Here is a 54,096-nt window from a genome sequence, read left to right as displayed (position 1 = left end):
CGTCCGGGGCAGACCAATGAAATCAGCCTGTTTGCCGGACTGATAAAATGCGGCGAGTGTGGGAAGTCGCTGACGATACGCTACACAAACGCAAAACATCCCCAGCGGATATACTCCTGCAAGACCTACAATGCCTTTGGAAAGAACCACTGCACCCAGCACCGGATTGACTATGACACCCTTTACAGCCATGTGCTGCGGAAAATCCGGGAATGTGCCAGAGCTGCCCTGATGGACGGGGAAGCGGTTGCCGACCGCCTGACCAATACCTGTGAAGCAGAGCAGCGGGAACAGCGGGAAGCAATGGAACGCTCCCTTACAAGGGACGAGGAACGGATTGAGGTTCTGGACAAAATGGTCATGCGGCTTTATGAGGATATGATTGCAGGGCGTATCAGTGAGCAGAATTTCAACACCATGCTGGAAAAGACACAGACCGAGCAGACGGAGCTTAAAGCAAAAGTGTCCGAGGGCAGGAAGCGGCTGTCCGATGAAGCCCAGCTTGCCAATGACGCAAAACAATGGGTGGAAGCCATTCAGGAATACGCCAACATCACAGAGTTGGACGCAGCTACCCTTAACCGCTTAATCAAAGAAATCGTCGTGCATGAGCGCATTGACGAAGATAAAACAAGACACATTTCTATCGAAATTCATTTTAATCTCAAACCCATCCCGGAGGTGGAACAGGTCACTGCCTGACCTGTCCCGCCGGGACGGTTCTCTTAACAACACCATATAAATTTTTTGTACGCCGCCGCCCGCCATCGAGCAGAGTTTTACACCTAATTGGGGATGAAACAGCTCATGGCCGGTGCTGGTGTAGCCGTGGTAGGCATGGTCCTTGTACCTCTGCTCTCCGGGCTTTTCTCTGTCTAAGCGTCTCCGTATGAAATCCTTGCCGCTCCCGCAGTTTTGCGGGGGCGGCGGAAAGGAGGTTGACACCGTATGGATTTCTTACTTGAAGCCCTGACAAATTGGCTGAAAGAAATGCTGGTGGGCGGCATTATGAGCAACCTTTCGGGGATGTTTGACAGTGTAAACAAGCAGGTCGCGGATATATCCGTACAGGTAGGCCAGACCCCACAGGGATGGAATGGCAGTATTTTCAGCATGATTGAGAATCTGTCCAACTCCATCATGGTGCCGATTGCAGGCGTGATCCTGGCTATCGTGATGACCGTAGACCTGATCCAGATGATCGCAGACAAGAACAACCTGCATGATGTGGACACCTGGATGATTTTCAAGTGGGTGTTCAAATCAGCCGCTGCCATCCTCATTGTCACAAATACATGGAATATCGTGATGGGCGTCTTTGATATGGCGCAGAGCGTAGTGGCGCAGGCGGCAGGGGTTATCAATTCGGATGCGTCCATTGACATTTCCTCAGTTATGACCGATCTGGAACCGAGGCTGATGGAAATGGATCTGGGACCGCTGTTCGGACTGTGGTTCCAATCCCTCTTTATTGGCATTACTATGTGGGCGTTATATATCTGTATCTTTATCGTTATTTATGGCCGTATGATCGAAATCTACCTTGTGACTTCGGTGGCTCCCGTTCCAATGGCTGCAATGATGGGTAAAGAATGGGGCGGTATGGGACAGAATTACCTCCGATCCCTGCTGGCGCTGGGCTTTCAGGCGTTTCTCATTATCGTCTGCGTGGCAATTTATGCTGTGCTGGTGCAGAACATCGCTCTGGAAGATGACATCATCATGGCAATCTGGAGCTGCGTGGGCTACACCGTACTGCTGTGCTTTACGCTGTTCAAAACCGGCAGTCTCGCAAAATCAGTCTTTCAGGCGCACTAAAGGAGGGTTCTGTATGAAAAAATATCAAATCATTTACGCAGACCCGCCATGGAACTACAAAGTATATTCCAAGAAAGGATTGGGACGCAGTGCAGAAAGTCACTATCCGACCATGAGTATCGAGGATATTTGTGCGCTGCCAGTAGGCAACTTGGCGGATAAAGACTGTGCCTTGTTTTTATGGGTCACGATTCCATGTTTACTGGAAGGTCTCTCAGTTCTGAAGGCATGGGGATTTACCTATAAAACCGTCGGCTTTGTTTGGGTAAAGCAAAATCGAAAGGCAGATAGCTTGTTCTGGGGAATGGGATATTGGACGCGCTCCAATGTGGAACTTTGTATCCTCGCAACGAAAGGACATCCCAAGCGTATAAACGCAGCTGTTCATCAGGTCATTGTCTCTCACATTGAAGAACATTCAAAAAAACCGCAGGAAGCCAGAGAACGCATTGTCTCATTGATGGGTGATCTCCCGCGCATAGAACTGTTTGCTCGTCAATCCACACCCGGTTGGGATGTGTGGGGAAATGAAGTGGACAGCTCTATTTCATTCCCATAAAGGAGGTGGATAATATGGCTTATGTACCCGTACCCAAAGATTTAACCAAAGTCAAAACCAAGGTCATGTTCAATCTGACACGAAGGCAGCTGGTCTGCTTTACCGCCGGGGCGCTTGTAGGTGTACCGCTGTTCTTGTGGCTCCGTGAGCCTGCGGGAAACAGCATGGCTGCCATGTGTATGATGCTGGTCATGATGCCCTTCTTCCTGCTGGCAATGTATGAAAAGCATGGACAGCCCCTGGAAAAGATCGTCGGCAACATCCTCAAAGTAGCTGTGATCCGTCCCAAGCAGCGTCCCTACCAGACCAATAACTTTTATGCCGTATTAAAGCGGCAGGAAATGCTCGATAAGGAGGTGTATGACATTGTTCACCGCAATGAAAAGCTGGCTGCGCCGTCTGCTGGGAAAACCGGAAGAAAAGACCGTGCATCCGGTAAAGACAAAGAAAAAGCTGTCCCGCGCCGATAAGAAGCAGATCGAAGCGGCCATTGCCCGCGCCAACCGCACGGACAAAAAAGGAAAATCGGCACAGGACAGTATCCCCTATGAACGAATGTGGCCGGACGGGATCTGCCGCGTATCGGACAGCCACTACACAAAGACCATTCAGTTTCAGGACATCAACTATCAGCTCTCCCAAAATGAAGATAAGACCGCGATCTTTGAGGGCTGGTGTGATTTCCTCAATTATTTCGACAGCTCGATTCACTTCCAGCTGTCTTTTTTGAACCTTGCGGCATCGGAGGAGACCTTTGCCAACTCCATTTCCATTCCGCCCCAGGGGGATGCCTTTGACAGTATCCGTGAGGAATATACCACGATGCTGCAAAATCAGCTGGTCAGAGGCAACAACGGTCTCATCAAGACCAAATACCTGACCTTTGGTATTGACGCTGACAGCATCAAAGCCGCCAAGCCCCGTCTGGAGCGTATTGAGACCGATATACTCAACAACTTCAAGCGTCTTGGCGTAGCTGCCAGGACACTGGACGGTAAGGAAAGGCTTTCCCAGCTTCATGCGGTATTCCACATGGATGAACAGCTCCCATTTCAGTTTGAATGGGACTGGCTGGCTCCTTCCGGTCTGTCCACAAAAGATTTTATTGCACCAAGCTCCTTTGAGTTCCGCACCGGCAAGCAGTTCCGTATGGGCAAGAAATACGGGGCTGTTTCTTTTTTGCAGATTTTAGCCCCAGAGCTGAATGACCGTCTGCTGGCTGATTTTCTGGATATGGAAAGCTCGCTCATTGTGAGTATGCACATTCAGTCGGTGGATCAGGTGAAAGCCATCAAAACGGTAAAGCGTAAGATTACCGATCTGGACCGCAGTAAGATTGAGGAACAGAAAAAAGCAGTCCGCGCCGGATACGACATGGACATCATTCCTTCTGACCTTGCCACCTACGGCAGTGAGGCGAAAAAGCTGTTGCAGGATTTGCAGAGCCGAAACGAGAGAATGTTCCTGGTCTCCTTTTTGGTGCTGAACACAGCGGACACCCCCCGTCAGCTTGGCAACAACATCTTTCAGGCAGGCTCTATTGCCCAGAAGTATAACTGCCAGCTGACCAGACTGGACTTCCAGCAGGAAGAAGGGCTGATGAGCTGTCTGCCCCTGGGACTCAATCAGATCGAGATTCAGCGAGGGCTGACCACCAGTTCTACGGCTATCTTTGTACCATTCACCACACAGGAATTATTCCAGAACGGCAAAGAAGCCCTGTACTACGGCATCAATGCCCTGTCCAACAACCTCATCATGGTGGATAGAAAGCTGCTGAAAAACCCCAACGGCTTGATTTTGGGTACGCCGGGTTCCGGTAAGTCTTTCAGCGCCAAGCGTGAGATTGCCAACTGCTTTTTGCTTACCAATGATGATGTCATCATCTGTGACCCGGAAGCGGAGTACGCACCTCTGGTGGAGCGTCTGCATGGGCAGGTCATCAAGATCTCGCCTACCTCAACCAACTACATCAATCCGATGGATCTGAACCTGGACTATTCGGATGATGAAAGCCCGCTGTCCCTCAAGTCTGACTTTATCCTCAGCTTGTGTGAGCTGATCGTGGGCGGTAAGGACGGATTGCAGCCGGTGCAGAAAACCATCATCGACCGTTGTGTGCGTCTGGTCTATCAGACCTACCTCAATGACCCGCGCCCGGAGAATATGCCCATACTGGAGGATCTATATAACCTGCTCCGTTCACAGGAGGAAAAGGAAGCCCAGTATATCGCCACGGCCCTTGAAATCTATGTAACCGGCTCCCTCAATGTGTTCAATCACCAGAGCAATGTGGACATCAATAACCGCATTGTCTGCTATGACATTAAGGAGCTGGGCAAGCAACTCAAGAAAATCGGTATGTTGGTGGTCCAGGATCAGGTGTGGAACCGCGTTACCATTAACCGCGCTGCCCACAAGTCCACCCGTTATTACATCGACGAGATGCACCTGCTTTTGAAGGAGGAGCAGACCGCCGCTTATACGGTGGAAATCTGGAAGCGATTCCGCAAATGGGGCGGTATTCCGACAGGTATCACCCAGAATGTCAAAGACCTTTTGAGCAGCCGCGAGGTGGAGAACATCTTTGAAAACTCCGACTTCGTGTATATGCTCAACCAGGCAGGCGGAGACCGTCAGATTCTCGCCAAGCAGCTGGGCATTTCCACGCACCAGCTTAGCTATGTGACCCACTCCGGTGAGGGCGAGGGCCTGCTGTTCTATGGCTCCACCATCCTGCCCTTCGTTGACCACTTCCCGAAGAATACTGAGCTTTACCGCATTATGTCCACCAAACCCCAGGAACTGAAAAAGGAGGATGAATAACTATGAAACAGAATATTTGCGAACTTGATACCATGATTTTTTTCCGTGAGGCATTGGAGGCTCACGAATTCATGTTGCTTCCGGTAATGGCCTCCGCTGTTGTTGAGTGTCGTACCGCTGACAAAGAACTCAAAACCTTGAATGAGGATGGCGAAATTGGTCTTGCCCGTCTCTTTTCGATTTGGGCGAATATGATGTGTGCCCCTGGTGCAGGAACCATTGTAGGGTGCAGACCTATCACAATGCTCTCTGAGATTCTGGCGCAAGTCCATGCGTATCTCACCGTGCATCCGCTATATGATCCGGAAGGTTTGGCCCTCTATGTGGAGCTGCACCACATGATGGATGCTATCCTAATGGGTGATTGGTTTGAATAAAGAGCCGCGCCTGCGCTTTACTGATGAGGAACGGGCTGACCCTGCACTGGAAAAGCCGATCCGCAAAACGGAGAAAGCTACGGCCAGAGCAGATAAGGCGCAGGCCAATATTCCAAAGAAAAAAGTCAGACAGACGGTCATTGACCCGGACACCGGGAAAAAGACCTCGAAGCTGACCTTTGAGGACAAGAAAAAACCACCTTCCAAACTTTCTCAAGGGGTTAAGGAAGCTCCCGTCCATCTGGTCGCGGGCAAGTTTCACAAAGAGATCCGGGAAACAGAACAGGACAATGTGGGCGTGGAAAGCGCCCACAAGTCCGAGGAGGCGGTGGAGACCAGCGCTTATCTGGTGCGGGAGGGCTATCGCAGCCACAAGCTGAAGCCGTACCGCAAAGCAGCACAGGCAGAGCGCCAACTGGAAAAGGCAAATGTAAATGCCCTGTACCAGAAGTCCCTACGGGAAAATCCTCAGTTTACCAGCAACCCTCTCTCCCGCTGGCAGCAAAAACAGAGTATCAAAAAGCAGTATGCCGTCGCCAAGCGCACCGGTCAGACTGCCGGAAATACCGCCCAGGCTGCGTCCAAAACCGGAAAAGCCGCAAGGACGGTAAAAGAAAAGGCACAGCAGGCAGGGGCATTCGTCATGCGCCACAAGAAGGGCTTCCTGATGGCAGGGGTTTTGTTCCTCATCGCCTGTATGCTGATGAATACCATGTCCTCCTGCTCTATGATGGCACAGAGTATTGGTTCTGTAATTTCCGGCACTACCTATCCATCGGATGACCCGGAAATGCTGGCGGTGGAGGCAGATTATGCAGACAGAGAAGCTCGGTTGCAGGAGAAAATCGACAACATCGAAAGCAGCCACCCAGGGTATGACGAGTATCGCTATAACCTGGATATGATTGGCCATGACCCCCATGAGCTGGCGGCAGTTCTCTCTGCTGTCTTGCAAGGCTATACACGCCACAGCGCACAGGCAGAGCTGGATCGTGTGTTTGATGCACAGTATCAGCTTACGCTGAGAGAAGAAATTCAGATTCGCACTTACACTGACGAAGATGGGGATGAGCATGAATATGAATATCGTATTCTCCATGTAACTTTAACAAGCCGTTCCATTGCCTCTCTTGCGCCAGAACTACTGACTCCGGAGCAGATGGAGATGTACCAGGTCTACCGACAGACTATGGGCAATAAGCCGCTGTTATTTGGTGGCGGTTCTCCCGATACAGGTGTTTCTGAAGATTTGACTGGTGTTGAATTTATCAATGGCTCCCGCCCCGGCAATCCGCAGCTGGTGGAACTGGCGAAAAGTCAGGTGGGCAATGTGGGAGGACAACCTTATTGGAGCTGGTACGGCTTTGACTCCCGTGTGGAATGGTGTGCCTGCTTTGTATCATGGTGCTATGGTCAATCCGGTCGAACGGAACCACGCTTTGCTGGTTGTCAGTCTCAGGGTGTTCCGTGGTTCCAGTCTCATGGACAGTGGGGCGCACGAGGATATGAAAACATCGCCCCCGGTGATGCCATTTTCTTCGATTGGGATCTGGATGGTTCCGCAGACCATGTGGGAATTGTTGTCGGCACCGATGGCAGCCGTGTTTATACCGTGGAGGGAAATTCCGGCGATGCCTGCAAGATCAAAAGTTATGACCTGAATTATCAGAGTATCAAGGGCTACGGCCTGATGAACTGGTAACAGAGATTTTTTAGAAGGAGTGATAGACGATGGCAAAGAACAAAATTGAACGCATTGACCAGGAGATTGCTAAGGTCCGCGAGAAGATCGCAGAGTATCAGGAAAAGCTCAAGGCGCTGGAAGCACAGAAAACCGAGGCAGAAAATCTGGAGATCGTCCAGATGGTGCGCGCCCTGCGTATGACCCCGGCTCAGCTGAGCGCCATGCTGTCCGGTGGCACAGTTCCCGGCAGTTTGGCTGATGACAACAACGAACAGGAGGAAAACAGCTATGAGGAATAAACGATTGCTCCGAACACTTTCCGCCCTTTGCCTGACGCTGGTGCTGGCATCGGGCTTTACTGTTCCCGCTTTTGCCCAGGGCGCAGCGCCGCCCCCGGCAGAGGATACCACCAATGACAGCAATGTGGTGGTGGAAGAAACGGAAAAAGCACCTCCGCTGACCCCGGATGGCAACGCCGCTCTGGTGGATGATTTTGGTGGCAACAAGCAGCTCATTACCGTTACCACCAAGGCAGGCAACTATTTTTATATCCTGATCGACAGGGCCAATGAGGATAAAAAGACTGCTGTTCACTTTCTGAACCAGGTGGATGAAGCGGACCTGATGGCGCTGATGGAGGATGGAAAACCCAAAGAGGAGCCGCCTGCGGTGTGCAGTTGCACGAAGAAATGTGAAGCAGGGGCAGTCAATACGGCCTGTCCGGTCTGTGTAACTGATAAGAGTAAATGTACGGGAAAAGCACCGGAACCTCCGGCAGAAACATCGGAGCCGGAAAAAGAGAAGCCTGCCGGACTGAACCCGGCTGCGCTGATCCTTCTGCTGGCTCTGCTGGGCGGCGGTGGCGTATTTGCCTACTTGAAGCTCGTTAAGAATAAGCCTAAGACCAAGGGCAATGACAGTCTGGACGATTATGATTATGGTGAGGAAGATTCCGAGGAATGGGAAACCGAAGATGAGGAAGTCCTTGAGGATGGTTTTGAGGGTTCTGACCCTAATGAGGAACGCGATAGAGCAGATTGAACCATTTGAGCGTAGCGTATTTCAAATCATTGCGGGATAAGGGACAGAGGACAGGGAGAAATTCCTGTCCTCTGCTGCTCTACTCACTCTCTTACTGTAAATCCACACCCAAAATCAGCACATGGTCAAAGAAAGGAGGACCTCACAATGAACACCTGGAACTGGTTATTACACTTTCTGATTATTTTTGATCTGGTCGCCTTCGGAATTTACTTTGGAGGAGACATTCTTTTCACTGCTATAAGCAAAGTTCAAAAAAAGTCAAAGAAGAACGATGACTTGGATCTTTATGATTTTGAAATTGAGACCGCACCCCAAAAACGCTCTTTATGTGTGGACTCAATCCGAATGCTTTATTCTGGTGAGATAGATGAATTTGTGGAAAAGGAACTGTTGCCTGATGCAGCGGAGACCATGAACGCTTTATCTGAAGCTGAAAAAACAGCAGTTAGCCTGTTACTAAAAGCTTATATCGGTTTTTTGAGCGAAGAAGCAACGGTAGATGAACAAAGTTTTCCCATGGTTAAGGAACTGTTGTCTTATACACAGGGCAGCAAAGAAGATGGTGAAAAAGATGCCATAGATTGTCTGATGGAAGATACGGTCAGCAGAACCCACAGACATCGAGAATATTACAACAATTATCAACGCTATCAACTGATGCAGGTGGATAAAGAGCGTGTGATTATGGCCTGCAATATCATAATCAATGATTTGATTGGCAGGTTGTACCGATATGATTATCGCTTTGGCTATGACATTACACTTGCCTCAGAACACAGCATTGCAAAAAAACTGTCTGATAATTGGCAGAATGAATGGGAGGTTGAAGATTATGAAGCTGGTGATTGCTGAAAAACCATCGGTTGCACAAAGTCTGGCTGCGGTAATCGGTGCAACTGCTCGTAAGGACGGGTATTTGGAGGGTAACGGTTGGCGTGTCAGCTGGTGCGTAGGCCATCTGGCCGGTCTTGCGGATGCAGACAGCTATGACCCCAAGTATGCCAAGTGGCGATATGATGACCTGCCTATCCTGCCGGAGCATTGGCAGATGGTGGTGGGAAAGGACAAGAAAAAGCAGTTTGATATTCTCAAAAAGCTGATGAACGCCCCGGATGTGACGGAGGTAGTAAATGCCTGTGATGCCGGACGCGAGGGCGAGCTGATCTTCCGCAGCGTCTATGAGCTGGCAGGCTGCCAAAAGCCGATGAAAAGGCTCTGGATTTCTTCGATGGAGGACTCCGCCATAAGGGAGGGCTTTGCAAACCTGCGCCCAGGTGTAGATTATGATGGACTTCGGGATGCTGCTCTCTGCCGTGCCAAGGCCGACTGGCTGGTGGGGATCAATGCCACAAGGCTTTTTTCCGTGCTGTATCACCGCACCCTCAACATCGGGCGCGTGATGTCCCCAACGCTGGCGCTTATTGTCCAGCGAGAAGCTGAGATCGACACCTTTAAGCAGGTTCCCTTTTATACCGTGGTGCTGGAGCTGCCCGGTCTTACCGTATCCGGGGAGCGCATGAGTGACCGAGCAAGCGCAGAGCAGCTGAAAGAAGCCTGCCAGGGTGCAGCTGTCACAATCAAAAAGGTGGAGCGCAAGGAAAAGTCCGAAAAGCCGCCTGCTCTCTATGACCTAACTACCCTGCAAAGAGATGCCAACCGTCTGCTTGGATTTACGGCCCAGCAGACCCTGGACTATCTGCAAAGCCTGTATGAAAAGAAGCTCTGCACCTATCCCCGTACTGACAGCCGCTATCTGACCGGTGATATGGCAGACAGCCTGCCGGTGCTGGTGAATCTGGTTGCCAATGCTATGCCATTTCGCAAAGGGATCGCCATTACCTGTGATCCGCAGACGGTCATCAACGACAAGAAAGTAACCGACCACCACGCAGTAATCCCTACCAGAAATCTCAAGGATGCAGACCTTTCTGCCCTTCCTGCGGGAGAAAAAGCGGTGCTGGAGCTGGTGGCCCTGCGTCTGCTGTGTGCCGTGGCCCAGCCCCATATCTATTCGGAAACCGTTGTGATTGCAGCGTGTGCCGGTGGGGAGTTTACTACCAAAGGAAAAACGGTGAAGCACCCCGGATGGAAAGCACTGGAGGACGCCTACCGTGCCAAAATGAAGGATGCGGAGCCGAAAAAAGAGGGCGCAGAGAAAGCCCTGCCGGAGCTGACTGAAGGACAGACCCTTTCGGTTGCTGCGGCAATCGTCAAAGAAGGCAAAAGCAGTCCGCCTCAGCACTTTACGGAGGACACCCTATTGTCCGCGATGGAGACTGCCGGAAAAGAGGATATGCCGGAGGATGCCGAGCGAAAAGGTCTGGGGACACCGGCCACCCGTGCCGGTATTTTGGAAAAGCTGGTATCTGCCGGTTTTCTGGAACGAAAAAAGAGCAGGAAAACGGTGCAGCTTCTCCCTTCCCACGATGCAGTTTCCCTGATTACCGTTCTGCCGGAACAGCTGCAATCTCCGCTTTTGACTGCCGAGTGGGAGTACCGCCTGGGGGAAATCGAGCACGGGCAGCTTGCCCCGGAGGAGTTTCTGGACGGGATCAGCACCATGCTGAAAGATCTGGTGGGAACTTATCAGGTCATTAAGGGAACTGAGTACCTGTTCACTCCGCCCCGTGAGGTGGTGGGCAAATGCCCTCGCTGCGGCGGGGAAGTTGCAGAACTGCAAAAAGGTTTCTTCTGTCAGAATGATTCTTGCAGATTTGCAATCTGGAAAAACAACAAATGGTGGGCCGCCAAGAAAAAACAGCCGACCAAGGCTGTGGTGTCTGCACTGCTTAACGATGGCCGTGTCCGTGTGACGGGCCTATATTCGGAGAAAACCGGAAAGACCTACGATGCCGCTGTGGTTTTGGAGGATGATGGACAGTACGCCAACTTCAAGCTGGAATTTGACCAGCGGAAAGGAGGCAGCCGATGAAGCTCTCTTTAGTGGAACGGGAAACCATTCTCCTCTATAACCAGGCAGAACCAATGGCTGAGATCTATACTCATGATCCCCGTCTGATGGAGAAGCTGGATCTGCTGGCAAAAAAGCACCCCGACCAGATCATCCGAAAGGACGCCCATAACTTTACCGTCCCCAAGCGGTGTGTATCAGTCCGGGAGCCATATAGCGCAGAACGCCGCAAAGCCGCCAGTGAGCGTGCGAAAGCCGCCGGATACCAGCCTCCTATGCGAAAGTCCGGCAGTTAAAGGCACATGACAGAGAATGTATTTGAAGCAGTCAAGCAGTCGGTCAGCACCAGAGATGCGGCAGTGTTTTATGGGATCGAGGTCAAACGAAATGGCATGGCCTGCTGTCCCTTTCACGATGATAAGAACCCAAGCATGAAGGTAGACCAGCGGTTCCACTGCTTTGGCTGCGGTGAAGATGGGGATGTGATCGACTTTACCGCAAAGCTCTTTGACCTCTCCTCAAAAGAAGCGGCGGAGAAACTGGCACAGGACTTTGGCCTGATCTATGACAGTCAGGCCCCTCCCCGCAGGAGATATGTCCGGCAGAAAACCGAGGCACAGCAGTTTCGTGAGGATCGGCAGCGGTGTTATCGCGTACTGTCCGATTACTACCATCTGCTGAAAAAATGGGGGATTGACCATTCTCCCCGGACACCGGAGGAAGAACCGCACCCCCGCTTTGTGGAAGCAATCCAGAAGAAAACCTATGTAGAGTACCTGCTGGACCTTTTTCTTTATGAAAGTGAAGAAGAACAAAAGGCATGGATTGCAGAACACACAGCAGAAATCACACACTTGGAAAGGAGATTGAAAATCATGGCTGAGAATAAACCCACCAACCGAGAACGGCTAAGGGAAATCACAGATGGCATCGAGCAGGGGATCAAGGAACTGTTTGAGAGTGAAAAGTATATGCGCTATCTGTCCGTCATGTCCCGCTTCCACCGCTATTCGGTAAACAACACCATGCTCATCTATATGCAGAAGCCGGACGCTACATTGGTAGCCGGATACAATAAGTGGAAAGACCAGTTTGAGCGTCATGTAAAAAAGGGCGAGCATGGCATTACCATCATCGCCCCCACACCGTATAAGAAGAAAATCGAGGAGCAGAAGCTGGACCCGGATACCAAGGCTCCGATTCTGGATAAAGACGGAAAGATCGTCACAGAGGAAAAAGAAATCGAGATCCCTATGTTCCGTCCGGTCAAGGTTTTTGATGTGAGCCAGACCGACGGGAAACCTTTGCCGGAGCTTGCTTCCTCCCTTTCCGGCAATGTGCCAAATTATGAGGTATTCATGGAGGCTCTGCGCCGCAGTGCGCCGGTGCCGATCACTTTTGAAGCAATGGCCGCCGATACGGACGGCTATTTTTCTGCCGATCATCAGAAAATCGCCATTCGTCAGGGCATGAGTGAGGTGCAGACGGTTTCGGCCACGGTTCATGAGATTGCCCACAGCAAGCTCCACAATCAGAAAAAGATTCAGATTGCCAATGACGAGCAATATCAGGAGATCGAGCTGTTTGATAAACCCGGTCTGTTCTCCAATGGGCGGATTGTCCGTGATAATCTGCCGGAGGGCGTTTATTGCTATGACCTGCGCGGTTCTGACTACGACCCCGGAGAGCCGGTCTGTGTAGAAGAACAAGTGGTTGTAAACCATGCAGGTTCCGTTCTGCTGACAGAGCCGCTGGAGCTGGCGGAAAATGGACGCCTGATGCTGACCGAGGAAGAAGGACTGAATTTTGTTGGCGGCTTTTCTACTCTCGCCCAGTTTTTGCAGGAACAGAAGAAATACCGTCACACGGAAGAAGTAGAGGCTGAAAGCATCTCCTATGCAGTCTGCAAATATTTTGGCATTGAAACCGGAGAAAACAGCTTCGGCTATATTGCCAGCTGGAGTCAGGGCAAGGAACTGAAAGAGCTGAGAGCCAGTTTGGAGACCATCAATAAGACCTCCGGCACTTTGATCTCTGACATTGAGCGCCACTATAAGGAAATCTGCAAAGAGCGTGGAATTGACCCCAATGCAAAAAAAGAGCCGGAAATGGCGGTTCTTGATGCGGAGGCAAACCAGCAGGAGGCTTTGTTTCTAATTGACGATGCCACCTATCTTCATATTCAGCCCTGTGACAGCGGCTGGGACTACACTCTTTACGATGCTGCGTCCATGAAAGAGCTGGATGGTGGTCAGCTGGATATGCCGGAGCTTTCCTGCATGAAGGCAGTTCTCCAGATTTGTGATGATAACGATCTGGACAGCACTTCGCTCAGACGCGCTCCCTTGTCTATGGTTGAGACCTTGCAGGAAGCTGCTTATGAGCAGATGCAGGCAGAGGCAAGTCAGGTGACCGCTTCTGCCCAGCTGCCGGAAGCGCAGGAGCAGGCACTGGATGAATACCCCATGCCGGATGAGCAGGTATCCACACCGGATATGCAGGAATATGGCTACTCCTATGATGGGATGTTCCCTGTTACCAGAGAACGGGCGCTGGAACTGGATGCCGCCGGTTTGACCGTCTATGTGCTGCATGAGGACAATACGGAGAGCATGGTGTTTGATCCGCAGGAAATCATGGATCATGGCGGTCTTTTCGGTGTGGACCATGAGGAATGGGAGAAAAGCCCTCAGTTCCACGAAAAGGTCATGGAGCGTCAGGAACATCAGCAGGAACGCGAACAGGCATTTCTCTCTCAGAACAGAGATTGCTTTGCCATCTATCAGGTAAGTAGTGACGATCCGCAGAATGTGCGCTTTATGAATCTGGATTGGTTAAAGTCCCACGACATTTCCATAGACCGCAGCAATTATGACCTCATTTACACAGCTCCTCTGAGGGAGTCTGGCACTGTGCCGGAGCAGCTGGAAAAACTCTATCAGCAATTCAATCTGGAAAAGCCCGTGGACTTTCACAGTCCCTCCATGAGCGTCAGCGACATCGTTGCGATCAGACAGGACGGTAAGGTATCCTGTCATTACTGTGACAGTGTTGGTTTTACCCAGATCCCCGGATTCCTGCCAGAAAACCCGCTGAAAAATGCGGAAATGATGCTGGAGGACGATTACGGCATGATCGACGGTATCATCAACAATGGCGCAAAAGAACCTACGGTGGCAGAGCTGGAACAGCAGGCCCGAAGCGGTCAGCCCATTTCCCTGATGGATCTGGCTGCCGCTGCCCATCGGGAGGAACGGGAAAAGAAAAAGTCCGTCATGGAGCAGCTGAAAAGCCAGCCCAAGGCAGAACACAAAAAGACAGCACCCAAAAAGAGTGCGGAAAGGGAGATTTGATATGGGAAACTTTACTTTTGAGGAAATGAACCTGATGTGCATTTACAATACCGGCAGCCGCACCGGGCTGATTGACAGTTTGCGTGAGATGCGCGGCGAGCTTTCGCCGGAGGAAACCGAGCTGCGGGAGTTGACAGACAGCGCACTGGGCAAGCTCCAGGCCATGAGTGATGCCGAGTTTGCCGAACTGGAGCTGTACCCGGATTTTGACCAGTAAACAACATAACCGCAGGGATGGGGTGGCGATCTGCCACCCCGCCTTTTTACCCCAAAACTGAAAGGAGGACAGAACACTATGCCAACCAAAGCTGAACTATATGCACAGATGGCGGACAAGGTGGCAACACAGCTCACGGGGAGCTGGCAGGAATGGGCAGGGTTTCTCACTACTGCTTCCCGCCTTTACAAGTACCCATTCCATGAGCAGCTGATGATCTATGCCCAGCGACCGGACGCCACCGCCTGTGCGGAGTACGATTTGTGGAATGAAAAGATGGGCCGTTATGTAAGGCGCGGTTCCAAGGGAATCGCTCTGGTGGATGATTCCGGGGACAGACCTCGCCTGCGTTATGTCTTTGACATTTCCGACACCGGAACCCGTGAACATTCCCGCACTCCCTGGCTGTGGCAGTTGGAGGAGCGCCATCTGGATTCGGTGCAGGCCATGTTTGAGCGCACCTATGATGTTTCCGGTGATGATCTTGCCGGACAGCTCACGGAGGTAGCTGGAAAACTGGCCGAGGAATATTGGACGGAGCATCAGCAGGACTTCTTCTATATCGTTGACGGTTCCTTTTTGGAGGAATATGATGAGTATAACATCGGAGTGCAGTTCAAGGCAGCCGCCACCGTCAGCATCACTTACGCTTTGATGTCCCGCTGTGGACTGGAGCCGGAACGCTACTTCGACCACGAAGATTTCATGGCGATCTTTGATTTCAACACCCCGTCCACCATCGGGGCGCTGGGAACAGCGGTCAGCCAGATCAACCAGCAGGTGCTGCGGCAGATCGGCGTTACCGTCCGAAATGCAGAGCGCGAAGCCAACCAAGAAAGGAGCAAGCAAGATGAACAATCCCATGACCTATATCCAGAACGGAGACTATCTGATTCCCGACCTGAAGCTGAGCCAGCAGCCGGAGAAACCCCTGGGCAAGTACGGCAGGATGAGGAAAACCTACCTGAAAGAACACCGTCCCATCCTCTACAACCAGATGTTGCTGAGCGAGAAGCTGTACCCGCACCTCATCGAGATCGACGAGACCGCCCAGAGCAGACTGGAACAGATGATGCCCCAGCTGGCGAAGGAAGCGGGAGCCACCGAGGAACTGAAAGCCAGCGATCCCATGAAGTGGGTGGGCCTGATGAACACCTGCAAAGCCCAGGCAGAGGAGATCCTGATGGCGGAGCTTATCAACAGCTGACCCTAAACCTGTTCCTCTCCGAAGCGGAGCAGATCCAATCCATAGATGAAGCAGAGAATGTAGCGCATACATCCTCTGCTTTTTCTTTTGCCCAAAATGATATTGACCATGTGCTGCGTTTGGGCGGCAATACAGACCGCCAGAGAGAGCGTGTGGTTGCTGCCTTTGAAAAGCAAAAAACCACCGCTGAGATTGCCGAGATACTGAAAGCGCTGTACCACGGCGGCAACGGCCTTGGCAGTGTGAGCGCATGGTATGCCGAGGATGGTATCCATCTTTCCCACGGGAAGTCTGTCCGTTATGACAGGTCTGCCCAGGTCATTTCCTGGGAGAGCGCCGCAGAGCGTATCGGGGAGCTTTTGGAGAGCGGCCAGTTTGCCTCCAATGTGGAGCTTGCAGAAGCGGCAGGCTATGAACGCTCCCTCCTTGCAGAAAAGCTCTGGTATCTGTACCACGATTTCAGCGAGGAAGCCAGAGAAGCAGGATATTTGTCTTGCCTGTCAGAAATCAGAGGCAATGGGTTCCCGGAGGAGACCCGCCGCCTGACGGAGCAGTTGAATGACCCGGCTTTCCGCCAGACACTCAAGGAAGAATACGCCGCCTTCTGGACTGCCTATCAGCAGGACCGTGACCTGCTGCGCTTTCATTACCATAGGCCAAGGGAAATCTGGGAGAACCTGAAAGACCTTGACCTGCCCCGCAGGACTTTTTCTTCGGACCTTTCCCAAGTGCCAACCGTCCAGCATTTCATTACAGAGGATGAGATCGACACCGCCATGACCGGCGGCAGCAGTTTTGCCGGAGGAAAAGGCCGTATCTATGCGTTCTTCATGGAAAACCATACGGATAAGGAAAAAGTGAGATTCCTTAAAGACGAGTATGGCATTGGCGGACGCTCTCATGCCCTGTCCGGCGCAACACACAGCGGCGAAGATCACGATGGGAAAGGACTGCACTATAAAAAGCAGGACTGCCCGGATGTTCACTTGAACTGGGAAAAGGTTGCCAAGCGCATTACCTCACTTGTCCAGAAAGGCCGCTATCTTACCGAACAGGAACAAGCGCAGTATGACAAGATCCAGGCTGAAAAGGATCTGGCAGAAGAAGATGCCATTCAAGCCCAGCAGCCGGAGATAGAGGAAGAAACGCCAAAGCCTACCCTTCGGGAGCAGTTTGAGCAGTATAAGCCTGTGGTGACTGCCGCTATTTCCGAGGATACCGCATACCGCAATGCCTGCGGTCATTTTGACCGTGAAAATGCTGTCATCGAGGGTAATGCCGCTGTGCGCCGTGCGGTTCTTGGCTCTAAGGATATGGAGCTGATCCGCCTTTATTCGGATGTGCCGGAGTTCCGCCAGCGTCTGCACCGGGAAGTGATCGACGAAACCTATCCAAAGCTCCATGAGCTTCTGCGCCCTCTTTCTCAGGAAGATATTGATACTGCCCTTTGTGCATGGAACGGCAATATTGAGAGTAAACACGCTGTCGTCCGCTATATGAAAGATCATGCAAGAGAGAAAGATACCGCTGCATGGCTGGCTCAGGAATACGGCGGCAGCAACAGCCTGTTCGTTGTCCGTGCCGGAAGCCCGGAGGAAACGCAGCTGCCCTGGCCGAAGGTACAGCGCCGAATCGCCCAGCTCATTCAGGAGGACCGGTTCTATACCGAAGAAGAACAGGACCGTTTTGACAATATCGACCCCATCGCCATCCGGGAAGCCCTGGAGGAAAGGGGCATCGTCAACGGCCAGGTGGCAGACTCGGAAAAACTGGACAATGACCCATTTATCCAACAGGTGATGTCAGATGCAGAGCAGATCGCAGCTGCCGAGGCAGAGCAGACTTCCGAGATTTCCATTTCCGATGAGGAATATGATGCCGTTCGCAGTCCAATTCCGCAAAGGACTTCCTATGACCCTGCCGCCCCGGTTTATGCTGTGGGCGATACCGTGTATATCGAGGATGACGCCTATCAGATCACCGAGCTGCGGGAGGACACCGTACAGCTTCTGCCCACCGGCATGGTATATCCCATCTATCGGGCAGAGCGCAAAGAACAGTTCGAGCAGTTGCTTCGGGCAGACCGCCGCAATGCTTACTATACCGAGCTTCTTCCCATTGACCCGGACAAGGCAGATCAGGACTTGCGGGATGTATTGTCCCATGGACTGATGGATGAAGCAGATAAAAAACAGGTTTCCACGCTGCTGCAATCCGGCAGGAGCAACAGTGAGATTGCCTACTGGCTGAGCAGAGCCTACCCTCATGAGATTGAGACCCTGAATCTGGAGACCGGCGATATTGCCGATTACCGTACCACGGCACAGGGCATGGAGCTGGAAGTCCTGGACGCAGAGGAAAAGCGTTTGGCTGTGCTGTATTTCCGCTGGGATGAAGTTGCGCCTTTGCTGCGCGGGATGTATGCCCGTCAGATGGATGGCTTTGGACAGGAACAGCCCCAACCGTCTGCCGAATCCCCGACCTTCCATTCCGAGACCGTGGCCGTCTATCCGGGCGATAAGAACAATCTGCCTTATGATGTGGTGGTGGAACGGCTGCATATCGAGGAGCCGGAGCCACCAGCCCCTGTGACTGAGTCGGAGAAACCCTTTGAGGAAGTGCTGGACGAACACCCGGTTTCCATTCAGGTCAATGGCCAGTGGCAGACCTTCCCCAATGCCAAAGCTGCCGAGGAAGCCTCCTATGAGGAATACAAGGCCAACCTGCGCCGCAATGCACAAAACTTCCGTATTACCGATGAGCATTTGGGCGAAGGCGGTCCGAAAGCCAAGTTCCAGGCAAATATCAATGCCATTCGTTTGCTGAAAGAGTTGGAAGCTGCCGGACAGCAGGCAAGCCCGGAACAACAGGAAGTCCTATCCCGCTATGTGGGCTGGGGCGGTCTTTCTGATGCCTTTGACCCGGAGAAACCGGCATGGGCTTCCGAGTATGCCCAGCTGAAAGAGCTGCTGACCCCGGAGGAATATGCCGCCGCCAGAAGCTCCACCCTCAACGCCCATTACACCAGCCCTACGGTCATTCAGGCCATCTATGAAGCGGTGGGCCGTATGGGATTTGAGACAGGAAATATTCTGGAGCCATCTATGGGTGTGGGCAATTTCTTCGGTATGCTGCCGGAGGAAATGCGAAACAGTCGTCTGTATGGCGTGGAGCTGGACTCGGTTTCCGGTCGCATCGCAAAGCAGCTCTATCCCAAGGCGGACATCACAGTAGGCGGCTTTGAGACCACCGACAGGCGAGATTTCTATGACCTTGCCATTGGTAATGTGCCTTTCGGTCAGTATCAGGTTCGAGATAAAGCCTATGACAAGCTGAATTTCAGCATCCACAACTACTTTTTTGCCAAAGCACTCGACCAGGTGCGTCCCGGCGGCGTGGTGGTTTTTGTAACCTCCCGCTATACTATGGACGCCAAGGATTCCACCGTGCGCCGCTATCTTGCCCAGCGTGCCGAGCTGCTGGGAGCTATCCGTCTGCCCAATGACGCGTTCAAAAAGAATGCCGGTGCCGAGGTGGTATCGGACATCATCTTCCTCCAAAAGCGGGACCGCCCGTTGGACATCGTGCCGGAATGGACCCAGACCGGACAGACGGAGGACGGGTTTGCCATCAACCGGTATTTTATCGACCACCCGGAAATGGTGCTGGGCAGACAGGAGCCGGTAAGCACTGCTCATGGTATGGACTACACCGTGAACCCTATCGAGGGACTGGAGCTTTCCGACCAGCTGCATGATGCGGTGAAGTATATTCATGGCACTTATCAGGAGGCAGAGCTGCCGGAGTTGGGCGAAGGCGAAGCCATTGGCACCTCCATTCCTGCCGATCCTAATGTGAAGAACTATTCTTATGTCATTGTAGACGGGCAGGTGTACTACCGGGAAAACAGCCGCATGGTGCGCCCTGATCTCAACGCCACCGCAGAAGCCCGCGTAAAAGGTCTTGTGGGACTGCGCGATTGTGTGCAGGAACTGATCGACCTTCAGATGGATGCAGCGGTTCCAGACAGCACCATTACCCAAAAACAGGCGGAACTAAACCGGCTCTATGACAGCTTTTCTGCCAAATACGGTCTCATCAATGACCGTGCAAACCGCCTGGCCTATGCAGACGATTCTTCCTATTACCTGCTCTGTGCGCTGGAAGTTATTGACGAGGACGGAAAGCTGGAGCGCAAGGCGGATATGTTCACCAAACGGACCATCAAGCCCCATCAGGCAGTGGCTACTGTGGATACGGCAAGCGAAGCACTGGCGGTGTCCATCTCGGAAAAAGCCTGCGTAGATATGGGCTATATGAGCCAGCTTACCGGAAAAACAAAAGAAGAACTGGCGGGAGAACTGCAAAGTGTGATCTTCCGTGTGCCGGGACAGCTGGAACAGGACGGCACACCCCATTATGTGACTGCTGATGAATACCTTTCCGGCAATGTACGTCGCAAACTGCGTCAGGCTCAGCGGGCGGCACAGCAGGACCCTTCTTTTGCAGTCAATGTGGAAGCTCTTACCGCCGCCCAGCCCAAAGACCTGGATGCGTCGGAGATCGAGGTGCGTCTGGGCGCTACCTGGATTGACAAGGAATATATCCAGCAGTTTATGTATGAGACCTTTAATACCCCGTTTTATCTCCAACGCAGTATCGAGGTCAACTATTCGTCCTTTACCGCTGAATGGCAGATCAAGGGAAAATCTTCTGTATCCTACAACGATGTGGCAGCTTATACCACCTATGGGACCAGCCGCGCCAACGCCTACAAGATTCTGGAGGATTCCTTAAACCTGCGGGATGTCCGCATCTATGACACCATAGAGGACGCAGACGGAAAAGAGCGCCGCGTGCTGAATGCCAAGGAGACCACCCTGGCGGCTCAAAAACAGCAGGCGATCCGGGAAGCCTTTAGGGACTGGATCTGGAGAGACCCGGAGCGCCGCCAGACTTTGGTGAGCCAGTACAACGAGGAAATGAACGCTACCCGTCCCCGTGAATATGATGGCAGTCACATCACTTTTGGAGGCATGAACCCGGCCATTACCCTGCGGGAACACCAGAAAAGCGCCATTGCCCATGTGCTGTATGGAGGAAATACCCTGTTGGCACATGAAGTAGGCGCAGGCAAAACTTTTGAAATGGTAGCTGCTTCGATGGAAGCCAAACGCCTGGGACTGTGCCAGAAATCTCTCTTTGTGGTTCCAAACCATCTGACAGAGCAGTGGGCGTCGGAGTTTCTGCGTCTCTATCCTTCTGCCAACATCTTAGTCACCACCAAAAAGGACTTTGAGACCCATAACCGCAAGAAGTTCTGCGCCCGTATTGCGACCGGTGACTACGACGCCATCATCATGGGACACAGCCAGTTTGAGCGTATCCCCATCAGCCGGGAGCGTCAGGAACGGCTTCTCTATGAGCAGATCGACGAGATCACCGAGGGCATCGCAGAGGTGCAGGCCAGCGGCGGCGAGCGTTTTACCGTCAAGCAGCTGGAGCGTACCAGAAAGTCTCTGGAAGCCAGACTGGAAAAGCTGCAAGCCGAGGGGCGAAAAGACGATGTGGTAACTTTTGAGCAGCTGGGGGTGGACCGTTTATTTGTGGACGAGGCCCACAACTACAAAAACCTGTTTTTATACACAAAAATGCGAAATGTGGCTGGTCTTTCCACATCGGACGCGCAGAAATCCTCCGATATGTTTGCCAAGTGCCGCTATATGGACGAGATCACCGGAAATCGTGGTGTGATCTTTGCCACCGGCACCCCGGTCAGCAACTCCATGACCGAGCTTTACACCATGCAGCGTTATCTTCAGTATGAACGCCTGCAAGAGCTGAACATGACCCACTTCGACTGTTGGGCTTCCCGATTTGGGGAGACCGTCACAGCATTGGAGCTGGCACCGGAAGGCACCGGCTACCGGGCAAGAACGAGATTCAGCAAGTTCTTTAACCTGCCGGAGCTGATGAACCTGTTCAAAGAAGTGGCTGACATTAAGACTGCCGACCAGCTGAATCTGCCTACCCCGGAAGTGGAATACCACAACATCGTGGCGCAGCCTACCGAACATCAGCAGGAAATGGTCAAAGCTCTTTCGGAGCGTGCATCGCTGGTACACAGCGGAACTGTTGACCCGTCCCAGGATAACATGCTCAAGATTACCTCGGATGGCCGTAAGTTGGGGCTTGACCAGAGGATCGTCAACCAGATGCTGCCGGACGAACCTGGCACAAAGGTCAATCAGTGTGTGGACAACATCATGCAGATCTGGCGGGACGGCAAAGCTGACAAGCTGACCCAGCTGGTGTTCTGCGACATTTCTACACCACAGGCCAAAGCTCCTGCAAGCAAGGCGGCGAAAACGCTGGATAATCCACTGCTTCACGCATTGGAAGGCGCTGTGCCTCTGCCGGAACAGGAACCGACCTTTACGGTATATGACGATATTCGTCAGAAACTCATTGCTCAGGGGATGCCTGCCGACCAGATCGCTTTTATCCATGAAGCCAATACCGAAGTGCGGAAAAAGGAGCTGTTCTCTAAAGTCCGTACCGGTCAGGTTCGTGTCCTTTTGGGCAGCACCGCCAAGATGGGCGCAGGCACCAATGTGCAGGACCGTCTGGTGGCACTTCATGACCTGGACTGTCCGTGGAGACCGGGAGACCTTGCCCAGCGCAAGGGCCGTATCGAGCGCCAGGGTAACCAGAATCCTCTTGTCCATGTGTACCGCTATGTGACCGAAGGAACCTTTGACGCATACCTCTGGCAGACGGTGGAGAATAAGCAAAAATTCATTAGTCAGATCATGACTTCTAAATCGCCGGTACGCTCCTGCGATGATGTGGATGAAACCGCCCTCAGTTTTGCAGAGATCAAGGCTCTGTGTGCCGGAGATCCCCGCATCAAGGAGCGCATGGATTTGGATGTGGAGGTATCCCGCCTGAAGCTGATGAAAGCCGACCACCAGAGCAAGCAATATCGTCTGGAGGACCAGCTGCTCAAATACTTCCCGGAGGAGATTGAAAAGCACAAGGGCTTTATCAAGGGCTTTGAATCCGATCTGGAGGTTTTGGCAGCGCACCCGCACCCGGAGGACGGTTTTGCTGGTATGGAAATCCGTGGCGATCTGCTGACCGATAAGGAGAACGCCGGCGCAGCCCTTTTGGATGCCTGCAAGGAGGTTAAAACCTCCGATCCGGTGCAGATCGGCAACTACCGGGGGTATGCCATGTCCGTGGAATTTTCCGCTTGGAAACAGGAGTATACGCTCCTGCTGAAAGGACAGATGACCCACCGGGCAACCCTTGGTACAGACCCTCGCGGAAATCTTACCCGTATCGACAATGCCCTTGCTCAGATGCCCCAGCGTCTGGAGTCGGCAAAGGCACAGCTGGATAACCTCTGTCAGCAGCAAGCTGCGGCAAAGGAGGAAGTCGGAAAGCCATTCCTTTATGAAGAAGAACTGAGATGCAAAAACGCCCGTCTGGTGGAGCTGGATACCCTGCTCAACATCGACGGAAAGGGACAGGCACACACCGAGTCTGTTGTTGCCAAAAGTACACGGCCTTCGGTGCTGGATAACCTAAAACGCCCGGTGCAACCCCGCAGTACAGACAAGAAACCAAAACAGCATGAGGAGGTGCGATAACATGAATACTAACGATCTGAATACAGCCCTTTATGAAAAGATGGCTGCCGAACAGGACAAGTTCCGGGACTGGCTGAAAAGACAGCCCCCGGAAGAAATCCTGCACCACACCTATGAGTACACGGTTCGTGAGGACATTGTGATGGCGATGGAGGAACTGGAGCTGACTGATGCCCAGGCTCAGGCACTTTTGGAATCTCCCTCTCCGCTGGCGGATGTGTACCGCTATTTTGAAAAGTTGGAGACCGGTTATATGGATGTGATCCGGGACAGCATTGAGAACCGTGCCGATGATGTGTGCAGAGCCAAAGAGGAACTGCGAACAACACCGGTCTATCCCCATTCTGCCGCCTATGCGAGAGAACATGGGGAGTTGGAGCAGTACCGGGCTTCCAACAATGCAAATCTCCAATGCAAGGAGTCCATTGAAGCGGCGGTGCGGGAACACTTCGACGGAATGTATCTCAGTCACGATGCGGCAAAGGGTGTGATCGAGATCTATGGCATGGAGCGTGTGGCTATGGTTCTGGCTAACACCGTCCAGCTTCAGGACTGGGATGGGCGCTACTCCCGACGCAACAAAGAATGGGCTAAGACCATTCCCAACGATAATCCCGAAACTGTCCGTTGTGGTTATGCCTTAAACAGCCACCCTGCTGTGCTGGATGGCTTTATTGATCTGGTGCGTGTAGAACAGCAGCGCAGCCGTACTCAGGGAGAAAAACTGCAACCGTCCCGCCCCTCAGTACGGGATAAGCTCAAACAGGAGCTGCCTGCCCATAAGCCTGCCGCCCCGAAGAAACGGGAGCCGGAGCGATAACTATGGCAAAGCGTAAGCGGGATATGCAATTAAACTTTAGAGTTTCAGCGGAGGAGCTTGCTGTGATTGAGCAAAAAATGTCTCAGTTTGGAACCTCCAACCGTGAAGCCTATCTAAGAAAAATGGCGCTGGATGGGTATGTAGTCAAGCTGGAGCTGCCGGAGTTGAAGGAGCTTGTTTCCCTGATGCGCCGAAGCAGCAACAACTTAAACCAGCTGACCCGTAAAGTGCATGAGACTGGACGGGTTTATGATGCTGACTTGGAGGATATATCCCAGCGGCAGGAACAGTTATGGGAGGGCGTAGAGGAAATTCTTACCCAGCTTTCCAAACTTTTATAACAGGGATAGATACTCCATTTGCGGAGGGAGGAACGGCATTACTTCGCTGCTCCTCTCTCCGCTTTTTCTTTTTATCGGTATCCTTGTCTTTTGCCTGCCCATGCCGGATAATATGATTAGAAAAGATACCAAGAACGCTGCAAGGAGGAAATAACATGAAGATTTTGAAAGGGCTTTTGATGATTATAACTGCACCGGTCACTTTGGTGCTGACGCTTTTTGTCTGGCTCTGCACGGGGCTGATCTACATATCCGGTCTGGTGCTTGGTCTGCTCAGCACTGTAATTGCTCTGCTTGGCGTGGCTGTGCTTATTACCTATTCCCCGCAGAATGGTGTGATTTTGCTGGTTATGGCATTTTTGATTAGCCCGATGGGGCTGCCACTGGCTGCAATCTGGCTACTGGGCAAGGTGCAGAGTTTGAAATTTGCAATTCAGGAGTTGGTTTATGGATAAAAATACGCAAAACCATAAAAATGCCAGACACCGTCTGTTAAATTTGGGAAAAGGAATTTTATATCCACGACTTTACTTTTGAACTAATATTGAATATAATATTAGTACGAAAGGAAGTGACATGATGGGACAATTTGAACAGCTGGATCAGATGCTAACAGCACAAGAAGGAATGCTGCGAACATCGCAGGTCGTATCTTCGGGAATTTCAAAGCCGGTATTTTATGATTATGTGCGTTCACGAGATTTGGATAGAGTCGCACATGGGATTTATCTGTCCAAAGATTCCTGGGTGGATGCCATGTATCTGCTTCATTTGCGATTTGAACAAGCAGTATTTTCACATGAAACAGCTTTATTTTTTCACGATCTGACAGACCGTGAACCAATAGAATATACAGTTACGGTCAAAACTGGATGCAATCCAAGCAAAATGAAAGCAGAAGGCATTCAAGTTTTTACGATTAAAGCAGACTTACATGATGTAGGACTTACAACAGCGAAAACTCCGTTCGGGCATACTGTGCCGGTTTATGATATGGAGCGAACGATCTGTGATTTGCTCAGAAGCCGTAGCAGAATTGAAATTCAGACCTTTCAGGGAGCACTGAAAGCGTATGCCCGTAGAAAAGATAAGAACCTGCGAGCTTTAATGCAATATGCTGGGATGTTCAAGGTGGAAAAAATTTTACGACAGTATTTGGAGGTACTTTTATGATAAAAACAGCAAGGCAGCTTAAAGATTTAATACGAAACCTTTCCAGAGAAAAATCCGCAGATGCTCAGATTTTAATGAGGAACTACATGATGGAGCGTTTTTTGGAGCGTATTTCTCTTTCTGAGTATCGTGATAAGTTTATCTTGAAGGGTGGTATGTTGGTAGCGGCTATGGTTGGATTGGATGCCCGCTCTACGATGGATTTGGATGCAACCATAAAAGGAGCTAATGTTAATGTGGAGGATATTGAGAATCTAATTTCATCAATCGTAACTGTTCCGATTGATGATGGTGTTAAATTTCAGCTGAAAAGTATTTCGGAGATTATGGATGAAGCAGAGTATCCGGGGATTCGTGTCAGCATGAGTACAACATTCGATGGTGTAGTGACCCCTTTGAAAATTGATATTTCTACGGGAGATGCAATCACTCCAAGAGAGGTTCGGTATTCATTCAAACTTATGCTGGAAGATCGCTCCATTGATATTTGGGCTTATAATTTAGAAACTGTGCTGGCAGAAAAACTGGAAACCATTATTACCAGAACCACAACCAATACCCGCATGAGAGATTTCTACGATATTTACATTTTAGAACAGCTGCATGGAACCACGCTGAACCCGAAAATTTTACATGATGCGCTTCTGGCAACTGCTCATAAACGGGGATCGGAGAAGTATCTTAACCAGGCTGAAGAAGTTTTTGACGAAGTGGAAAATGATTCGGTTATGCAAAAACTTTGGGAGGCATACCGTAAAAAGTTTTCTTATGCTTCTGATTTGGAATGGGATGTGATTATGAAAGCAATTCGCAGGTTATATGTTCTTTGCGAGAAGGGCATCAGCTTATGAAAAAGCATGGACACTATTGTAAAGTTTGTGGTGAATACAAAGCCAACGAAAAATTTTCAGGCAAAGGTCATGCATCCCACATTTGTAAATCCTGTGCTTCGCTACCAGCAGAAACGCAGGCTGAACTGATGACACTGAATCGTCTTTTGAATCTTCCATGGAGGCTATCGAAAGAGCAGTTGTCCTGGCTGAAAAATCGACTAAAGGATAGGCGGCCTGATGTCCGTGCATTGGCGCAAGAGCAATATGAAATGAGATTTCCACCAAGACACTTAGAAGATGATGAGTTCAATTTTTTCGATGAAGAAAGTTTTATAGAATAGTGAAAGCGGTCTGCTATGGCAGGCCGTTTTCTTTTCGGGAAGGAGGTCTGACCTATGGCAACCACGAGAATCATGCCGCTTCATGTCGGCAAGGGCCGCACAGAAAGTCGGGCGATCAGTGACATCATCGACTATGTGGCCAACCCAAAGAAAACAGATGACGGCAGACTCATTACCGGCTATGCGTGTGACAGCCGGACTGTGGATGCGGAGTTCCTTCTGGCAAAGCGGCAGTACATTGCCGCTACCGGACGAGTGCGCGGCGCGGATGATGTGATCGCCTATCATGTGCGCCAGTCGTTCCGCCCCGGTGAGATCACTCCGGAAGAAGCGAACCGGCTGGGTGTGGAATTTGCCAAGCGTTTTACCAAGGGCAATCATGCCTTTGTGGTCTGCACTCATATAGACAAATCGCACATTCATAATCACATTATCTGGTCATCGGTCAGCTTAGAATATGACCGGAAATTCCGAAACTTTTGGGGCAGCACCAAGGCAGTCCGACAGTTAAGTGACACCATCTGCATCGAAAACGGACTGTCCATTGTGGAGAATCCGAAACCTCACGGAAAGAGCTATAACAAATGGCTGGGCGATCAGGCAAAGCCCTCTCACCGAGAGCTGCTGCGTGTAGCGATTGACAACGCATTATCACAAAGTCCTGCTAATTTTGAGGAGCTGCTGAGGCTGCTGCAAGAGTCCGGCTGTGAGGTATCAAAGCGCGGGAAATCGTATCGCCTGAAGCTCCCCGGTTGGGAGAAAGCCGCCCGAATGGACAGCCTGGGCGAAGGATATGGATTAGATGATTTGCAGGCGGTTCTCTCCGGGAAGAAAGCGCATACCCCACGAAAGAAAATAGTTACACAGGCAGAGACGCAGAAGGTCAATCTGCTGGTGGACATTCAGGCAAAATTGCAGGCAGGAAAAGGTGCTGGCTATGCTCGATGGGCTAAGGTTTTCAATCTGAAACAAATGGCACAGACCATGAATTACCTGTCAGAGAATAACCTGTTGGAGTATGCGATTTTAGAAGAAAAGGCTGCGGCTGCCACGGCACATCACAATGAGCTTTCGGCGCAGATCAAAGCGGCTGAAAAGCGCATGGCAGAGATTGCTGTTCTGCGTACTCACATTGTAAATTATGCCAAGACCCGTGAGGTCTATGTGGCATACCGCAAGGCCGGCTACTCTAAGAAATTCCGGGAAGAACATGAGGAAGAAATTCTGCTCCACCAGGCTGCCAAGAATGCCTTTGATGAAATGGGAGTCAAGAAGCTGCCTAAGGTCAAAGAGTTGCAGACGGAGTATGCGAAATTGCTGGAAGAAAAGAAAAAGACCTATGCCGAGTACCGGCGTTCTCGTGAGGAAATGCGGGAGCTTTTAACTGCAAAGGCCAATGTGGATCGGGTGCTGAAAATGGAGGTAGAACAGGATGTTGAAAAAGAAAAAGACCACGGCCAGCGATAAGCTGGTCCTGGTCAAAAGCGTTCGCAGAACGCGCAGCCACAGAATGAAATTCTGTGTTCAAAGGGGCTTGGGGGCACTGCCCTCAACAAGCAGTTTGTGGCGAAATGGATAGCCACAAGCATTGCTTGCCACAATATGCTGCGCATAAAATGAAAAACTAACGACGGGACGCTTACTGCCTCCTATCGTTAGTTTTCTGTGTTTAAGCGACTTATAAAACCAATCAGCATAATCAAATCGTCATCTGACATCTTTCTCATTCCGTCCAAAGCCTTCTTGATAAGCTGAGGGTTATTTTCCTGTGCATCAAAAAATTGAAGCGGTGTGATTTCAAAATACTCACAGATGTTGAGGAACTGCTTCATAGACGGCATAGAACGCCCAGAGGAAATCGCCTGAATATAGCTTCTGTTCTGCCCTAACTCCATGCTCATCTGATATTCTGAAACACCTTTTTTCAATCGCAATTCTGTGATCCGATTGCGGATAAATTCTTCGTCCATACGCTCACCTCTCTGCTCTTTTAGCATAGCAGAAAGCAATTCTTGATACTTCGTATGTATTGTGTTATAATTTTATAATACAACCTTTATACGCATTATTATTTGCGTTATTTTTGCTTTATATGCGTAATCAAGGCAGTTATCAAGGGTGATTTATATGAATCAGTATGCCTGCGCCATTACCGGCCACCGACCAACAAGATTTTGCTTTGGATATAATGAGGAAGATCCCCTATGCCAAAAATTAAAAGAATGTCTCCTGGAGCAGTTTCGGATACTTCATGACGAGAAATTTGTCCGTACTTTTTTTGTCGGCGGTGCTCTTGGTGTGGATATGTGGGCTGGAGAACAGCTGCTGACATTGAGGGCACAAACGGGATACGAAGATATTAAAATTGTCGTTGTAGTTCCCTTCATCGGTTATGACTCTAAATGGCCGGATCAGAGTAGACATAGATTGAAAAAGCTGATCCAAAACGCAAACGATTCCATTGTTATTTCACATTCTGCGGATGTTTCCAGTTATAAAAAAAGGAATTACTATATGGTCGATCATGCAGAGTACCTTATCGGTGTGTTTGATAATCAGAAAAAGCTGCGCTCAGGTACATCACAGACAGTCAACTATGCCTTGCATCAGGGAAAAGTAATCACTCTGATCCATCCAGACACTATGGAGATAACAGCCCCTGCGCCTTAACAAATTCACAAAAATTTTTCATTAGCATTTCCAACAAAATATTTTCATTGAAGGGGTGCTGTGATATAATAAGATATAAAACTACGCTCAGAACAAATGGTGCCGCTATGAACAAATATATTGGACAGCAATTTGCTGCTTTAAGATACGAAAAAAATATTTTGGTTGTTGAAGAAACTACATCTGCTGGTGGATGCGGCTCCTTCAACGCGGCTTCTTCATGTCCTGCGTCAGCCTGTCTTTATGACAGTGCGGCGTGGGGCTTTTTTATTGTTTGAAAAGAGTATGAAAAGAGAAATACCAGCAGGTATTTGCGTGAGGAGGAAGTAGAATGAACAGTGAACAGATCACAGCATTTTTGCAAGAGCATTGGTACATTGCCTCGGTGCTCATCGGGGCCGTGATTTTAATTGGGGCGATCCGCAACTGGAACTGGCTCTGCGACCCCACTGGTACGCGGGATGCCCACCGCCACAGCAGAGGATACCGGCGGGTGGTGTTCTTCCTGCTGGGCGTCCTTTTGATCGTGGTGAGCATCTGGGGATTTGTGCTGAAATTGAAATAAGAGGTATATCTATGAAACTGAATTGTAAACGCATTGATTTTACATATACACCCGGTGAGGAAATCTTCAACTTTCCCGAGGAATCGGGACTACCCTTTATCTTCGATGTAGAGGAAGAACTGACCGGCGATCCTGCTGTCATGGATGCGGTGGGAGAAATGCTGGATGAGGCGGAGAAATTGGCGGAGAAGGCCAAAGCCGCCATCAAAGCGGCGCTGGCAGACGAGGACAGCCGCTACCATAGCGTTGTGACATTTTTCATGGAGTTCCATCGGGACGATGTAGGCCCGGATATTGTGGCGGAACTTTTTCCGGGAACCGACCCAGCCAAACTGTCCTTTGCTGAGATGGTTGACTTTTTGAAGCTCAAGCGGTTCGGCAGTCTGGTGGATAGCGAGATGAACCAGCAAGTTTTCATTCTGGATCTGTCCTTTAACCCGGAGATTACCGACGAACTGATGGTAATCTACTTTGATTTGAACAAGGAGATTTTCTGTATCACACATGAGAGCTGAGCGTGACTGACATACACGAGGAAAGGAGCAATCCCTATGAAAGCATTTGACCCCAATTACAAGCTGCTGGACGAGATGTATCAGGACGATTACTATCCTGCTTTTCTGGTGGACAAGGTAAAGGACGAGCTTCAGAAGGTCATCGCCCTGCTGGAGAGTGGCGAAACCGACACCGAAGTGGTGCAGGAAACGCTGGACGAGGCGGTCTGCGGCATCAATGATCTCCAGGAGGAGTTTGACGAGAACGACAGCGAGATCGAAACGGTGGCGCGGGAATGTATTGCGGCAACCGTGGCCTACATTCTGGAGTGGTTTGGCATCCCCATTGACACCGAGGAGGCCATCCGGGAACGGGACTGGTGAACCCTATGGCAGAAAAAGAACTGGCCCTTTGTGATGAGTGCGGAAGCCTGTTTTTCAAAGGCTCCTCACAGATGATGGGGCTGTGCCAGAATGTGCCCATGTTCTCTATGGCTACCCGAATTGTGACCATCATTTTCAGGATGGCCGGTGTGTGAACTGCTATTGGGACGGCTCAAAGAGTGTGTACATCAAGAAGCAGAATCAACAGGAGGAAACTGATATGCCTACAACTGAATGGCTGAACAAATACGAAGCAATCAAGGATAAATTGACCTGTAAAGATGACTTGGAGGCCCATTTCACAGAGAAAGTGATTGGGAACATGGCGGTGGATGTGCTGGACATCGGCACCGTCCATTTCCCCACCGGGCAGATTTTCGCCTGTGATCCGCTGGTGGAACTGGAGGACACTCTGCCGTTCCTTCAAACGATCCCCGCCGGAACTTATCCCGTAAAAATCTGCGTGGTGCCCAGCGAACAATACGGCGACCGCTACGCCTGCGTCAAGGTAGAGGTCAACCAGGAAAAACCTGTCCGCTATGAGCTGGGCATGGTGGGCAACGAGGATCTGGACGAGGAACTGGGCGAGGACGAGTATTTTGGCTTTGGCGTAGACGCCGGGATGGGCTGCGTTGCGGACATCCAGACCCAGGCGGCCTTCAAGGCATACTGGGCCAAGCGGCTGGAGGAGGACCCTGACATTGACCCCTATAACAACCTGTTCTGCGACTTGCTGGAGGAAAACGCCAAAGCTCACCCCAAATATCAGGGGGACTGCGGCGACTGGCTCAACTGGACAGTGCCGGACACGGACTGCAACCTGCCCATCTTTGCCTCTGGCTGGGGTGACGGCTACTATCCCGTCTACTTTGGGTATGACGCAAAGGGCGAAGTCTGCGCCGTGTATGTGCGGTTCATCGACATTGAAGCCAGTTATCAAGAACAGGATTAAAAATGTGACAGAACAAAGGAGAACACTATGAAAGACCTTTGCCAATACGGAAACCGACCGGAGGACGAATGGGAAATCTTGCCCTGGATACCTGACCCGCGCCCGCCCTTCAAAATTTGGGTGAAGCTGGAGCAGATCGCGCCATTCTTTCTCATTCCCCACCACCCCTATGCAATCTCCCTTCTGCTGAAAATCAGCGATGGGTTTCGGGCAGAAGAATTCTGCCGGCTGGGACTGACCGGCAGCAGCGGAGACTGGGAACGGCTGGTCCGGGGCGTGATCCGGGAGTTTGAGGAAAATAACAGCGGCGTGGATCTGTTTCACTTCGACTCCGACGAAGATGTGTTCTGCGTGTACTCCCAATACATCGACGATTTGATGCTACTGTCCAAAATGATCCGGGCGGCCTGTGACAATGAAAAAACGATGGGGACTTATCTGGGTATAGGTGAGGTGGAAGATGAGAAATAAGGAGCAGGAGATGGCATGGCGAAAAGTAATAGAAGCCTGCATGGAGGATGTGAAACACCACTTCGATGACATCCAGCAGGCCATTGAGTTTGGCTGCTACATCCAGCCGGACAACTACTTTGTGTCCTACATCTTTGCCACGGACTCGCAATTAGAGACGGCGCGGCAGAGCGGCCTGACGGAACAGATCAATTCCTATCACAGAGAGCAGCTGATAAAGAGTCATTACCCCATTGAGGGAATCAAGGACTGCACCTTTGCCTCACAGGAGGAATGTGACCGGGAATTTGGCGGGAATTGGTATTACTATTTCAAATGATACGATGAAGGGATCGAGATGATCGAGTACATCAAGCTCTTTTGGGCGGGCGCACCAGAGGGTGAACCATCGGTCATCCTCTATGAAGTGGATACCGAAAATGAGCGGCTGGCCCTCCGCTCCATTGACATCTTTGCGGATGGCCGCACCCGCAACATCCCTGACCTTTACGACGGTGTCATCGAGATCACGCCGATCCCCACCGTGGAGGAATTGAACGCCCATGTCTGGGGCGAGGAATTCCACGCCTGCATCATAGAGCAGGCGGAATTTGAGGCCATCTGGGAAACTCACACCTATGATGGAGCGTTAAAGTAGCCAGGAGGAGACACTATGAACAAACCTATAAAAGCCAAAAATCTGCCGTTGTTCTCCATCATTGACCTGAACCAGCTGCGCCGGGAAAACCATCTGGAGGGCACAGAAGTGACAGACTTTTTCACGGAAAGGGATGGAAAAGTCTATCTTCTCATGGAACAGCCGTCCGAAACACAGGGTAAGGACTGGCTCAGCACTCCTTCCACCTATACCGCAGTGGAAATCCAGCTGGATTGGGCGGAACAGCGGGTGCTGGAAACGACGCTGTTTCCTCTTGGCCTCTTGAAGTTCCAGTTCCATTATTTGCGGCCCGCAGGTGACCACTTCCTCCTGCTGGGGGCAAGATGCGCCTATCGGGAAAACGGCCCCGACCAGAACGCCTGGATCGTCAGCCGGGACGGAGCTGTGCTGTCCCGTTTCTGCCTGGGGGATGGCATTCAAGACTGTGTGGTAAAAAAAGATGGCACCATCATTACCAGCTACTTTGACGAAGGTGTATTTGGTAATTACGGTTGGGATGAACCTCTGGGTGCTTGCGGTCTGATTGCATGGACATCGGAGGGAACTCCTCTCTGGAAGAATGAGAACTATTCCATCTATGACTGCTACGCCATCAGCCTGGACGAAGAAGAAAACCTGTGGTTTTATTATTACGATGAATTCCGGCTGGTGCGGACGAACTTCAAAGAGGACTTTGTATTTGAACTGCCAATCGAAGGAAGCGGAGCTTTTTCTGTTGCCCCGTCCGGCAATACCTTCCTGTTTCAAGGCGGATACCAGCAACGGGATAAATTCTACTTCCTTACCGCTCATGGTGATCACCTTGGGAAAAAACAGGAGGCTATTCCCACCTGTGACGGAAACAAGGTCGCTGTGGAGCAGTGCAGCCTGCTTCGCAGCCGGATGTTGTTCCTTGGAAAAGATGGTGTGCTCTATGGAGGTATTTGGGGGAGCGATGGCCAATGAAACAGTCTGATATTTATACCGAGGCTCTGACCTGTCTGCGCTCCATCCTTCTGGCAGACCATCCAGAGTTCCAAAACTGGATCGACTGGTTGGAGCGGGACATTCAGGACTGGAACCAGCGGCGGGAGGTTGCCCACCATCTTCGGGCATACGGAGGTATGGGCTCGTTCAACGACCTGCCCAGTATGCGTGGAAATCACGACTATATTTTCGACTTTCTCAAGTCCGTGTGCTATGCCTTCGGCCATCTTTATGGCAAACGGGAAGGCATTTCTCCGGAGGCATTGATGGAGGAGTGCCTGCACGATGTAGAGCAGGCAGCCTATCACCCCCATAAGGCACTGAACCAAGCCATTGCCCAGCACTTGATGCAGGGCGATTTACAGGAAAACCTGGATAGGCTGTAGGAGGACTTGTTATGAACAAAAGACTATTCCGCACCCAATTCAATCAAATGGAAAACATCGAGAAGCAGGTGCTGATGGAGAGCCTGGCTGCCCGTTATGATATGACCTTTCTCGGTCTACATACTTTTGACCGCTGGGGCCAGAGCTGCACCACCGGCATCTTCAAGAAAGATGGTCGGGAGTTCGTCTTTGTCCCCGGCGATACCGTCACCCTGGGCTGGGAGCAGTTTGCCGTGGGACTGAATCAGGAGAGCTGGGAGGAATTGGAGTATCTGTTCCGGGAATGGGAAATGGAGCGGGACCCGGAGGAGATGATTCGGGAAAGCATGGCTCCTGTTCGGCAGGTGGCCATTGGACCCATGCTGGTGGGCCGGGAGCTGGAGGAAATTAACTGGGAGCCAGTCAAACTGGAGGACCCACGACTGCGCTCGGAATGGTTGGAAGATTTTCGCCAATTCGCTTTGACCGACAGGGACAGTCTTACTCTGGCAGGTCGTGCCCGTTTCGAACGGGATAGTGACAGCTGGCAGGTCAGCCTCTATCACGAGGTGGACTATCTGGACTTTCAAAACCGGCTGCAAAAACAGGGCTTCTCCCTGCCCACGGCGGACGAGTGGGCCTACTTGTGTGGCGGCGAGTGCCGGACCCTGTTCCCATGGGGAGATGGGTTAGACTACTCCATGCGTCTGCGCTGGTTTGAGGATATGGATGAGGATGAGAACCGGCCTTATGACATGGAGGAACCCAACTTCTTCGGCCTGTCTATCGCCTACGATCCCTATATGCGGGAAGTGGTGCAGGCTGATAGACTTACCACCTGCGGCGGTGACGGCGGGTGCAATATCTGCGGCGGGCTGGGCCCATTTCTCGGTTTCCTACCCTGTTCGCCCCACTGTAAGCCGGAAGTGCAGGAGGACAAGGAACTAAACGGAGATTATGACTTCTACCGGCCCATTATCCGGGTGGAGAACCATGATTGACAATAGAAGCTTGATACGAAATAAAGAAAGAGAGGTGCCGACATGGGAGCATGGGGTATAAAAGCATTAGAGCGTGACGAAGGGCTGGATGTACTGGACATCCTCAAAAATGAATATGTACCGGAGCATCCGGTAATGGATCTGGGCGAGATGATTGAACTGATGAAAGAGGAAGTCATGCTGGGATCTGACTTCTCACAAATCGACTTTCTCTTTGACAATACTGCGATGGCTCTGGCGGAGCTGTATTTTCAATGGAAGGATAACGGCAAGCTGGACTACGATCATGAAGAAGCTATATGGGATAAAGTCACCGGTTTCACAGCATCCAAAGAAGCACTTGCTTTCCTGCTGCGGCAGCTCACCGACATCAAAAACGAGGTGCCGGACGAGGACGGCATCCGTGAGATTATGGATCTTTGGAAGAACGAGGATAGCGGTGAGATCGCTCCTGCGTGGTTGGAACACTTGAATCAGCTCATTGATCGACTGGATTCAGAACAGGAGGCACGACAAATGTATATCAAAAAATACTGGGGCAACTTTATTGGCGGTTCCGATGACAGTCTGAACCTTGTGGCATTTTTAGAGGATCAGAAAAAGGAGGAGATCCCCCTCAGCGAGATTTTCGCCAAGATCGGTCTGGACAAGCAGAACTGGGACTTTCGCCAAACCGTGGAGTACCTGGAGTTTACACATTCCGATGGCGTGGAAATGGACTTCCACTTCGCCATTGATGTGGTCACCGACCTGGCCGCCATCCTGCTGGAGTGCAGCGTCAGTGGCAGTGTAAACCTTCAGGATCTGGACGAGTACAACACCCCCATCCGCCGTATCCGCATCACTGCTACGCCGGAGGAGCACGAGGCCATGGACAAGGCCCTGGCGGACTTTGCCCAATCCCCCCTGACCTATGACCTCCATGAAATGATGGACGACGAGGAGATTCAGGAGATGGCACATCATGTGGAGGCGCTGCGGAAGGAACTGTACGAGGCCGCTGGCCGCAACCGGGACTACCATGTGAAAGCGGAGGATGTGAAATCTCTGCTCCCTGACTGGAAGGGTGCCGATGGCTGCATCGCCACCAACCGCATCACAGTAGAGGGCCGCAAGGTGGGTTACTGCTATCGTGAGATTCCAGACGGTAACTGGGACAGCGGCTGGCGCTTCACTGCCGGTGACGAGAGCGATGAGTACATGGACGACCCCAACAATGCCGGGATTTACAAGCTGAACACAATTTGCAACGACGATCCCGACATCATTTCTCTGCTGAACACCCCCGCCCCCTGCGCCTTTGAGCGGGATGAGAACGGTGTGTTCCAGCAGATCAAAGACTGGAAACCGGATGAGGACGAGGAGGACCCTGATATGGACATTTTGAAGCAGTGCCAGAAGTGGCATGAGGAGAGCAAACAACATAAAATTATTGATGCGCTGGAGGCCATCCCCGCCGAGGAGCGTACCCCTGAGATGGACAGTGAGTTAGCCCGTGCCTATAACAATCTGGCAGACCCACATAAGCCAACTTGCAAAGAAATGCTCAAAAAGGCCCTCGCTCTGCTAAAGCCCCATGAGGAATACTTCGAGGACGATTATTACTGGAACTTCCGCATGGGTTACTCCTACTTTTATCTGGATCAGGAGGGCCGGGCTCTGCGATATTTTGAAAAGGCATTGGAAGTCCGCCCTGGTGACGATGACACCAAAGAGTTTATCGACCGGTGCAAGCAGGGTATTTCTCTGCCGCAGTTCTGGGAGTGCTTCCGAGAGCGGACAGAGAACTGGTGGGAAACCTTTGCCGAGATGGAAGCAGAATTGCGCCAGATGATGGATGAGGACAAAGATCATACCCGCGGCGCAGAACTCGTGGCCCAAATGGAGGACACCCTGAATCTGGTTTTTGATGAAATTTCCTTCGAGCTGGGCTTCAATGGCGAAAAGCATGAGCTGATCCTCACCCCGGAGGGTAATAAGGTCAAGCTGTTTGAGCTGGTCTACTTCCAGAAACACGCCCCAAAGGAGGTGCTGGAGCACTGGAACATCCTTGTGGGCCGTCAGCCCTCCCAGAATATCGGCCTGCGTACCGACGACAGCTGGGACATCTCCGGTGAGGATGTGCAGATCTGGCTGGAGGAACAGGGCGAAAACAGTTTCAACATCTCCGCCTACTGTGAAAAGCTGCTGCCTATGCTCCGGGAGGCGGAAGGCCGAGTCTGGTGGATGCTCACCACCCTCACCGATCAGATACTGGGCGAGATCCCCCACATGAGATACATAGACAGTTTTGATGTGCTGGAGGAACCCAAGGCAGAGCCGTCCTTCCTCCTGTCCCAGCTGCCCGACAAACTGCGGGAGCAGGGCCTGGAGCTCTCCACCGATCCGGAGGCCTATCTGGAGAGCTATCTTGGCTACGAAATGAAACCCAATGAAGACCCCAACGCCGATTGGCGGCTGGATGTAATGGCCGGTTCCACCTGCTGTGTGCCGCTCATCAACGGCTATCTGAATGCCGACAACGACTTTATGGACGATCTCCATGCCGACGGAGCGGTAGCGGGCTTTTTCTGCTATCCCCTGGATACCTTGCGGGAGGAGGAAGGATCGGAAAAGATTTTCGACTTCCGGGACAAGCTGGAGGAATTGTTCACCACCGTGGACGGATCGGAGATGCTCGCCCTCATCGGCGGGGCCACCGGCCTCTACTGTGGCTATGTGGACTTCATCGCCTGGGACATCCGAGAGGCGCTGAACATGGCGAAAGAGTTCTTTGAAGGCACGGATATCCCATGGGCCATCTTCCACACCTTCCGCCGTGAAGCCGGTTCTGTACCTCTAAAGCAACAAGATGATGGGACAGAAACTGAAAATCAGGATGACGAGTTGGATGAAACGCTTACGGGCATGGACTATATTCCTTATACCCAACAGGACGCCGAAGCATTCTTCGCTCAGCTGGAGCAGTGGAACGACGAGGACGAGTACACCCGCTGCATCCAGGCACTCAATGCCATCCCAGAGGACTGGAGGAACTATCGCACCGCCTACGCCCTGGCACGGGCGCTGGAGAACTACGCCATCATCGGGGACCATGATGAGGGTACTTTGAAATTCAAGAGAGACAAAGCCCTCCAGAGGGCCATTGAGGTGCTGGAGTCCGTCCGGGAGGAAGGTCAGGACAAGGCGGAGTGGAATATGCGGATGGCCTACGGCTATCAGTATCTCTATGGTCAGGAGGAAAAGGCCATTCCCTACGCCCAGCGGTGGGCAGAGCTGGACCCGGAGGATGAAAATGCCCCGGCGGTAATTCGGGAGTGTAAGGCGGAGATCCGGAAACGCCAGCGCAGCCGGAAGAAGAAGGCCAAATTCGTGCCCGGTGATACCCCATTTGAGGGTTTCGACCTCACCAACTTCTGGGATGATAATTGGTATGCACTGAAAGAATATGTCAGTGATCCGCCTTCCGATGAGCTGATTGCCAGCGTGGAGGAGGAACTGGGCTACAAGCTGCCCGCCGCCTACATCTGGCTGATGAAGCAGCACAACGGCGGCATTCCGGTGAACACCTGCTATCCCTGCGATGAGCCTACCTGTTGGTCAGATGATCATGTGGCCATCACCGGCATTTTCGGAATCGGACGGGAAAAGAGCTGCTCCCTCTGTGGAGAAATAGTAGCCTCTGCCATATTACACTCTTTTGCCAGCGATGATATGGAAAGAAACTGTGCCTCCTCCGCGTGTCTGGTGAGGTAGTCAGCAATAATCGTGCCGGACTTTGTCAGGGTGCCCTGTTTTTCCCGTAACAAATCCCAGAAGTTCTTGTTTACCATAGTAAATACCCTTTTTGAAATACTTTCTCTTTTTATTTTGAAAAATTCCTTCTATTTATATAGAAAGAATAAATCAAAATGACAGTGTTTGCAAGCAGAATCTATATTTGCGAAAATATTTTTCACGCCAATAAAATCCAGGAAAGCACATGACTTTGCAAATCCTTTTCCCCGATTTCAACTACTTGTTTGGTATCGAACATTTTTTCTTCATTACTTTGTGCAACTCTAACAAATTTTTATTTAAAAACATATACACTACTGCCATAGACAAGATGAAAAATATTTTCTAAAATGAAATTACTCTAACAAATACTTGATAAAAAGGAGAGAGAATATGAAAAAGAAAGTAATTGCAGCTTTACTGACAAGTGCAATGGCTGTCAGCTTACTGGCAGGCTGTGGCACAACTGTAGAAAGCACCGGAAGCAGCCAGTCTACTTCCACCACTGAAACTAAAGAAACCGCAGCTCCCGCTGAGACCGAGACTGCTGCTGTTGAGACTGAAGTTGCTGAGGAAGACAACACCGATCTTTCCGCTAACATTACCTTATGGACTTATCCTATTGGTAAATGGGGCGATTCCGCAACTGTTGATTCCCTGATCACCAGTTTCAATGCAAAATATCCCAACATCAACGTAACCGTTGAGTATCTGGACTACACCAACGGTGATGACCAGGTCAACACCGCAATCGAAGGTGGGCAGGCTCCCGACCTTGTAATGGAAGGACCTGAGCGTCTGGTTGCTAACTGGGGTGCTAAGGGACTGATGGTTGACTTATCCGACATTATGGATGACGAAGACCAGTCCGAGATTTACGGCTCCGTATTAGCTGCCTGCATGACAAAAGAGGGTGCGGTTTATGAGTATCCTCTGTGTATGACCGCTCACTGTATGGCAATCAACAAAACTGTATTTGAGGCTGCCGGCGCAATGCAGTATGTTGATGAAGATTCCCATACATGGACAACCGAAGATTTCTTTAAGGCAATCGATGCTGTTTACGCTCATACCGGTTCTACTGTAGGTGCTGTTTACTGTAGTGGACAGGGTGGTGACCAGGGTACAAGAGCTCTGATTAACAACCTGTACGGCGGTACCTTTACCGATGATTTACACACCAAATATACCGCTGATTCCGCAGAGAACGTAAAAGCAATCCAGGCACTGGCTGATACCGATGGAAAAATCGCTTTCGATGCCTCCATCGCCGGTGGTGATGAAATCAACCTGTTCCGTCAGGGCGTTTTAAATGTAGCTTTCTGCTGGAACATTGCACAGCAGTTAAACTCCGATAACAACGATGCCGGTCTGACCAACAACGGCGACGAAATCGTATTCATGGCTTTCCCCGCTGAGAAGGCTGATGCTACACAGCTCTGTGGTGGTATCTGGGGCTTTGGTGTATTCGATAACGGCGATGCCGATAGAATCGCAGCATCCAAACTGTTCATCAAATACATGGCTGACAGCGCAGATGGAACCGCTGATGCAGTTCTGTCCTCCACCTACTTCCCTGTACGTGACACCGTTGAAGGCACAGATTTAACCGGTCTTTACAACGATGTTCCTACCATGCAGGAGTACAGCAAACTGATGCAGTTCCTTGGTGACTACTATCAGGTAACTCCCGGCTGGACCGAGGCTCGTACCGCATGGTGGAATATGCTTCAGCAGGTTGGCAGCGGCGCAGATGTTCAGACTGCAGTTGATGAGTTCGTTTCTACTGCAAACGCAGCAGCAGCAGCTCAATAAGTCTACAACTAGTTGAACCCTATAACTATACCAGAAAACCCTCCTCAGGATTTCCGGAGGAGGGTTTTCTTATCAAAAAAAGTAACTGAAAGGATGGTGCTTTCCGTGAAATCAGCAGTGAAACCATCAAAACGCAGCCGTGTATTAGTGCGTAAGGAGACGACTGCCGCATACCTTTTTCTGCTCCCCAGCTTAATCTTCTTCCTGGGATTCGTTATCTACCCCATCGTTTTATGCGTGTGGACCAGCTTCTTTGACTCCACTATGAACGCCAAAGATGTATTTGTTGGATTTGCCAACTATAAAGAGTTATTCCAAGACAAAGTTTTCCTCGGAGCGTTGAAAAACACCTTCATTATTGTTGTCGTTTCCGTTCCGATTACCGGTGCTTTTTCCCTGTGGGTATCTTCTATTATTGTAGATTTAAAGGGATGGGCAACTTCTTTATTCCGAATCATCTTCTATCTTCCTGTTGTAACCGGTTCCGTAGCCGTTACCGTTGTATGGAAGTGGATGTTTAACAACTACTACGGAATTTTCAATTACTTAGGGACTACTACCGGTCTTATCGAAAAGAACATTAACTGGCTGGGTGACGAGCGTTATGCCCTTGCCTGCATCATTATCATCCTGCTTACCACTTCCGTAGGTCAGCCCATTGTCTTATATGTATCTGCCCTCGGCAACGTGGACGCATCTCTGGTCGAGGCTGCCAATGTAGACGGCGCCACCAGATTTCAGGCTTTCTGGAAAGTTAAATGGCCGCAGATTATGCCGACCACTTTATATATTCTCGTTATTACTACCATTAACAGTTTCCAGTGTTTCGCACTGATTCAGCTGCTGACATCCGGCGGACCGAATCACAGCACCGACACTATCATGTACTACATTTACTATTCTGCATTTAAACTGTACCGTTACGGTTACGGCGATGCAATGGGCGTTGTTCTTGCCATCATGATTGCTATCCTTTCCGCTATACAGTTTAAACTCGGAAACAGCAACGATTAGAAGGAGGAGAGAAAATGAAAAAAGAGAAAAAATTAAATCATCCTTCTGTCTATAGAATTATCAGTATTATCATCATTGCCATTTTAGCGGTTTTATTTACCTTCCCGTTATACTGGATTATTACAGGTTCCTTTAAAACCAACGCAGCTATCAACTCTACTACCCCGATTTGGTGGCCCCAGGAGTGGACTCTGGCAAACTACCAGAAGCTGTTCAGCCGTCAGACTGCACCGCTGTTCCAGTTTACCATCCCCTTCAGCAGCCTGTTTACCGGCAGCAGCGACTTGAAACTGATTGTATCCGGTCCCTCCGTGCCCGCTGCAATCCGTTGGTTAATCAACACTGTGGTAATGGCTGTACTGTCCATGATTCTTACCTGTATCACTGCTTCCATGGCTGGATACGCTCTGGCAAAGAAAAGATTCGTAGGACGTCAGTTCCTGTTCACCATGATTGTATGTGCAATGGCTTTACCGAAACAGGTTATCTTAGTCCCCCTGCTGCGTGAAATGTCCAATTTAGATCTGTACAATACCATCTGGGCAGTTGTATTCCCCATCGTTGGCTGGCCTTTCGGTGTGTTTCTGATGAAACAGTTCTCCGAGGGTGTTCCTTCCGAGATGATTGAGGCAGCATCCATTGATGGTGCAAGTGAGGCAAAGACCTTTGTCCGAATCATTGTACCTATGATTAAGCCCGGTATCGGTGCGCTGGCTATCTTTACCTTCATCAACAGCTGGAACGATTACTTCATGCAGTTAATTATGTTATCCAGCACAAGCAACCTGACCATCTCCCTTGGTATCGCGAAGTTACAGGCAGAGAACGCTACGGACTTCGGTCTGATTATGGCAGGTGCTGCTCTGGCCGCTGTACCTATCATCATCGTATTCCTGATTTTCCAGAAATACTTTACAAAGGGTATTGCAATGGGAGCTGTAAAGGGTTAATTATTTCTATATAGAAGGATATGCGCCGTTGAAGGCGTGGAAATGAGGCAAAATAAATGAAAGACATTACAAAGTATCAAGGCGTCATCCCGGCATTTTATGCCTGCTATGACAAAGATGGAAATATTTCTGTAGAAGGTGTAAAGGCTTTAACCCGCCATCTGATTTCCAAAGGTGTGAAGGGTGTGTATGTGGGCGGTTCTTCCGGCGAGTGCATTTACCAGCACGTGGATGAGCGCAAAAAAGTCCTGGAAGCTGTTATGGAGGAGGCAAAGGGAAAGCTTACCGTCATTGCTCATGTAGGCTGTAACAACACCGCAGACAGCGTGGAGCTGGCTGCCCATGCCCAGAGCGTTGGTGCTGATGCCATCGCATCCATCCCTCCCATTTACTTCCACTTACCGGAATATGCCATCGCAGAATATTGGAACGCTATGAGTGCTGCTGCACCTGATCTGGATTTCGTTATTTATAACATTCCTCAGCTGGCAGGCACCGCTTTATCCATGAATTTATTAAAAGAAATGCTGAAAAACCCCAACGTTATCGCTGTTAAGAACTCTTCCATGCCCACTCAGGATATCCAGCTGTTCAAGGCAGAGGGTGTACATCAGCGTGGCGAAAATGGATTCGTAGTGTTCAACGGCCCCGATGAGCAGTTTGTTTCCGGACGCGCTATCGGTGCTGACGGCGGAATCGGTGGAACCTATGCGGTTATGCCGGAGCTGTTCGTAACCATGGATAAGCTGATTCGTGAGAACAATTTTGCGGATGCCATGAAAATCCAGTACAAGGCTGATGCTATCATCTACAAAATGTGCGAGGCAAAGGGTAATCTGTATGCCGTAATGAAGGAAATCCTCCACAGAATGTACGGTCTGGAGCTTGGCAGCGTAAGACTTCCTCTCGCTCCTCTGGCACCGGAGGATGAGGCTGTTGTTGTAGAGGCACAGAAAATGATTGAGGCAGCGATCGCTGAACTTTAATCCGAGGAAATACTATGATTGCAGATTCTATCAAACACATAACCCTCTATCGCGGGATGCAGCCCTATCTGGACACAGCGATTGACTTTTTGCTGAAAACAGATTTAAGCACACTCCCCGATGGAAAAACCGTGATTGACGGCGACCACGTTTTCGTCAATGTCATGGAGGCAGATTTGCGTGAGGCAGAGGGTGCCACCTTTGAATATCACAAAAAATATGCAGACTTACAGATTAACATAACCGGAGGTGAATATTGGGAATGTACTCTTTCCGGTGAAACCGCAGAGGAATACAGTGAGGAAAGGGATTGCGGTCTTATGACCGGAACTCCCACCTGTACCGGAACTCTGGGCAATGGAAGGTTTACTGTCTTTTTCCCCATGGAATACCACAAGCCCAGTTGTATCAACGGAGACTGTACCCATGTACGGAAAGCGGTCATTAAAATTGAAGTTTCCTAAAATCCCTCATAAACTTTTTATTTCGTAGGGAAAATTTCCTATGAAATAAGGAAAATCCCAAGGCAGAAAACCTTGGGATTTCTCCAATTATAATTACGATTCAGAGCCAGGCAGATTTGTCTTCTGTAAATGCTGGCATTTAGACAGAAGGGCAGATTTATATGGCGTATGGTGTCTGGATAGTTATTCCATTATTTAAAAAGAAAGGCAGGACTACATTATGGACAAAGAGGCAATATTTAAACAGATTAAGGGAGGACTCATCGTCTCCTGTCAGGCACTGGAGCATGAGCCTTTGTATACAAAAGAAGGCGGCGTTATGCCTTTGATGGCAAAAGCGGCTGCACAGTCCGGCGCAGTGGGCATCCGCGCCAACACTGTCCGGGATATTACCCAGATTAAAGAGGCAGTTGACCTTCCCGTTATCGGTATCATCAAAAAGGATTACGAGGGAACTCCCATGTACATCACGGTTACCATGAAAGAGGTAGATGAGCTGGTGGCATGTGGCGTGGATATCCTGGCAGTTCAGGGAACCAGCGCACTGCGTCCCGACGGCAGCACGGCTCCCCAGTTTATCGCAGCCATTAAAGAGAAGTATCCTGACCAGCTTGTGATGGCAGACTGCGCTACCCTGGAAGAGGGTATCGCCTGTGCCGGGGCTGGGGCTGATTTCGTAGGCACCACCATGCGGGGTTACACTCCCGAAACCAAGGGCATTGACGATATCGACTTTGATTTTATCCATGAGCTTTCCGAAAAATGTCCTGCAAAGATTATCGCAGAGGGACACATCCACTACCCGGAGCAGGCAAAGAAGGCTTTAGAGGCTGGTGCCTTTGCACTGGTTGTGGGCGGCGCTATTACCAGACCCGCTGAGATTACCGCAAGATTTGTCTCCGCAATCCAGAAATAAAGGAGTAACTTCTTATGAAAATTGTCGCAGTGGATATTGGCGGTACTGCCATCAAAGCAGGTCTTTGGGACGGAACAGAACTGACCGACATGAAAGAATGGGACACCGAGGCATCCCAGGGCGGTGCCCATCTGATGGAGCGGGTAATGCAGCTCCTCCACACTTATTCCGGTTTTGATGCCATCGGTATCAGCACCGCCGGAGAAGTGAACACTAACAATGGCACGATTTTTTATGCCAACAGCAATATTCCCGGTTATACCGGCATGCCGGTACGGGACATTATAAAAAATGAATTCCATGTCCCCGTGGCAGTGGAAAATGATGTAAACTCCGCTGCTCTGGGTGAACTCCATTCCGGAGCAGGCGTGGGCTATCCGGATTTTCTCTGCCTCACCTACGGAACCGGCGTGGGAGGCTGTATCATCATCAACGGACAGGTTTACTCCGGTGCATCCTTCTCTGCCGGCAGCTTCGGCGGCATTGTGATTCACCCGGAAGTCAAGAATGGCACGGATACCCTGGAGGGCTGTTACGAGCGCTGCGCCTCCACCACCGCACTGGTGAAACGGGCAAAGGCTGTGGACGAAACCCTGGACAACGGCAGAAAGATTTTTGACGCCATGGAGCGCCCTGAAATCAAAGCCGTGATTGACGACTGGATTGGGGACATCTGCACCGGTCTGGTTACCTTAACCAGCGTCTTTAACCCTTCCCGCATCATTCTGGGAGGCGGTGTCATGGCACAAAGTTACGTGCTTGCCCAGATAAAAAGCCGGGTAAAGGCACAGCTTTCCCCGGGACTTTCCCATGTGGAAATCGTTCCTGCAAAGCTGGGAAATACCGCAGGTCTGATGGGTGCTGTCAGTCTGGCTGAGAAATTATTAGACAAGGAGAAGTAAGCAGATTGAAAAATAAAATTTTTCAATCGCGAGTTTGTGTCTGTGCGCACTTGACACAAACTCGTTATGCGCAGAAAACGTGCGCAGAAATGTGGAAAAACATGCAGAAGAATATTTTATGTTTCGGAGATTCCAATACTCATGGATATAATTCCAAAACCGGCGGTCGTTTCGATGTGAACGAGCGTTGGACCAAGCTTTTACAGAAAAATCTGGGGGATGATTACTATATCATTGAAGAAGGACTCAGCGGAAGAACCACTTCCTTTGAGGATCCGGTTTTCGAGGGACTGTGTGGCTTAAATGTCATCTATCCCTGCATGATGTCCCATGAGCCTCTGGATTTAGTCATTATCATGCTGGGCACCAATGATACCAAGGATCGCTTTAATGCCAATTCCTTTATCATCGGGAAAGGTCTGGAGCGTCTGGCACAGAAAACCATTGACACCCACGCTGCCTGGAGAGGCGCGCCTAATGTGCTGTTGATTGCTCCGCCTCCCATCCATCCCGATTATGCCAAAACCGCGGTTGCCGGTGAGATGGGAGACAAATGCGTAGAGCGTTCCCGGGGTCTGGCAAAGGAGTTTAAGGATGTGGCAGACCGTCTGCATTGCCATTTTCTGGATGCAGGCTCCATTCCCGGCATTGAGATGTACCCCTACGACTGGATGCACTTGAGCCTGGAAAGTCACAAACTTCTGGCAGACGAGCTGACAAAAGTAATGAAAGAGATACTCTAGGGATTTTGTTGTATACAAAAGCCAGTGGGTGTTTTGCCCACTGGCTTTTGTCATGGTTTTAAAACCCTTCTTTCCGTCTCATCAGCCGCAGTTCCCGGCGTTTGAGTGCGTTGTCCCACTCCATCTGCTCTGCCGGGTCGTCGGGGTTTAGCAGAAGGGGCGGCGCTTCCGTGGGCTTGCCGTCCTCTCCCATGTTGACCATGACGAAATACGCACGGTTAATGGGATGACGGGTGCCGTCCGGGTTCTCTTTATAAGTGTCAACCCGTACCTCCATGGAGGTTTTCCCCACATAGGTTACCCGCCCGGTAAGTACCAGCACATCGTTGATAAAGGCACCTGCCTTAAACTGCAGATTATCGATGGCTGCGGTGGTAGCATTATTCCCACAGTGGCGTCTGGCGGTAGCACCTGCCACTTCATCAATCCACTTTAACAGTTGTCCTCCAAACAGCCGTCCGAATCCGTTAATGTCCGGATAAATTACTACATGAATCTGTTCCGTCAGAGAGTCTGTCACTTTTTTCGGTTCCATTTATTTTCCCCGCTTTCTTTGCTTTCTTTTGCTTAAATCTCTATTCCCATCATACCACCCCGGTCAATGCCCGGTTTTGAACTATAGCACATGCTGCTCCAGGCGGCGCAGTGCCTCCTCTACCCGGCTTTTGGGCAGATAATCATCTGCTCCGGCTAAAGCCTGCAATGCGGTCATCCGTCTGTCCTTTTGCGGTAAGCATCATAATGGGAACCTGGACGCCTTCCTTGCGGAGCCGCTGTAACACCTCGATGCCGTTCATTTTGGGCATCATCACATTCAGAATGATGGCATCATAGCCCCCGGAAAGGGCATAGTCGTAGGCGTCCTGTCCGTTGTGTACCGCAGCCACACTGAACTGGTTTTTTTCAAAAAAGACGGTAAGCGCCTCCGGAAAATCTAATGAGATTTTCCACGATTCTTTCCTTATAGTATAGGAGGAAACGCGGAAGAAATCAATATTTGCAAATTTTTTCCTGTCTTTAGGCAGGCTTTAGGATGGGGCGCTACAATACGTTTGACAACAGAAAAACAACAGACTTTGGAAAGGAGAAAACTTATGAAAAAATCACTTTGTATTTTATGTTCCACCGCAACCGCGTTATCTCTGTCTGCCTGCGGAACTGCACAGGTTTACTCCAGCGAGGCTGCGGAGACAACCACTGTTTCTACCGAAGAATTGACCACCGTTACCGGAAAGGTAACAGAAATTGGGGCGCCAGCGTCACACTGGCACTGGGAGAGGTTTCGGAAAATTCTGATGGGAACACCGCACCGGACAACAGCAATAATTCCGACAGTACTCCGGAGATGCCCAGTGGCAGCGCTCCTGATGGAAACGGCGGTTTTGGGGGCAGCAGCGAGGTAACCCAGGGTGACAGTGCCAACACCATCACCGAGGATGGCACTTACACCGGCACCACCTACACCTCCACCGGGGATGATGAAAACGCTCTCCGGGTGGATGGAGCAACCGTCACCATTAAAAACGCAACCTTGACCGCCAACAATTCTGAGGCGCTGGTTATCGAGGGACAAAACTCCATCGCACTGGAAAACTGCGATGTCATTGGAAACATGAGCGACACCAAAGGCTCCAGTGGAAGTAACGGCGCACAGGTGGAATTTACCGCAGACAGCCAGACCATCAATGGAGACATCATCGTGGACAACATTTCCACTCTGGATTTCTCCTTAACCAATGGCATTGTCCTCAACGGCACCATCAATTTTAACGGCTACACCATCACCCTTGCTGATGGTACGGTTCTGAAATAAATATAGGTCAACAGAAGAAGAGCCCTTCCACGGCTATAGGGAAAGGCTCTTTCTCTTTATCAATCTCTGAAACACTTTGAGTTTACATAATTTTCATTTTTACCCATAAACATGATTGAATTCATACCTTATAGGTGGTTTTTTAGAGCTTTCATAGTAGTCCAACCCATAAGCAGCACCAAATCAAGTTCTTATATGTCTGATTTCAAGAAAATTTGACATTTTCCAGCTTACAAGGCTTACAAAAGACCCATAAAGGATTACAAAAAGTATATTCTATGGGTTGATATCCCGCACGCAGTGCTTTCAGAAGCCTATAGGAATCACAGTAAATCCGCTCTTATGGGTTAGAGGCTTGCATGCCTTTCTCCCGGTAACCCATAGACAGCAACGCAAATTTCTCCTTATAGGTTGCCAGTCAGTACACGCCGTCATTTTTTACTGCCTCCACTCCTCAAGGACTTTGCTTATCCGGCGGTCAATGTCCTCTCTGGTGGTTTTGCACTCTTTTGGATATTCTCTGGCGGCATGTAAAGCAAGTTTCACAAAAAGTCCGGAGCCGATGGGCAGCATGGTCTTTATCATGCTCTCCAGGAAAACAAAATGGGTTCCGTGCTGGTAGGTCAAGGCCTCCACTTCGCAGACGTGAGTCTTTGCGCTAATCGGTTTTTCATGCGGCGAACATATTTTGCAGCATCCCATAGCCCGTCATCCTCTGCACCGATGGCAAGCAGTTTTCCCTTGATGTTTTCCACTGGAATCATTTCTTCCTCCTGTAGGGGATGTGCCGCCTCGGAGTCATCGAAAAGTTTTCTGGAATTCAGCATGTCCCCAGCGCGTTTCGATTCCGCCTGAACCACTTGCCAATACTTAGGATGCTGGTACACAAAGGGCATATAGGGCAGGGGCTTGCCCAGGTAAGAAAACAGGGACTCTCCCTCGATGGGCCACTCTTTACAGCCGTCCTTTTCTCCCTGCATAAAGCCCTGCCAGATAAAATCACTGGGAGTCATGGCAATGGTGAGGGTAATGTCCGGGAAGTAAGCTGCCGCTGTCAACGCCAGGGTTCCGGTGGTGGAGGCTCCGTAAAATCCCTCTGTTTCCACATCAAAATGAATCCGTTTCATGTTCCGTTACCTCGTATAGTCTCAAGTTACCAAGATTAGATACATCTAACTTTCATATTACCTTCATTGTAATGCGGTAAATTTCCTCTATCAAGGAGTAGAACACTCTTGCAAAATTGAGATTTTTCCATTAAAATAACCGCATATTTGTATCTGAAACAGAAATGTTTCACACGACTGCCACCGGGTAGGAATGCACAGAGCATTCGCTACACATCGTTAGGTCTCAGAAGATGTGTGCGGATGCTTTTTTATGCTATGCATACCGCTGGCGCACACAAAGATCCGGCAATGGACTCTTTGTTCCCGGAAAAATTTAAAGGATGTTCATAAATGATACGAGATAAGCGCACACTACCACTATTGGATCCTTGGACTTCTTCTTTTTGTCATAAACAAATTACCAGATAAGAAAAAGGAGTTTATAATCATGAGTAATCCCGTAAAAGATTTTACAAAGAAAGAATGGAGCCTGTGGCTTGGCTCCCTGTTGATTGTTGTTGTTTCCAATTTATTTTCCGGGGATGTGGATCTGCCGACCCTGGTGGCGGCACTGGTGGGCGTAACTTCCCTGATTTTTGCCGCAAAGGGAAATGTGTGGGCACAGATCCTTATGGTGGTGTTCAGCATCCTCTACGGCATCATCTCCTGGCGGTTCCGCTACTGGGGTGAGATGATGACCTATCTGGGTATGACCCTGCCCATGGCGGTGTGGTCTACCATTACCTGGCTGAAAAATCCTTCGGAGACAAACGGCAGCGAAGTGGCGATCCAGCAGTTGAATCGATGTCACGTTTTCGGTCTGTTTGTTTCCGGCATCATTGTAACCGTTATTTTTTGTTATTTTTTGTGGGTTTTAAAAACCCCCAATCTTCTGTTCAGCACGATTTCCATTACCACCAGCTTTGTGGCGGCGGCACTGACCATGCTGCGTTCTTCCTATTATGCGGTGGGGTATGCTGCCAATGACCTGGTGCTGATTGTGTTGTGGTCACTGGCTGCCATGGAGAATCCGGCGTATATTCCGGTAATTGTGAATTTTGTAATTTTCTTCTTTAATGATATGTACGGCTTTATCAGTTGGCGCAGACGGGAGGCTGTTCAGGGCTGACCTGTTGAGAATTGCACGTTATTTTTCCAGAAAGGAGACAGGGAACCGTTGTCTATTGCCGAAGAACATACCTATATCGCTATCGACCTAAAATCTTTCTATGCCTCCGTGGAGTGCCTGGGGTTAGGGCTTGACCCCCTGGACACCAATCTTGTGGTTGCAGACGAGATCCGCACGGACAAAACCATCTGTCTGGCGGTGACTCCTTCCTTAAAAGCCTATGGAATTTCCGGACGTGCCCGTCTTTTTGAGGTGCGGCAGAGGTAGTCCATGTGGATCAGGAAAATGACTATAAAATTACCCATCTGGCAGACAGCTTTGAGGAATTTATCCGCGGACTGGAGCATGAATCCCTCTATGATCCGGATGAAGATGCAGAGGATCTTGAAGATGACGCCGACGAGGAGGAAACCGACCATAAGGGTTCCTTTGCCGGATCTGTGCTCCTCTCCAAAGCAGAGTGGGACAAGGAGCAGTTGATTCGAGATCTGCGGGAAGAATGGGGTATCGTAGATGAGGAGCCGGATGAGGGCGACGAAGATGTTGAGAACAGCGATGACGCTGTGGTAATGCGGGTCGGCAATATGATGCTGATTGTGACACTATTCCACGGTCACATCCCGGACAATGAAGCAGAGATCAACGCCGAAAACAACTATATGTGGCCAGAGGCCGTAGAAGTGGCCAAAGCGCACAAGGCCCATATCATGGTGGCTGTGTTGGGCGAGGAGGAAAAACTGCTGGAACGAGGTAAGCTGTTCACCAAGGCGATGGCAGTGTGCTGCAAGCAGAAATACGCCACCGGTGTCTACACCAGCGGCGTGGTATTTGAGCCTCGTTTCTATGAGGGCCTTGCCGATATGCTCAAAAAGGACGAACTGCCCATCTTCAACTGGGTTTGGTTCGGCCTGTACCGGAGCGAGGGGGGCCTAAACGGCTACACCTACGGCATGGATGTGTTTGGCAAGGAGGAAATGGAGGTGTTGAACACCGACGCTGAGCCGGAGGAACTACGGGACTTTTTGGCAAGCCTTGCCTCCTATGTGCTGGCGTGTGATGTGACGCTGCAAGACGGCGAGACCATCGGTTTTTCTGCGGACGATAAGCACACCATCACCCGCAGCCCCGGTGTCTCTCTGCCAGAGGAACAGATGACCCTGAAGATCGGTTACGAGCCTATAAAGGGAGATCCGGAGGATGACGATGACAGCATAGGAATGGATGATGTTTCCTATCATATTGAGAACCTTGAGGAGAAGGAGCTTCCCATTGACCCCATCAACGCCTACAACCACATGGCGATTTATTTGCGCTGGTGCATGGAGCATGACCTGATGGGCGGGAAATTCCTGGCGGAGCATGGCGAAGTGGTAAATCAGGTCAAAGCCGATCCAGGCAACACAGACCTACGAACATTCATCCGGGAGGAGCTGTTCGGCTGTCTATTCTCGGCTCTGTTCAATCAGAAAGGCCGTGCCTTTGCCCATTATTACTATGGAGAAATTGATGCGCCCTATTATCCTGCCGACATTGATGACTATGCCCTGAAATATTTTGGTCCGTCCCGATACCACTCCAATGAATTTCAACAGGAGGCATACTTATTCATCCCCTTTGACGAGGACTACTATCAGGCTATGGCAGAGGTAATTGAGGAACGCTTCACCAACTGGCAGGGACAGGACTTTGACGAGGATACGCTGGAGCCTTCCGAGGTGGCGCAGGCCATTATGGAGTATCTGGACTGTGAGTGTACCTATTTCCCGTCTATGGCAGATGATGATCCCATCATGTCAGCATACAGCTACGCCCGGCGGCTGGGGGTACGGGAGGGCTTTGTTCCCGTACTTATCCAGGCGGATGATGAAACGCAGTTGGAGTGTCTGGTGATGAACGCTGACCCGGAGCATGATGCGGACTTCTATGAATTTGACCTCAAAACCGTGGAGGAGTATCGAAAGAAGATGCTCTCCGCTCCCATCAAGGACGGAAAGGCGATTTTGGAGGAATTGACCGGTCAGCGCAAGGAAGAAGCCGAGGACGATGATCTGGACTGGGATGAGGAAGTCCTGGGCGAGATGGAGGGCGGAGAACCCAACGACCGCTTCGCAAACTATTGGAACGATGATACCGGAATGACATATCCGCTCATTCTGGCTAAAATTCCGGTAAAGAACCCCTGGGAGATCTTCGCCTACCTGCCCTTTGGAAATTGGAATGAGTGTCCCGACACACCGGACCTGATGGCAGTGGCGAAATACTGGTTCGAGCAACATGGTGCCATCCCTGCCGCCATGAGCCACGATGAATTGGAGTTTGAACTTCCAACTCCGATTTCCAAGGAAAGAGCTATGGAGGTGGCTGTGGAGCAATATGGTTTCTGCCCAGATCTGGATCAGAATGAGGATGGAAGCATTGGCTCCTTGGCAGCTGTCCTGTGGCAGTCCACCGTCTGGTATTTCTGGTGGGATTGATGGGAGGTGCGACCAATGACAGAATATCAAAAAACCTATATCGAACTAAAAAAACAGTTTGTTGCGACCAATGAAGGTCCGGACAGTGTCCGCGCTCTATATACCTTCAAGGAAGAACTTGAGCAGAGTGAGGATCAGCAGGCCAAGGAAGTGCTGGTGGATGTGTATGATCTACTGGACTTCAAGAAGGATGCCTATGAACTGCTCTGCCAAATCGGAAATCGTTCCGATAAAAAGACCCTCAAGCGGCTGGGCACGCTGAAGGACTATGCGGAAAACTGGGGCAATCATTATGCTCTCCCCAAGCCCAAAACGCCGG

The 54,096-nt window shown here is 50.6% G+C and carries 53 protein-coding genes and 5 pseudogenes; 51 read left to right on the top strand and 7 right to left on the bottom strand.

All coding sequences use genetic code 11. The annotated features are described in order from the left end of the window. The 15 genes and pseudogenes from DXA36_RS26255 to DXA36_RS26180 form a co-directional block, all read left to right on the top strand. Positions 1-702 (top strand): recombinase zinc beta ribbon domain-containing protein (locus tag DXA36_RS26255; RefSeq protein WP_118682251.1); only part of this gene is annotated, 702 nt, incomplete at its 5' end. 90 nt (positions 703-792) lie between these two features. Further along, positions 793-879, top strand: a pseudogene (locus DXA36_RS26250) (Maff2 family mobile element protein); the annotation flags it as partial. 69 nt (positions 880-948) lie between these two features. Beyond that, a complete protein-coding gene (locus tag DXA36_RS26245; protein WP_050005938.1) occupies positions 949-1,818 on the top strand; it encodes a VirB6/TrbL-like conjugal transfer protein, CD1112 family in 870 nt (289 codons plus the stop codon). A gap of 13 nt (positions 1,819-1,831) precedes the next feature. Continuing rightward, a complete protein-coding gene (locus DXA36_RS26240; protein ID WP_002589060.1) occupies positions 1,832-2,377 on the top strand; it encodes an MT-A70 family methyltransferase in 546 nt (181 codons plus the stop codon). Positions 2,378-2,391: 14 nt separating this feature from the next. After that, positions 2,392-2,847: a PrgI family protein gene (locus DXA36_RS26235; protein ID WP_002589059.1), complete on the top strand. Its 456-nt coding sequence runs from the start codon at positions 2,392-2,394 to the stop codon at positions 2,845-2,847. Further along, on the top strand, positions 2,804-5,203 hold the full coding sequence (locus tag DXA36_RS26230) for a VirB4-like conjugal transfer ATPase, CD1110 family (RefSeq protein WP_071699002.1): 2,400 nt from the start codon (positions 2,804-2,806) through the stop codon (positions 5,201-5,203). Before DXA36_RS26235 ends, DXA36_RS26230 begins: the two co-directional genes overlap by 44 nt. A gap of 2 nt (positions 5,204-5,205) precedes the next feature. Next, on the top strand, positions 5,206-5,580 hold the full coding sequence (locus tag DXA36_RS26225) for a DUF3851 family protein (protein ID WP_050005937.1): 375 nt from the start codon (positions 5,206-5,208) through the stop codon (positions 5,578-5,580). Continuing rightward, positions 5,573-7,282 carry a C40 family peptidase gene (locus tag DXA36_RS26220; RefSeq protein ID WP_050005936.1) on the top strand — a complete coding sequence of 570 codons (1,710 nt, stop codon included), beginning with the start codon at positions 5,573-5,575 and terminating at the stop codon, positions 7,280-7,282. The genes DXA36_RS26225 and DXA36_RS26220 overlap by 8 nt, the downstream gene beginning before the upstream one ends. A gap of 29 nt (positions 7,283-7,311) precedes the next feature. Then, on the top strand, positions 7,312-7,563 hold the full coding sequence (locus tag DXA36_RS26215) for a DUF4315 family protein (protein ID WP_050005935.1): 252 nt from the start codon (positions 7,312-7,314) through the stop codon (positions 7,561-7,563). Beyond that, positions 7,553-8,305 (top strand): DUF4366 domain-containing protein, encoded by a 753-nt coding sequence (locus DXA36_RS26210; RefSeq protein WP_050005934.1) that lies wholly within the window; start codon positions 7,553-7,555, stop codon positions 8,303-8,305. Before DXA36_RS26215 ends, DXA36_RS26210 begins: the two co-directional genes overlap by 11 nt. Before the next feature lie 147 nt (positions 8,306-8,452). After that, entirely contained in the window at positions 8,453-9,160 is a 708-nt protein-coding gene (locus DXA36_RS26200) for a hypothetical protein (protein ID WP_050005933.1), read from the top strand. After that, positions 9,141-11,240, top strand: a complete 2,100-nt coding sequence (locus DXA36_RS26195; protein ID WP_071698958.1) for a type IA DNA topoisomerase — start codon at positions 9,141-9,143, stop codon at positions 11,238-11,240. Before DXA36_RS26200 ends, DXA36_RS26195 begins: the two co-directional genes overlap by 20 nt. Continuing rightward, positions 11,237-11,515 carry a hypothetical protein gene (locus DXA36_RS26190; protein WP_050005931.1) on the top strand — a complete coding sequence of 93 codons (279 nt, stop codon included), beginning with the start codon at positions 11,237-11,239 and terminating at the stop codon, positions 11,513-11,515. Before DXA36_RS26195 ends, DXA36_RS26190 begins: the two co-directional genes overlap by 4 nt. A 6-nt stretch (positions 11,516-11,521) precedes the next feature. After that, positions 11,522-14,572 (top strand): LPD28 domain-containing protein, encoded by a 3,051-nt coding sequence (locus tag DXA36_RS26185; RefSeq protein ID WP_118682250.1) that lies wholly within the window; start codon positions 11,522-11,524, stop codon positions 14,570-14,572. 1 nt (position 14,573) lies between these two features. Further along, positions 14,574-14,789, top strand: a complete 216-nt coding sequence (locus DXA36_RS26180; RefSeq protein WP_002588976.1) for a transposon-transfer assisting family protein — start codon at positions 14,574-14,576, stop codon at positions 14,787-14,789. A 96-nt stretch (positions 14,790-14,885) separates the two neighbouring features. Here DXA36_RS26180 and DXA36_RS33690 read toward each other — a convergent pair whose 3' ends face one another. Continuing rightward, positions 14,886-15,653 carry a hypothetical protein gene (locus DXA36_RS33690; RefSeq protein ID WP_242827539.1) on the bottom strand — a complete coding sequence of 256 codons (768 nt, stop codon included), beginning with the start codon at positions 15,651-15,653 and terminating at the stop codon, positions 14,886-14,888. On the opposite strand from DXA36_RS33690, the gene DXA36_RS33685 reads away from it, so the two are divergent. The 9 genes from DXA36_RS33685 to DXA36_RS26140 all read left to right on the top strand — a co-directional run bounded on the left by DXA36_RS33685 (position 15,652) and on the right by DXA36_RS26140 (position 28,626). Next, a complete protein-coding gene (locus DXA36_RS33685) occupies positions 15,652-15,996 on the top strand; it encodes a TnpV protein (RefSeq protein WP_429966214.1) in 345 nt (114 codons plus the stop codon). The genes DXA36_RS33690 and DXA36_RS33685 overlap by 2 nt on opposite strands. A 1,496-nt stretch (positions 15,997-17,492) precedes the next feature. Next, on the top strand, positions 17,493-23,651 hold the full coding sequence (locus DXA36_RS26175; protein WP_442876278.1) for an SNF2-related protein: 6,159 nt from the start codon (positions 17,493-17,495) through the stop codon (positions 23,649-23,651). A gap of 1 nt (position 23,652) precedes the next feature. Further along, positions 23,653-24,471, top strand: coding sequence for a DUF3849 domain-containing protein (locus tag DXA36_RS26170; protein ID WP_050005928.1), 819 nt, complete (start codon positions 23,653-23,655; stop codon positions 24,469-24,471). Between the two features lie 2 nt (positions 24,472-24,473). Beyond that, complete coding sequence (locus DXA36_RS26165; protein ID WP_006773030.1) at positions 24,474-24,812, top strand: plasmid mobilization protein; 339 nt, start codon at positions 24,474-24,476, stop codon at positions 24,810-24,812. Between the two features lie 155 nt (positions 24,813-24,967). Continuing rightward, positions 24,968-25,267: a CD1845 family protein gene (locus DXA36_RS26160; RefSeq protein WP_071698956.1), complete on the top strand. Its 300-nt coding sequence runs from the start codon at positions 24,968-24,970 to the stop codon at positions 25,265-25,267. A 124-nt stretch (positions 25,268-25,391) separates the two neighbouring features. Then, complete coding sequence (locus DXA36_RS26155; protein WP_425516120.1) at positions 25,392-25,985, top strand: type IV toxin-antitoxin system AbiEi family antitoxin domain-containing protein; 594 nt, start codon at positions 25,392-25,394, stop codon at positions 25,983-25,985. Beyond that, complete coding sequence (locus DXA36_RS26150; RefSeq protein WP_002595844.1) at positions 25,982-26,836, top strand: nucleotidyl transferase AbiEii/AbiGii toxin family protein; 855 nt, start codon at positions 25,982-25,984, stop codon at positions 26,834-26,836. Before DXA36_RS26155 ends, DXA36_RS26150 begins: the two co-directional genes overlap by 4 nt. Then, positions 26,833-27,159 carry a hypothetical protein gene (locus DXA36_RS26145; protein ID WP_006059593.1) on the top strand — a complete coding sequence of 109 codons (327 nt, stop codon included), beginning with the start codon at positions 26,833-26,835 and terminating at the stop codon, positions 27,157-27,159. The genes DXA36_RS26150 and DXA36_RS26145 overlap by 4 nt, the downstream gene beginning before the upstream one ends. A gap of 54 nt (positions 27,160-27,213) precedes the next feature. Further along, positions 27,214-28,626 (top strand): relaxase/mobilization nuclease domain-containing protein, encoded by a 1,413-nt coding sequence (locus tag DXA36_RS26140; RefSeq protein WP_071698954.1) that lies wholly within the window; start codon positions 27,214-27,216, stop codon positions 28,624-28,626. A gap of 188 nt (positions 28,627-28,814) precedes the next feature. Here the strand turns inward: DXA36_RS26140 and DXA36_RS26135 are convergent, their stop codons facing one another. After that, entirely contained in the window at positions 28,815-29,129 is a 315-nt protein-coding gene (locus DXA36_RS26135) for a helix-turn-helix domain-containing protein (RefSeq protein ID WP_002576937.1), read from the bottom strand. A 157-nt stretch (positions 29,130-29,286) separates the two neighbouring features. On the opposite strand from DXA36_RS26135, the gene DXA36_RS26130 reads away from it, so the two are divergent. From DXA36_RS26130 to DXA36_RS26075, 14 genes are all read left to right on the top strand, one after another. After that, complete coding sequence (locus DXA36_RS26130) at positions 29,287-29,829, top strand: SLOG family protein (protein WP_002588984.1); 543 nt, start codon at positions 29,287-29,289, stop codon at positions 29,827-29,829. A 107-nt stretch (positions 29,830-29,936) separates the two neighbouring features. Next, a complete protein-coding gene (locus DXA36_RS33160; RefSeq protein ID WP_166434156.1) occupies positions 29,937-30,107 on the top strand; it encodes a hypothetical protein in 171 nt (56 codons plus the stop codon). Between the two features lie 53 nt (positions 30,108-30,160). Further along, positions 30,161-30,394 (top strand): immunity 17 family protein, encoded by a 234-nt coding sequence (locus DXA36_RS26125; protein WP_002576934.1) that lies wholly within the window; start codon positions 30,161-30,163, stop codon positions 30,392-30,394. A gap of 11 nt (positions 30,395-30,405) precedes the next feature. Continuing rightward, positions 30,406-30,909, top strand: coding sequence for a DUF2004 domain-containing protein (locus DXA36_RS26120; protein WP_002588985.1), 504 nt, complete (start codon positions 30,406-30,408; stop codon positions 30,907-30,909). 36 nt (positions 30,910-30,945) lie between these two features. Continuing rightward, positions 30,946-31,272: a DUF5713 family protein gene (locus DXA36_RS26115; RefSeq protein WP_002588986.1), complete on the top strand. Its 327-nt coding sequence runs from the start codon at positions 30,946-30,948 to the stop codon at positions 31,270-31,272. A 5-nt stretch (positions 31,273-31,277) separates the two neighbouring features. Continuing rightward, entirely contained in the window at positions 31,278-31,427 is a 150-nt protein-coding gene (locus DXA36_RS33155) for a hypothetical protein (protein WP_006059601.1), read from the top strand. Between the two features lie 65 nt (positions 31,428-31,492). Next, entirely contained in the window at positions 31,493-32,224 is a 732-nt protein-coding gene (locus DXA36_RS26110; RefSeq protein ID WP_007862369.1) for a DUF4241 domain-containing protein, read from the top strand. 27 nt (positions 32,225-32,251) lie between these two features. Then, on the top strand, positions 32,252-32,695 hold the full coding sequence (locus DXA36_RS26105) for an Imm51 family immunity protein (RefSeq protein WP_002588988.1): 444 nt from the start codon (positions 32,252-32,254) through the stop codon (positions 32,693-32,695). A 10-nt stretch (positions 32,696-32,705) separates the two neighbouring features. Continuing rightward, positions 32,706-33,014, top strand: coding sequence for a hypothetical protein (locus tag DXA36_RS26100; protein ID WP_007862366.1), 309 nt, complete (start codon positions 32,706-32,708; stop codon positions 33,012-33,014). 18 nt (positions 33,015-33,032) lie between these two features. Continuing rightward, positions 33,033-33,332, top strand: coding sequence for a DUF6881 domain-containing protein (locus tag DXA36_RS26095; RefSeq protein ID WP_002588990.1), 300 nt, complete (start codon positions 33,033-33,035; stop codon positions 33,330-33,332). 15 nt (positions 33,333-33,347) lie between these two features. Further along, on the top strand, positions 33,348-34,298 hold the full coding sequence (locus tag DXA36_RS26090) for a hypothetical protein (RefSeq protein WP_002588991.1): 951 nt from the start codon (positions 33,348-33,350) through the stop codon (positions 34,296-34,298). Continuing rightward, the gene (locus DXA36_RS26085; protein WP_002588992.1) at positions 34,295-34,705 is read left to right on the top strand and encodes a DUF6966 domain-containing protein; all 411 of its coding nucleotides are present in this window, start codon (positions 34,295-34,297) and stop codon (positions 34,703-34,705) included. The genes DXA36_RS26090 and DXA36_RS26085 overlap by 4 nt, the downstream gene beginning before the upstream one ends. Positions 34,706-34,716: 11 nt before the next feature. Next, complete coding sequence (locus DXA36_RS26080) at positions 34,717-35,685, top strand: hypothetical protein (RefSeq protein WP_007862364.1); 969 nt, start codon at positions 34,717-34,719, stop codon at positions 35,683-35,685. A gap of 42 nt (positions 35,686-35,727) precedes the next feature. After that, complete coding sequence (locus tag DXA36_RS26075; protein WP_016360067.1) at positions 35,728-39,441, top strand: immunity protein Imm33 domain-containing protein; 3,714 nt, start codon at positions 35,728-35,730, stop codon at positions 39,439-39,441. On the opposite strand, the pseudogene DXA36_RS34310 reads toward DXA36_RS26075, so the two are convergent. Next, positions 39,417-39,518, bottom strand: a pseudogene (locus DXA36_RS34310) (MurR/RpiR family transcriptional regulator); the annotation flags it as partial. The gene DXA36_RS26075 and the pseudogene DXA36_RS34310 sit on opposite strands and share 25 nt — an antisense overlap. Before the next feature lie 337 nt (positions 39,519-39,855). Between DXA36_RS34310 and DXA36_RS26065 the strand changes: the two are divergent. The 8 genes from DXA36_RS26065 (at position 39,856) to DXA36_RS26030 (ending at position 47,252) form a co-directional block, all read left to right on the top strand. After that, complete coding sequence (locus DXA36_RS26065) at positions 39,856-41,277, top strand: extracellular solute-binding protein (protein ID WP_009255099.1); 1,422 nt, start codon at positions 39,856-39,858, stop codon at positions 41,275-41,277. Positions 41,278-41,370: 93 nt separating this feature from the next. After that, the gene (locus DXA36_RS26060; protein WP_025482055.1) at positions 41,371-42,291 is read left to right on the top strand and encodes a carbohydrate ABC transporter permease; all 921 of its coding nucleotides are present in this window, start codon (positions 41,371-41,373) and stop codon (positions 42,289-42,291) included. A 14-nt stretch (positions 42,292-42,305) separates the two neighbouring features. Beyond that, entirely contained in the window at positions 42,306-43,241 is a 936-nt protein-coding gene (locus DXA36_RS26055; protein WP_009255097.1) for a carbohydrate ABC transporter permease, read from the top strand. 56 nt (positions 43,242-43,297) lie between these two features. Next, positions 43,298-44,227, top strand: a complete 930-nt coding sequence (locus DXA36_RS26050) for a dihydrodipicolinate synthase family protein (protein WP_009255096.1) — start codon at positions 43,298-43,300, stop codon at positions 44,225-44,227. Between the two features lie 14 nt (positions 44,228-44,241). Then, positions 44,242-44,691: a YhcH/YjgK/YiaL family protein gene (locus DXA36_RS26045; protein ID WP_009255095.1), complete on the top strand. Its 450-nt coding sequence runs from the start codon at positions 44,242-44,244 to the stop codon at positions 44,689-44,691. 220 nt (positions 44,692-44,911) lie between these two features. Beyond that, a complete protein-coding gene (locus DXA36_RS26040) occupies positions 44,912-45,607 on the top strand; it encodes an N-acetylmannosamine-6-phosphate 2-epimerase (protein ID WP_009255094.1) in 696 nt (231 codons plus the stop codon). Between the two features lie 14 nt (positions 45,608-45,621). Continuing rightward, on the top strand, positions 45,622-46,509 hold the full coding sequence (locus DXA36_RS26035) for an ROK family protein (protein ID WP_016360066.1): 888 nt from the start codon (positions 45,622-45,624) through the stop codon (positions 46,507-46,509). 101 nt (positions 46,510-46,610) lie between these two features. Further along, positions 46,611-47,252: a GDSL-type esterase/lipase family protein gene (locus DXA36_RS26030; protein WP_009255091.1), complete on the top strand. Its 642-nt coding sequence runs from the start codon at positions 46,611-46,613 to the stop codon at positions 47,250-47,252. Between the two features lie 58 nt (positions 47,253-47,310). Here DXA36_RS26030 and DXA36_RS26025 read toward each other — a convergent pair whose 3' ends face one another. Beyond that, complete coding sequence (locus tag DXA36_RS26025) at positions 47,311-47,787, bottom strand: acyl-CoA thioesterase (protein WP_009255090.1); 477 nt, start codon at positions 47,785-47,787, stop codon at positions 47,311-47,313. A gap of 142 nt (positions 47,788-47,929) precedes the next feature. Further along, a complete protein-coding gene (locus tag DXA36_RS26020) occupies positions 47,930-48,196 on the bottom strand; it encodes a response regulator (protein WP_330385486.1) in 267 nt (88 codons plus the stop codon). Between the two features lie 89 nt (positions 48,197-48,285). Here DXA36_RS26020 and DXA36_RS26015 point away from each other — a divergent pair, with 89 nt between their 5' ends. After that, positions 48,286-49,065, top strand: a complete 780-nt coding sequence (locus DXA36_RS26015; protein ID WP_009255089.1) for a hypothetical protein — start codon at positions 48,286-48,288, stop codon at positions 49,063-49,065. 438 nt (positions 49,066-49,503) lie between these two features. On the opposite strand, the gene DXA36_RS33675 is transcribed toward DXA36_RS26015, so the two are convergent. Together DXA36_RS33675 and DXA36_RS26010 are read right to left on the bottom strand one after the other, a co-directional pair. Beyond that, a complete protein-coding gene (locus DXA36_RS33675) occupies positions 49,504-49,692 on the bottom strand; it encodes a hypothetical protein (protein WP_025487931.1) in 189 nt (62 codons plus the stop codon). Then, a complete protein-coding gene (locus tag DXA36_RS26010; protein ID WP_009255088.1) occupies positions 49,689-50,192 on the bottom strand; it encodes an acyl-CoA thioester hydrolase/BAAT C-terminal domain-containing protein in 504 nt (167 codons plus the stop codon). The genes DXA36_RS33675 and DXA36_RS26010 overlap by 4 nt, the downstream gene beginning before the upstream one ends. 430 nt (positions 50,193-50,622) lie before the next feature. On the opposite strand from DXA36_RS26010, the gene pnuC reads away from it, so the two are divergent. The 4 genes and pseudogenes from pnuC to DXA36_RS33670 all read left to right on the top strand — a co-directional run. Continuing rightward, positions 50,623-51,303 carry a nicotinamide riboside transporter PnuC gene (pnuC, locus tag DXA36_RS26005; RefSeq protein WP_009255087.1) on the top strand — a complete coding sequence of 227 codons (681 nt, stop codon included), beginning with the start codon at positions 50,623-50,625 and terminating at the stop codon, positions 51,301-51,303. 54 nt (positions 51,304-51,357) lie between these two features. Further along, positions 51,358-51,567 (top strand): annotated as a pseudogene (locus DXA36_RS26000) (ImpB/MucB/SamB domain protein); the annotation flags it as partial. After that, positions 51,555-53,777 (top strand): annotated as a pseudogene (locus tag DXA36_RS25995) (DUF7832 domain-containing protein); the annotation flags it as partial. The pseudogenes DXA36_RS26000 and DXA36_RS25995, both read left to right, overlap by 13 nt. A gap of 15 nt (positions 53,778-53,792) precedes the next feature. Then, positions 53,793-54,096, top strand: a pseudogene (locus tag DXA36_RS33670) (CbrC family protein); the annotation flags it as partial.

The organism is Eisenbergiella sp. OF01-20, from assembly GCF_003478085.1.
Taxonomy (GTDB): Bacteria; Bacillota; Clostridia; order Lachnospirales; family Lachnospiraceae; genus Eisenbergiella.
The sequence above is the reverse complement of the archived record's forward strand: the minus strand, read 5'-3'. Positions and strand labels throughout refer to the sequence as shown.

Bases quoted from the DNA above. Each gene is read 5' to 3' on its own strand.
- DXA36_RS26245 (WP_050005938.1), top strand. From the start codon at position 949: ATGGATTTCTTACTTGAAGCCCTGACAAATTGGCTGAAAGAAATGCTG.
- DXA36_RS26240 (WP_002589060.1), top strand. From the start codon at position 1,832: ATGAAAAAATATCAAATCATTTACGCAGACCCGCCATGGAACTACAAA.
- DXA36_RS26235 (WP_002589059.1), top strand. From the start codon at position 2,392: ATGGCTTATGTACCCGTACCCAAAGATTTAACCAAAGTCAAAACCAAG.
- DXA36_RS26225 (WP_050005937.1), top strand. From the start codon at position 5,206: ATGAAACAGAATATTTGCGAACTTGATACCATGATTTTTTTCCGTGAG.
- DXA36_RS26215 (WP_050005935.1), top strand. From the start codon at position 7,312: ATGGCAAAGAACAAAATTGAACGCATTGACCAGGAGATTGCTAAGGTC.
- DXA36_RS26210 (WP_050005934.1), top strand. From the start codon at position 7,553: ATGAGGAATAAACGATTGCTCCGAACACTTTCCGCCCTTTGCCTGACG.
- DXA36_RS26200 (WP_050005933.1), top strand. From the start codon at position 8,453: ATGAACACCTGGAACTGGTTATTACACTTTCTGATTATTTTTGATCTG.
- DXA36_RS26195 (WP_071698958.1), top strand. From the start codon at position 9,141: ATGAAGCTGGTGATTGCTGAAAAACCATCGGTTGCACAAAGTCTGGCT.
- DXA36_RS26190 (WP_050005931.1), top strand. From the start codon at position 11,237: ATGAAGCTCTCTTTAGTGGAACGGGAAACCATTCTCCTCTATAACCAG.
- DXA36_RS26185 (WP_118682250.1), top strand. From the start codon at position 11,522: ATGACAGAGAATGTATTTGAAGCAGTCAAGCAGTCGGTCAGCACCAGA.
- DXA36_RS26180 (WP_002588976.1), top strand. From the start codon at position 14,574: ATGGGAAACTTTACTTTTGAGGAAATGAACCTGATGTGCATTTACAAT.
- DXA36_RS33685 (WP_429966214.1), top strand. From the start codon at position 15,652: ATGACCTATATCCAGAACGGAGACTATCTGATTCCCGACCTGAAGCTG.
- DXA36_RS33690 (WP_242827539.1), bottom strand. From the start codon at position 15,653: ATGGGATTGTTCATCTTGCTTGCTCCTTTCTTGGTTGGCTTCGCGCTC.
- DXA36_RS26175 (WP_442876278.1), top strand. From the start codon at position 17,493: ATGAAAGATCATGCAAGAGAGAAAGATACCGCTGCATGGCTGGCTCAG.
- DXA36_RS26170 (WP_050005928.1), top strand. From the start codon at position 23,653: ATGAATACTAACGATCTGAATACAGCCCTTTATGAAAAGATGGCTGCC.
- DXA36_RS26165 (WP_006773030.1), top strand. From the start codon at position 24,474: ATGGCAAAGCGTAAGCGGGATATGCAATTAAACTTTAGAGTTTCAGCG.
- DXA36_RS26160 (WP_071698956.1), top strand. From the start codon at position 24,968: ATGAAGATTTTGAAAGGGCTTTTGATGATTATAACTGCACCGGTCACT.
- DXA36_RS26155 (WP_425516120.1), top strand. From the start codon at position 25,392: ATGGGACAATTTGAACAGCTGGATCAGATGCTAACAGCACAAGAAGGA.
- DXA36_RS26150 (WP_002595844.1), top strand. From the start codon at position 25,982: ATGATAAAAACAGCAAGGCAGCTTAAAGATTTAATACGAAACCTTTCC.
- DXA36_RS26145 (WP_006059593.1), top strand. From the start codon at position 26,833: ATGAAAAAGCATGGACACTATTGTAAAGTTTGTGGTGAATACAAAGCC.
- DXA36_RS26140 (WP_071698954.1), top strand. From the start codon at position 27,214: ATGGCAACCACGAGAATCATGCCGCTTCATGTCGGCAAGGGCCGCACA.
- DXA36_RS26135 (WP_002576937.1), bottom strand. From the start codon at position 29,129: ATGGACGAAGAATTTATCCGCAATCGGATCACAGAATTGCGATTGAAA.
- DXA36_RS26130 (WP_002588984.1), top strand. From the start codon at position 29,287: ATGAATCAGTATGCCTGCGCCATTACCGGCCACCGACCAACAAGATTT.
- DXA36_RS33160 (WP_166434156.1), top strand. From the start codon at position 29,937: ATGAACAAATATATTGGACAGCAATTTGCTGCTTTAAGATACGAAAAA.
- DXA36_RS26125 (WP_002576934.1), top strand. From the start codon at position 30,161: ATGAACAGTGAACAGATCACAGCATTTTTGCAAGAGCATTGGTACATT.
- DXA36_RS26120 (WP_002588985.1), top strand. From the start codon at position 30,406: ATGAAACTGAATTGTAAACGCATTGATTTTACATATACACCCGGTGAG.
- DXA36_RS26115 (WP_002588986.1), top strand. From the start codon at position 30,946: ATGAAAGCATTTGACCCCAATTACAAGCTGCTGGACGAGATGTATCAG.
- DXA36_RS33155 (WP_006059601.1), top strand. From the start codon at position 31,278: ATGGCAGAAAAAGAACTGGCCCTTTGTGATGAGTGCGGAAGCCTGTTT.
- DXA36_RS26110 (WP_007862369.1), top strand. From the start codon at position 31,493: ATGCCTACAACTGAATGGCTGAACAAATACGAAGCAATCAAGGATAAA.
- DXA36_RS26105 (WP_002588988.1), top strand. From the start codon at position 32,252: ATGAAAGACCTTTGCCAATACGGAAACCGACCGGAGGACGAATGGGAA.
- DXA36_RS26100 (WP_007862366.1), top strand. From the start codon at position 32,706: ATGGCATGGCGAAAAGTAATAGAAGCCTGCATGGAGGATGTGAAACAC.
- DXA36_RS26095 (WP_002588990.1), top strand. From the start codon at position 33,033: ATGATCGAGTACATCAAGCTCTTTTGGGCGGGCGCACCAGAGGGTGAA.
- DXA36_RS26090 (WP_002588991.1), top strand. From the start codon at position 33,348: ATGAACAAACCTATAAAAGCCAAAAATCTGCCGTTGTTCTCCATCATT.
- DXA36_RS26085 (WP_002588992.1), top strand. From the start codon at position 34,295: ATGAAACAGTCTGATATTTATACCGAGGCTCTGACCTGTCTGCGCTCC.
- DXA36_RS26080 (WP_007862364.1), top strand. From the start codon at position 34,717: ATGAACAAAAGACTATTCCGCACCCAATTCAATCAAATGGAAAACATC.
- DXA36_RS26075 (WP_016360067.1), top strand. From the start codon at position 35,728: ATGGGAGCATGGGGTATAAAAGCATTAGAGCGTGACGAAGGGCTGGAT.
- DXA36_RS26065 (WP_009255099.1), top strand. From the start codon at position 39,856: ATGAAAAAGAAAGTAATTGCAGCTTTACTGACAAGTGCAATGGCTGTC.
- DXA36_RS26060 (WP_025482055.1), top strand. From the start codon at position 41,371: ATGGTGCTTTCCGTGAAATCAGCAGTGAAACCATCAAAACGCAGCCGT.
- DXA36_RS26055 (WP_009255097.1), top strand. From the start codon at position 42,306: ATGAAAAAAGAGAAAAAATTAAATCATCCTTCTGTCTATAGAATTATC.
- DXA36_RS26050 (WP_009255096.1), top strand. From the start codon at position 43,298: ATGAAAGACATTACAAAGTATCAAGGCGTCATCCCGGCATTTTATGCC.
- DXA36_RS26045 (WP_009255095.1), top strand. From the start codon at position 44,242: ATGATTGCAGATTCTATCAAACACATAACCCTCTATCGCGGGATGCAG.
- DXA36_RS26040 (WP_009255094.1), top strand. From the start codon at position 44,912: ATGGACAAAGAGGCAATATTTAAACAGATTAAGGGAGGACTCATCGTC.
- DXA36_RS26035 (WP_016360066.1), top strand. From the start codon at position 45,622: ATGAAAATTGTCGCAGTGGATATTGGCGGTACTGCCATCAAAGCAGGT.
- DXA36_RS26030 (WP_009255091.1), top strand. From the start codon at position 46,611: ATGCAGAAGAATATTTTATGTTTCGGAGATTCCAATACTCATGGATAT.
- DXA36_RS26025 (WP_009255090.1), bottom strand. From the start codon at position 47,787: ATGGAACCGAAAAAAGTGACAGACTCTCTGACGGAACAGATTCATGTA.
- DXA36_RS26015 (WP_009255089.1), top strand. From the start codon at position 48,286: ATGGGGCGCTACAATACGTTTGACAACAGAAAAACAACAGACTTTGGA.
- DXA36_RS26010 (WP_009255088.1), bottom strand. From the start codon at position 50,192: ATGAAACGGATTCATTTTGATGTGGAAACAGAGGGATTTTACGGAGCC.
- pnuC (WP_009255087.1), top strand. From the start codon at position 50,623: ATGAGTAATCCCGTAAAAGATTTTACAAAGAAAGAATGGAGCCTGTGG.